Below are 57671 nucleotides of genomic sequence, written 5' to 3' on the forward strand. Positions count from 1 at the left end.
GAGGTGAAGTCCCAAATGAAAAATCAAGAAGCGAAGACCTTTAAGAAGATGTGGTGTTGCTTTAATAATCAGAATCTAAAAATAGAGAAAGCGGGAGCTTTTTACACGGTTGCTTTTCCCACTCTAGAAAAGAAGGTTGGCGTTCCTGTAGTGGCTCGCCCTTTCAACAAGCATGGTTAGAACGAATCATAGCGGGCACTGCCAGCAAGGAGCCGGAAAGCTCTACAAGAAGAAACAGAAATGGGTTCTGGCTATTGCCATCTCATTTGATGTGCAGAAAAGCCAAGATCAAAAAGCGATGGGAGTAGACTTAGGTCTGCGCTACTTAGCTGTAGCCAGTGTGGGAACCCAGTCTCTCTTTTTTAAAGGAAATGAATGTGCTTATACTCGCAGACGCTATTCAGCTAGGCGTAGAAAACGGGGCAAAACCAAGAAACTTTCAGCAATGAAGAAGTCAAAGAATAAAGAATCCCGTTGGATGAAAAATCAGAACCATCGGATCAGTCGGCACATTGTCAACTATGCACTCACCCACGGTGTGGGTGTCATTCGCATGGAAGACTTGACCGACATTCGCAACAGAGCTAAATCTAAAAAAGAAGCAGGGAGAAATCTTCACTCATGGGCGTTCTACCAACTCAAAGAATTCATCCGCTATAAAGCGGAGATGGTGGGATCCGCTTTGAAGAAGTCAAAGCGGAATATACCAGTCAAACCTGCAAATGTGGTCATCATGAAAAAGCGAATCGAAAGGGGCTTCGCTTCCAGTGTAAGTGGTGTGGCTATACCTGCCATGCAGACTTAAACGGAGCAATCAATATAGGTAAGGCGATATCCGGACTCGCCGCCTAGCGTACTGGTCATAGGTACGCCGCCCATATGGGTACATGCAACGATGTTGTAGAACTGTATGGGATGGGCTGATGAGACAGCCCTGAACTTGGAAGTTGTCCAAAGCAGAAATGGATTGAGGACATTCACTATCCAAGAATCCCACGGCTTCAGCCGTGTGGAGTCTCAAAAACTAAAAAAAGCCCTTGCTTATGACCAAGTCATAAGCAGGGGCTAAAAAGTAGGTGAAGAGATATGAGTTTTAAACGTACATGCTGTAAGCTTGATAGGCATTGGTTAACAATTTTGATGCTCAAAAGCGATTTGAACAAGTTGTTTAATGTGTTCATCAGTAAGTGAATAGAAAACTAACTTGCCTTCTTTTCTGTACTTTGCTAAACCCATATTCCTGAGTAAACGTACGTGGTGTGAAGCGGTGGCAACCGAAGAATCAATGATGTGGGCAATATCGCAAACGCACAGTTCTTTTTCACATGACAAGCAATAGGCAATTTTTAATCGGGTTGGATCAGACAAAGCTTTAAAAAGTTGGGCTGTTTCAGTGAAGTCCACTTTGGCTATGTCAGTGTGCAGCCGCTCTACTTTTACTTCGTCATAACAAAAAACGTCGCAACGCTCGCTGTTCATAAATAATGAATGCTCCTTTTTATTTCAATTACTATTTCAGAATGGTTCTGATATTGGATCCCTTTCCTTATTTTCTCGTTAATACTATCCGAACAATACACTGGGTTTATATATATATTATCAGAATGGATAATCAAAACGAAGATGATTTATAAATTGAGTAAGAGAGGGCGTTGTTTTTGTGTTGTAATATGTGTCATTGTTTTGCTATTCGACACAATAAAATATATATTCGAATGTTATAGTGTGTATACTCAAAACAATTATGTGAATTCTACACGGCAATGTGAGAGGGTGTTGTTAAGTTCAAAGTTGTGCGAATACATACTCTTGTTATCGGAGCAGGACAAGCCGGGCCTGATAAATATGTCGACGGCTCCAAAACCGTTTTCCGTTGAATCCTTTGGCGGGTCGCAACGTGAACGATTTGTTAATTTCCGTTCAAACGCGTTTATGTCATAATCGTGTCGGGAAAGCGTACAATTGGAACAAATATTGGAATCCTGAAAGGGGACCCTCAGATGGACCGACATGCTTTCTCGATCGATCCGGCCGTTGTAGAACACCTCGGCTCAATCATTGCGAATGGAGAAATTGACCAGCGGCATCGTTTGCTTGGCGAAGGCTTAAGCGGCAAAGTGTATGAATTTGAAAATTATGCTGTCAAAGTGTTTAAACCGGATTACAGCGAAAAAGAAGATGCGGACCTGTTAACCCGGCTCTCGGGGCATGCCGCTTTTCCGGCGCTGCACTATAAAGAAGACCAGTTCATGATTGTGGACAAGGTGAGCGGATATACGTTGGGCCAAGCCCTCAAAGCGGGTGAGAAGTTAAACGAGCGCCTGTTTAACCAGATTGAAGAGGCGGTTGAGCGTTGTTACGCGGAAGGCATAATTCCCGATGACCTGCATCTGAACAACATCATGGTCAATCAAGACGGCCAGGTGAAGATTGTGGATGTTGGCCGCTTTTTCCACACCAATCAAGCGGTTGCCCATAAAGAGAAGTTGACGGACGATTTGGAGGCGTTAAAATATTACTGCGGCTTGTTCGGTTTTTTCTCCTCATCCAAACGGAAACGCCGTCGCCGCTACTCTTCTTCCGATTATCATCGCCATCGGGGCCACAGTTACTCTTCTTCCCATCGCCGGCGTTATTCATCTTCGGATCGGCATTATCGCCGCAAACGTTATTCGTCATAAAGGTAAGCTCCCGTGTTGGGAGCTTTTTTATATTGATAGATAAAATTAATATGAGTTAAAATGGCTGAAGGTGTTCGTTGTGCAACGAACCGAAAAAAGGAGAATAGGGTGGTTGAGTTGAGTTTGAGCAGAGTTCAGGCCGGTCAGAACGAAGATATTCTCAAGCGGGAATTGACTGACCGACAGTTAGTGATGATTGGCTTGGGAAGCGCCATTGGCACTGGATTGTTTATGGGATCCAGCCTTTCGATCCATTATGCCGGTCCGGCCGTGATCCTAAGCTATCTTGGCACCGCGGTGATCGTGGTGATGATGGTTTATTGTTTGGCGAAGATGTCCATGGTTTATCCCACGGCGGGATCGTTTGGGATTCATGCCGAAAAAGTGTTGGGGCCGTGGTTTGGTTATTTGGTGCGATATACGTATTGGGCGGCCAATGCGATTACTGTCGGTGGAGAAGCCACAGCCGTGGGCCTCTATATGAAGATGTGGTTTCCCGCCGTGCCGACATGGATCTGGGTGGTCTTATTCGCCTTCATCATTTTTATTGTCAATGCCATGTCGGTGAAAAGCTTTGGCTTGTTTGAGTATTGGTTTTCTTCGATCAAGGTGCTGGCCATTGTCGGGTTTATCGTGCTTGGCGGTATCCTCATCTTTGGCGATCCGTCGCGTAGCATGAGCAACCTGCAAGCGCAGGGAGGGTTTATTCCCCATGGCTGGTCGGGCATCTGGATGGGAATCGTGATGGCCACGTTCAGCTTTATGGGAACGGAGATCGTGGCCGTCACCGCGGGAGAGGCCAAACAACCGAAAAAAGTGTTGATGCGTTCGATGAAATGGTTGGTGCTTCGGCTCATTCTCTTCTACGTCTTGGCGATGACCGTGATGCTTGCTGTGGTTCCGTGGGATCAAGTGGGCGGGGAAACGGTCGAACAGAGCCCGTTCGTCAAGGTGTTGGAGCATCTGGATATTCCGTTTGCGGCGGGGGTAATGAACGTGATCATCTTGACGGCGGCGATGTCCACCATGAACGCCAATCTCTACGCCTGCACACGCATGATGTTTTCGTTGGCGCAAAGTGGCTTCGCCCCACGGGCATGGGGGAAGGTGAACGACAAAGGCGTTCCCCTCCATGCGCTGACAGCCTCTTCCTTTGGCTTGGGAGTCGCCGTGTTGCTCAATCTATTGACACCAAAAGCGTATAACACGATGTTTGGCATTTCGATCTTTGGCGGCATTTTCACGTGGATCATTATTTTTGTGACGTATTTTTGTTACAGACGGCAGACAGCACACAAGCTGTCCTGGGCAGCCCTGACCGGAGCGGGTGTGCTTGCGGCCATCCTGTTGACCATGCTACTCGATGCGGCTTGGATGTATGCGATTGTCACCGGTCTGGTTTGGATCGGGTCGTTAAGTGCGGTCTATTGGATAATGAATGGGAAAAAAGCAAAGCAAGCGAAGGCGTCTTCTTAAGGAAGGCGCCTTCGCTTGCTGACAAAGTGGAACGGGAGGTCGATTTTTGAGTCTTCGTTCCTTGGTCGCCAGATCGGGAAGTAGCTTCGTCGCCGAACTCCGGCGCAGGCAAAGTCACTGTCGTTCTTAGGGGTTGCCTGCTTTCCTCCTTCGTTCGGCACTCCGCTTGATTAACAGCTCCCAGTCACTCCGCTTTCAAAAATCTTCCTCCTCCAGGGTTTATCATTATCCCGGCGTCTTCTTAAAGAAGGTGCCTTTTTCATGCGGATCGCCGCCTTTATTCCAAAGCCAAAAACTCTTCCACGGACAGGGCGATTTCCCGAACCAATGCGTTCAGGAGTGCTTTTCCCTTGTTCGCAGAAGCCCGGGAAGGGAAACCGATTGTTCCGGTTGGGGTGAAAGCTTCCATCCCCACCACTTCCAAAAGCGGACGGTGGGGGGCGTCCACGTCGATCAATTTGTCCGTTTTGACGACGCCACTGGAGAACAAGTGCATGAGCAAGGAGGTTTCCGCTTCACCCGCATGCATATCTTGGCTCAGGTTGACCGAGATGCCCGCTTGCTCGTAAGCCCGTTCCCAATGTTTGCGCGTTGGAGCCAGCATGACCCGATGTCCATGCGCGTTGAGCTCCTGCGCGATATTGCCGAGTAGCATATTGCCGCCGTGCCCATTGATGATGACGCATCGGGGGATGCCGGAGCGCTCCAATGAATGAATCACATCCTGCACAACCGCGGTGATGGTGGTTACCCTTAGTGAGAGGGAACCGGGAAAACCGCTATGTTCAAAGGAAGCGGAATAAGGGAGTGCCGGCACCACATAAGCCGGGACAAACCGTTCCGCCAACCGTTGCGCGACAATGGCGGCAATAATGGTATCTGTATGCAAGGGCAGATGCGTGCCATGTTGTTCTGTGGAACCGATTGGAAAAAAAGCCAGTTCCATGTTGACACATTCATCCCAAGAAGGGAATGGATTCATGCGGATCACCTACGTTTTGCGGGATTGTACTTGCATTGTATCACAGTTGTCGTCCGGCGAGTGAAGGAAGAGGCGGTTTAAGGTGAAAAGGGAATTCGCCGGCACTGGCATCCCTCGGCTGAGGGGGATTTTGTCACGGAATTGAGATATTGACATCTACAACTTGGAGCTATACATTTGATTTAAACGTATGTTTAGATTGGACATGCATCTCTATTTCTTTGAACCGGCAACATCGGTTCAAGTTTCATCTATAGCATCTGAAGTGAATTTATGTGAAATCTCTCACATGTCGTTGGGTGCCACGCATGATGCGAAATGGGGATGTTTCCTATAAAAATGATCATCTTATGGAATGATGTGGTTTTACCAAATGTGCCGTAGTGGCAGACTGTTTACCAACGATGGATGAGAAAAGGGGTCTTCATGCGATGAAATCATCATTTAACGATACGTTTTTGCGGGCTTGCCGCAAAGAGCCCACGCCTTACGTTCCTGTATGGTACATGAGACAGGCGGGGCGCTATCAACCAGAATATCGGAAAATCAGAGAGAAATACAGTTTTTTTGAAATGAATTACATACCGGAAGTCTGCGCGGAAGTGACGAAGCTGCCCGTTGACCAATTGGGAGTGGACGCTGCTATTTTATTCGCCGATATTGTTACGCCATTGAAGCCGATCGGGGTCGAAGTCGAGATTCGTTCCGGCATTGGGCCCGTGATAGACAATCCGATCCGCAGAGTGGAAGATGTGCGTCGCTTGGGAGAATTGGATCCGGTTTCAGACATTCCTTATATCATGGATGCGGTGAGAATCTTGACCGAACAGCTTCATGTCCCACTCATCGGCTTTGCGGGAGCGCCGTTCACTTTGGCCAGTTATCTGATTGAAGGCGGTCCCTCGAAGAATTACCACAAAACGAAAGCGATGATGTATACGGAGCCGGAGGCATGGGCTTTGTTGATGGATAAGCTGGGGGATATGACCATCACTTATCTGCGCGCGCAAATTGAAGCGGGCGCCAAAGCGGTTCAAGTGTTTGACTCATGGGTCGGCGCGGTGAGCGAAGCGGATTACCGCCAGTTTATTTTCCCCACAATGCACCGCATTTTCACCCGTTTGCAAGAAACCGGTGTGCCATTGATTTACTTTGGCGTGGGGACGGGCCATTTGCTGCGGGCCTTTAACGAGTTGCCGGTGGATGTCCTCGGTTTGGATTGGCGTGTCACGATCACCCAAGCAAGAACCGAGTACGGCGTGAACAAAGCGCTTCAAGGGAATTTGGAACCCGCGTTGCTCTTGGCTCCCTGGGAAACATTGGAACGGAAAGCCAAACAGGTGTTGGATGAAGGGATGAGGCAACCGGGGTATATTTTCAATTTGGGACATGGGATTTTCCCGCAATGCAGTGTCGAAACGATGCAGAAATTGACCGAGTTCGTTCATCGCTATACTTATCAAAACGGGGAGATGGTCGTGTGAAGCGAAAGAAAATCGGGGTGCTTCTGATGGCATATGGCACGCCGCGGAACAAGGAAGAGATCGAGCCTTATTACACGCACATTCGCAGGGGGAGAAAGCCGCCGCAGGAATTGCTCGATGAGTTGACCGAGCGCTACGAGGCGGTGGGTGAGATCAATCAATTCGCCAAAATCACGGAGGCGCAAGTGGAGAAAGTCGTGGCCGAACTCCAACAGCGCTTCCCCCAGTTGGAATTTCGGGGATATTTGGGGCTGAAGCACATTTCCCCGTTTGTGGAAGAGGCGGTGGAACGCATGGCCCGCGATGGGATTGAGGAGGCCGTCAGCTTGGTGTTGGCTCCGCACTATTCCACTTACAGCGTGAAAAGTTATAACGAACGGGCCCAGGCGAAAGCCAAGGAACTGGACATTACGCTTTATTCCATCGACAGCTGGCACGATGAACCCCCATACATCCAATACTGGGCGGATCGTTTGAAAGCGTTGTTTGATGATATGGATGCGCAGGAAAAAGAAAAATCGGTGGTGATCTTTTCGGCGCACAGCTTGCCGGAAAAAATCTTGGCGACGGGGGATCCATATCCGGAACAACTGCAAGAAACCGCCAAACTGATTGCCGAGAAAGTTTCCATTCCCCACTACCGGATGGGCTGGCAGAGCGCGGGAAGAACGCCGGAACCCTGGTTGGGGCCGGATGTGCAAGATTTGACACGGGACTTGTACCAAAAGGAAGGGTTCACTTCGTTCATTTACTGCCCCATCGGGTTTGTGGCGGAACATCTTGAAGTGCTGTATGACAATGACATCGAGTGCAAGGCGGTGACCGATGAGCTGGGGGCAAACTATTACCGTCCCGCAATGCCCAATGCCCGGCCGGAGTTTATCGCTTGTTTAAGCGGGATTTTGAGCAAAGAACTTATACGAAAAGGAGTCATCGCAGAGGAATGAGCCGATCTATTCATCATGTCGCGATCGTGGGGGGAGGCATCACCGGCCTGTCCGTCGCTTACTACCTGCAACGGGAAATCGAAGCCAAACGGTTGCCGTTTCAGTTTACTCTGATTGAAGCGGATTCGCGCTTGGGCGGGAAGATCGATACATTAAGGCGAGACGGTTATGTCATCGAAAAAGGGCCGGATTCTTTTTTGGAAAGAAAACGGCATGCCACCCAACTGGCCATTGATTTGGGCTTGGAGCATGAGCTGGTCAACAATGAAACGGGCCAAGCGTATATCTATCACGAACGCGATTTGCACCCCATTCCCGCAGGTTCGGTCATGGGCATGCCCACGGAGCTCCAACCCTTTTTGGAAACGTTGCTCCTGTCGACAGAGGGAAAGGCGAGAGCGTTGGAAGACTTGCTCCTTCCCGTTGAACCTGTGGCGGAAGACTTGTCGGTCGGAGACTTTTTCCGCCGGCGCTTTGGCGATGAGATGGTGGACCGGGTGATTGAACCGTTAATATCCGGAGTGTATGGTAATCCGATCGACCATCTCAGTTTGCTGGCCACTTTCCCGCAGTATCACCGTCTTTTGATGGAACACGGCAGCTTGATCAAAGCCATGAGGTACACCCGCCCCAAAGCCCCTTCCAAGCGGGGAAAGGGCATGTTCCAAACGGTCCGTAGCGGCCTCGCCACGATCGTCGAACGGATCGAAGCGTCCTTGCCGGCGGTTAAGGTGCGAAAAAATGCGGAGATCACCCGCTTTGTGAAAACGGAGAATGGTTATCAGCTCACATTGAAGGATGGCGCCGTGCTCGATGCCCACTCCGTGGTTTTCACCACTCCCCATCAGGTGACAAGAAAGGTGTTGCGGCCTTATCTTGACCTCAAACCGATCGACCTGGCGGAACCCACCTCGGTGGCCACGGTCTCGCTTGCTTTTCCGAGAGAGCGGGTGCAAGTGTCCGTAAAAGGAACGGGCTTTATCGTTCCCCGTCAGGCCGACCTGCGCATCACGGCCTGCACGTGGCTTCATCAAAAGTGGCCGCATACGACGCCGGCGGGGAAAGCCTTGCTCCGCTGTTTTGTCGGCCGTCCCCAAGCGGACGGGATCGTCCATCGCACCGATGAGGAAATCGCCGAGATGGTTCTCGAAGACCTGCGCAATATCCGGGCCATGGACATCAAAGGCGAGCCGGAGTTTGTCTTTATTCACCGCTTCAAGGAGTCCCGGCCCCCTTATGAGGTGGGACACCAACAATGGGTGGAACAAATCACCCATCAAGTGCGGAGCGCCTTGCCGCGAGTGTATTTGGCGGGATCCTTTTACAAAGGCGTCGGTTTGCCGGATTGTATTCAGCAAGGCAAGGAAGTGGTTGGACAGATTGTCAGTGGGGTGGCGGCATCCCCGAACAACGACAGTCAAAGTTTCGTCCCTTTTTGTTAGGGGGGTGTTGTGAAAAGAAAACCCCTGTTTCCCGGACTTGAGTTGGGAAATGGGGTTTTTTCATGCTCTTTAACTTGCCTGTAAAGAACCTGCAATGCGATGGGGTGGTTTATTTGAAAATAAGGTTTACATATTTGAAAAAGTTAATTTATTATTTTAATTGAGGTTGTTTTTATTGTTCAAACAACTGTCTGGCGATGGGATTGGCTAAAGAGGAAATGGCTGGGCGGAAAACAAAATGATTGGGTAAGACCAAACAAAAATGGCACCTCTACACTGCGGTGGAAAGCGATTGGAATCGCAATTGTTGGAAATTACCTTCGCGCCTACCTGCATGAATGAACCCATTTTCTTGCGGCAGAGCAGAAAAGGAGGTTGTGCCTAAACGGAGTCCGTATTATTATATGGTTAATTAAATTAATTAATTATTTATGAGTCATTTTGAAAGCGCTGTACTTTTGACAATGATCCGAGATGGAGGAGACAGAACATGGCTGAATTGCGGTACAATCCTTTATTGCGCGATTGGACGATGGTTGCGTCCAACCGCCAAAACCGTCCCCACATGCCAAAAGATTATTGCCCGTTTTGTCCAGGTTCGGGCAAAGTGCCGGACCATTACACGGTCATGACTTACAACAACGATTTCCCGGTATTGAGCCCCAACCCGCCCGAGCCCGACCCTGTGGACACGCCCTTGTACAAGACCAAGAAATCGTTTGGGAAATGCGAAGTCGTTTTGTATTCCCCCGACCATCATCAAACCCTGCCCGAGCTCTCTGTCGACCATATCCTGGAACTGGTGGAGTTGTGGACAGAACGGTATCGCGCATTGGAGCAAGATCCGAACCACCAGTACATCATGATATTTGAAAACCGGGGGGAAGAGTGCGGCGTGACGATGCCCCATCCTCACGGCCAGATCTATGCCTACTCGCATATGCCGCTGAAGATTCGGACCGAACTGGAGAGCTGTCGCCTTCATCATGAAGAAACGGGCCGTTGCCTACTCTGCGAGATGAATCAACATGAACAAGCGTTTGCTGAGCGGGTGATTGTCGAAAACGAGGATTTTATCGCGTATATTCCGTTTTTCACCGATTATCCTTATGGCGTGTTCGTTGTGAGCAAGTCGCACAAAACCGCTTTGACGGACTTCACTCCGCGAGAAAAGAGAAACTTGGCCGATATCCTCAAAAAAGTGACGGGAGCGATGGACCAACTGTATGACCGGCTCTTCCCGTACATGATGGTGATGCACCAACGACCTGTCAACGGGGATGATGTGGAAGCTTTCTATCACTTCCATATCGAGTTTTATCCGCCGCTGCGGGATAAGGACAAGATCAAATTTTACGCTTCGTCGGAAATGGGGGCTTGGGCCGCCGCCAACCCACAAGCGGTGGAAGAGACCGCGCCGCGCCTGCGTGAAGCTTTGGCGCGCTTCCTGGAGAAAGAAGGGGTAAAAAATGAACGTTGATAAGCTGAGGGCAAAGTTTGAAGCATGCTTTGGACATCAAGACGGCTTGCGCATCTTTTTTGCTCCCGGCCGGGTGAATCTCATCGGTGAGCATACGGATTATAACGGCGGTTATGTCTTTCCGGCTGCGCTTACCTTTGGGACATGGGCGTTGGTGAGCCCGCGCGAGGATGGGATGTATCGCTTCCGTTCGCTTAACTTCGCTGTGGGGGTGGATTGTGCCGACGGTGAATGGAAGGTTGATCCGCGGGATGATTGGGCCAATTATCCCAAAGGGATGATCAGCACATTGCAAGAGGCTTTTCCACATATCCCAAAACGACTGGGCGGTGCCGATATTCTCTATTACGGCACCATTCCGAATGGCGCGGGTTTGTCTTCTTCCGCTTCCATTTTGCTGGTGACCGCGCTGGCGATAACCAAGTTGGCGGGGGTCGATGTGCCGCCGGTTCAGCTGGCTTTGCTGGCGCAGAAGGCCGAAAACCGATTCATCGGCGTCCAGTGCGGGATCATGGATCAGTTTGCCATCGCGATGGGCAAGCGGAACCATGCCGTCAAATTGAAATGCGATACGCTGGAGTACGCTTACTTCCCGATCGATATCGCCGGATATAAACTGGTGATCACCCATACCAACAAACGGCGTGGATTGGCTGAATCCAAATATAATGAGCGGCGGAGACAGTGCGAAGAAGGCTTGAGCCAAATCCGGCAGCGCCTACCGCGAGTTCAGACCCTGGGCGATTTAAGCTATGCCGAGTGGGTGAACGTACGGGAAGCGGTGACCGATGAAGTGATTCGACGACGCGTTGAGCATGTGGTGAGCGAAAATGAGCGGGTGGTTTTGGCAACGCAAAGTTTGGAACAGCATGACTTGCGGACGTTTGGCGAACTGATGAGAAAGTCGCACGAATCCTTGCGGGACAATTATGAGGTAACAGGGCTTGAGTTGGATGCGTTGTATGAGATCGCGAGCCATGTGGAGGGCTGCATTGGCACGCGCATGACGGGAGCGGGTTTCGGCGGCTGCAATGTCAGCTTGGTGAAAGGGGACTGTGTCGCCCGTTTCAAAGAACAAGTGACGCAGTATTACACAGGAAAAACGGGACTCGCTCCCACGTTCTATGAGTGTGAAATCGGCGATGGAGTGAAAGAGATGACAGAAGAGGAGGTCGGCGCATGGCCATTTTGGTGACAGGGGGTGCGGGCTATATTGGCAGCCATACGGTAGCGGAACTATTGGCCCGCGGCGAAGAAGTGGTGGTTGTGGACAATTTGCGGACCGGGCATCGGGCGGCCGTGCTTGGGGGAACGTTCTATGAAGGGGATATCGGCGATCGCGCATTTTTGGATCTGGTTTTTGGACGGCATGAGATTGAAGCGGTGATTCACTTCGCGGCCCATTCGCTGGTGGGGGAAAGTGTCCATATTCCCCTCGATTATTACCAAAACAATCTGATGGCTTCGCATACCTTGGTTTCCGCGATGTTGGCTCATGGGGTGAAAAAAATCATATTCTCTTCCACGGCGGCCACGTATGGGGAGCCGAAACGGGTGCCGATACTAGAAGACGATCCAACCGAACCAACCAATCCTTATGGTGAAACAAAACTGGCGATGGAAAAGATGTTCCGGTGGTGTGACCAAGCATACGGGCTGAAATCCATTTCTTTGCGATATTTCAATGTGGCCGGCGCCCATCCCGACGGCTTGATCGGTGAGGACCATCAGCCCGAAACCCACCTGGTTCCCATCATCCTCCAAGTGGCTTTGGGACAGCGGGAACACATCTCCATCTTTGGGGATGATTATCCAACGGAAGACGGGAGTTGTGTCCGCGACTATATTCATGTGATGGATTTGGCGCAAGCCCATTGGTTGGCCTTGGCGCATTTGCGCAACACGGAACGGAGCGATGTCTTCAACTTGGGAAACGGCAAGGGATTCTCAGTGAAAGAGATGATTGAAATCGCCCGCAAAGTGACGGGGCATCCGATTCCGGCGCAAGTGAGCCCACGCCGTGCGGGTGATCCGGCCGTCCTTGTCGCTTCCTCGGACAAAGCCCAAACCGTGCTGGGGTGGAAACCGCAATACCACCAATTGGAAACCATCATCGAAAGCGCGTGGAGATGGCACCAGGCCCACCCACGCGGATATGAAGACAAATGAATCATCATGAGAAGCATGGGATGAAAGTTTTACATCGCGGAGGGAAGCTGTGATGGGGCGAGTGGCTCGGGGCGGCTGCAAAGCGGAAGACCCGGCTGCAAGATTCTTTCGCCTGGTATCCCGTGCGTTGGTGTGGGGAGAGAGCGTCGACCATCGCTCTCTCTTTCTGCTGATAAAGAAGGCGCTAAGGTTGCTAACCATCCCAACCACACCCCAGCAACATATGAAATACAAAAAGGAATGATATAATTTTTGCTGCAAGGTTTTTTTCGTCAGATGGGAAAAGGAGGGAAAAAGATGTCGCACTATCGACAGGAATATGAACGCTGGTTAAACGCCGCACATTTGGAACCAAGATGGAAAAAGGAACTGGAAGAGATCGCTGATGATGAGACAGAGATAGAAGATCGCTTTTACAAGGCATTGGAGTTTGGCACCGCCGGCATGCGAGGCTTAATCGGGGCGGGGACGAACCGCATCAATCCGTACACCATCCGCAAAGCGACCCAAGGGTTGGCCCAGTACATAGAGAAACAAGGGACGGAAGCGAAACGGAAAGGGGTGGTGATCGCCTACGATTCGCGCCACCTGTCGCCCGAGTTGGCACAAGAGGCGGGATTGGTCCTGGCCCGCCATGGGGTGAGAGCCTATGTTTTTGACGCATTGCGTCCCACACCGGAGCTCTCGTTTGCGGTGCGCCATTTGGGGGCAACGGCTGGCATCATGATCACGGCCAGCCATAACCCGCGGGAGTATAACGGTTATAAAGTGTATGGTGCCGATGGGGCGCAGATCGCGACGAAATTGGCTGATGCGATTATCCATGAAATCTCCAGCGTGCCGGATGAGTTGCGGGTCGAAAAAGCGGACTTGGCCGATGCGCAAGCAAAGGGGCTGTACCAAGTGATCGGTGCGGAAATCGATGATGCCTATCACGATCGCCTGCAAACGTTGATCAACCAGCCCCATGAATCTCATCGACAGGTGAAAATCGTCTACACTCCGCTCCATGGCACTGGAAACAAACCAGTAAGGCGGATATTGCAAACCATGGGTTTCACCCAAGTATATGTCGTGCCGGAACAAGAGCGGCCCGATCCCGATTTTTCGACCGTATCCTCTCCGAACCCTGAAGAACATGAAGCGTTCAAGTTGGCGATCCAATTGGCTGAACAAGTGGATGCTTCACTGATCATGGGCACGGATCCCGATGCGGATCGCGTCGGGGTCGCGGTGCGTGACGACCAGGGGAAGTTTGTTATCTTGACCGGCAATCAGTTGGGTGCGCTCTTGATGGAATATCTTTTGTCCGAGCGTGCGCGCAAGGGAACATTGCCGCGGAACGGATGCGTGATCAATACGGTTGTCACTTCGGACATGGGGGAAGCCATTGCCAAACATTACGGTGTGGAAACCCTCAAGACGTTGACCGGCTTCAAATATATCGCAGAACAGATCAAGCGGTTTGAAGAAACGGGAGAAAAAACTTTCCTCTTCGGATATGAGGAAAGTTACGGGTATCTTGCGGGAGACTTCTGCCGGGACAAGGATGCGGTGCAAGCCTGCATGTTGGCGGCGGAGATGGCCTCTTATTATCAGGCGCAGGGAATGACGCTTTACCAAGTGTTGCAACAACTGTTTGCCAAAGTGGGTTACTATAAAGAGGAATTGCTCTCTTTGACGCTGACTGGGGTGGAAGGTGTGCGCAAAATTCAAGCAATCATGGAAAGCCTGCGGAATCAGGCACCTCTTTCCATTGCCGGAAGCGTAGTGAAGGAAACCAAAGATTATTTACACGGCATTGACCAATTGCCCAAAGCCAATGTGTTAAAGTTTATCTTGGAAGATGATAGTTGGATAGCGATCCGCCCTTCGGGCACTGAACCCAAAATCAAATTTTACCTCGCTGTGAAAGGGACAGATGCCCACCATGCGGATCGCCGTTTACACGAATTAAGACAAGCGGTTGACACTTGGATTCGCTAGCGCGTAAAGAGGTTGACCATTGATCCCGAAAGGTGAAGAGGAGTCTATGCGCTTAAAAAAAGCCATCATCCCCGCGGCCGGTTTGGGGCAACGCATGCTTCCGGCGACACGGGCTATCCCTAAGCCGATGTTGCCGGTCGTGGACCGTCCCGCTTTGCAATACCTGGTCGAAGAAGCGATGGAAGCGGGCATAGAGGAAATCGCGATTGTGGTGGGACATCAGGCTGATGTGATTCGGGCTCATTTTGCCGGGGAGCCGCGCATTTGGTTTATTGAACAGACGGATTTGAAAGGGACGGGGCATGCCCTTCTGATGGCGCGGGACTTCGTTGGCCACGAACCATTTGCCGTAATGCTGGGAGATATTGTGATTGATGGAACAGAGGGATGCCTCAAGCAGTTGCTCGGCGTGGCCGAACGGGTCAAAGCCCCTGTCTTGGCGGTGGAACGCTTGCCGGAACATCTCTTATGCCAACATAATGCCATTCAGTATAGCCAGACGCCTGACCCGCAATTGATCAGATGCCGCCAGGTGATTGAGAAACCCCAAGGACCGACGCCCTCCAATGTGGTGTCGATCGGCCGCTATCTCTTTCCGCCTGAGTTGATGGCATGGCTTGAACGGGTGGAACCCGACGGGCGGGGAGAGATCCAATTGACTGATGCCATCAATCTGTTGATTGAACAAGAAACGGTGTACGGTTATTTTTACAAGGGCCAACGGTATGATGTGGGTGATCGCACAGAGTGGCTCAAGGCCCAAATCGCGCTCGCTTGCAAGCATTCCGACATCAGGGACGAGTTGTTGCCGTACGTGAAGCAACTCCTTGAGCATGAAAATTTGAAGCAAAGATAAAGACATCCCCCATATGCTGATCGTGTTGACACAAGGATAAACTTCCCCGTCGGAAACAGCAGAATAAGCCAGCAACAAAAGATCACCCTGACACGTCGGGGTGATCTTTTGTTGTTTAGTCGTGTTGCCGCTGGTGTTCCACTTGCAGATGATGGACGAGCTCAGCCAACAGTTCATTCAGTTGCCGGCTCTTCGCCGCGCCCATCGTGGCAAAGGCGATGGCGATGGGATTTTGGTCGATATGCTGGTGCATGTGTTGAATGAGTTGGGCTCCCTTGTCCGTTAGCTCCACGTTTTTCTTGCGTCGGTCTTGCTTGTCTTGGACCCGATTGACCAACTCGTGTCGCTCCAATGTGTCGATGATGGGAATGAGCGAGGGGGGTTCGATAGAGAAGACTTCGCCCAATTGCTTTATGGTGAGAGGTTTTTTGTCCAACTGGACCAAAATGGTAAACTGGCGGGCGGTGATGGCGACGCCATATCGGGTCAATTGTTGTTCCAGCAAGGCTTTGCTCAAGCGAATGAGCGTGGAAAGTTGCGTGCGAAAGGTTTCTGTCATGGTGATTAACTGGTTGTTGTCCAAGTTTCAACACTTCCTTAGTAAAGTAAAATCATTATCAATCCAAATGCGATGTGGGTTGTGCAATATCTTTATTTTAACCGATCAGCGGCGGTTAAGATGACTGGGTATTCTCATTGTTAGTGGAACCGCATACCGGGTGAGCGGGTCGGAAGCTTTAACCCATGCCGATGTCAGGCGGCGGATATTGGAATGGGGTTGTGTTTGCTCTCTTTGGACATTTGGGCAAATGATGGAATGACATTATTTCGAGTATAGAAAAAAGAGGCTGGTCGAGGGTGTCAACCTATGTTATCCTGTGAAAGAGAATACGGGCGGGTTTTAAGGGGAGTGGCCGTGGCGTGCGGGCCTTCCCTTTTCTTTGTGTAAAAGGAAGGAGAAGCGCGATGGGACGTTGGAAAATCTATGGCATCATGATGATGGTGATTCTGGCTTGGGGACTTAATGTGGTGGCGACCAAACAATTGGTTGCGGCGTTTGCCCCAACCACGATGACGGCGTTTCGCATCTTGGTGGCTGGTGTTTTCGTTCTTTGCATCATGGGTTTGCTGGGGCATGTGCGCAAGCTCACTTGGCGCGAAGTGCGCATGATTTTTATCGCTTGCCTGTTTAGTGTGGTGTTGCATCATTACTTTCTCTCCTTGGGATTGACCAAGACTGCGGCGAATCAAGCGGGGTTGATCTTGGGCCTGGTGCCGATTCTCACTTCCCTCTTGTCCGTGCTGTTGCTGGGGGAACGACTCACTTGGTTTCGCCTGGTGGGGCTGGTAAGCGGTTTTGTTGGGGTCGCGTTGATCGTGATGCGCGGAACCGGCGGGCCGATCCCCATTTCCGTGGGTGATCTGTATATCTTTTTATCCGCATTGGCACAAGCCATTAGCTTTATCTTGATCAAAAAAGCGACGGGTACGCTGGACGGGCGAGTGTTGACAGGTTGGATGCTCGTCTTTGGCGCGGTCATCCTGTTGGGGATCGGATCATTCACTGAACCGCAGGGGTTGGCGAGCATGCGGCAAGCGGATGGCGGCATTTGGCTTCTCTTTTTCGCTTCCTCTCTGATCGCGACGGGGCTTGGCCATATGACATATAATCGAATTGTGCAACATCTGGGAGCTTCGGAGACGGCCATTTTCATCAACTTCAGCCCTTTTTTTTCGTTGGTTGGGTCCGCGCTGATTTTGGGTGAAACGATTGGTGCCGCGCAATGGTTTGGCTTTGTTTTTATTGTTTTTGGCGTATTATGTGGGACCGGTGTGATCGGGCAATGGGCCAAACGAACCAAAGTAGGGCCGAAGCGGGATAAATTGGCCAGTTGATCGGGTACTGAGGAGTGTCGGTGCGGTGAGGCGATGCGTTGACCAGAAAGAAGCAAATTCTCCCCTTCATCGCATGTTGGGGGAAGCGCTTCGCATCCCGGCGGACATTTTTATATGGCGTGAAGAAAAAGGCGGAGATAACGGATAAATGAAGGGAGGGAAACCGCCGTTTCATATTTACAGATTTTTTTGCCTTTTGATAAAATGAAATTACTTACTAAGCTAGATGACTTCCTATTTGATTTTCCCGTCTGCGGGTTGACCGACGGTTGAAGCGGCGCAGGTTGAAGACTGGGAAATCAAGTGGCTAAATCACAAGCAAAATGTGAGAAGAACTCATTCTATATTATAAAATAACAGTGAATCCAGATTAAATGGGAAGGGAGGCAGGGGGATGGAGAGAAATTTTTGGGGTAGAGATAACGAAAAATGCCCACGATGCGGGTCAAAGGATGTGTCGCAAACAGAAAATGATGAATATTTGTGCGATGATTGCGGTTATCGATGGTCAGAAGATTAATAGATAGAAAAGCTTCTCTCCAAGAGAAACATGGGGAGGGGCTTTTCTTTTTGGTTTGTTTCTTGAACTTGTGCAAATTTTATGCTTATGGGGAACAAGAGTGTGGTATAGTGTAGTGTAGTTTGTTCATTTTCTTTGATTAGAAAGTGTGGTTGCTATTAAGAAACAACAAGATCATATCGATTTGGATCGAATCGAGGAAAAGAGCAAGAACTCCATGGTAAAAAAATATGGGATCACGTGGACTTTGTATAAGTGTGAGACGTGCAAATTCCTTATGCCTACGGAAAAAAGCTATCGGTGCGCCTTTCAACCGGGACGCCATTATCCCACCTGGGAAGCTTGTGGGCTATATCGACCGCAGACGCAAGAGTCTACCGAATGAGGTAGACTCTTTTCGTCTCGCAACCTTGATAACAAGCCAAATCGGAAGTGGATAAGTTAATATTCATGAAAGATGATTGAATTTTTGTTATAATCATAATAGATGGGACTTATTCCCTGTCATATTTCGGTCTATTTTTCAAGGGCTATCAGCGCTCGTGGAAACGGGGTGTGAGATTGTCGCATAAAATGGGATGAAGTGGTTGGATTGGCCTGACAAGCTCGATCACTTTATGGGAGGGATGGGATGAGTTATTTAATCGCGTTGGACGATGGGCATGGGATGAATACGCCCGGTAAACGGACACCGCGCATTCCGCAGCTGAACGGGCGGGTCATCAAGGAAAACGAATTTAATCAGGCTATTGTCAAATTTTTGGACGATGAATTGAAGCGGTGCGGTTTCAAGACATTGCTTGTGGCCCCGACGGATAATGACACGCCATTGTCCACCCGAACAAGGCTGGCCAATAGCAAAGGAGCCGATTTGTACGTGTCTTGCCACTACAATGCGGGTGGCGGGGAAGGGATAGAAACATATCATTTCAAAGGCAGCAAGGCTGGAAAGCGGGCGGCTGAGATCATCCATAAACATGTGAAAGTGGCGGTGCCGCGAAAGGATCGGGGTGTGAAAACGGCCAATTTCTTTGTGTTGCGTGAGACGAGCATGCCCGCTGTGCTCATCGAGTACGGCTTTATGGATGATCCCGGTTTGGAAGAAGCCGCGCAGATGATAGACCCCCAAGTGCAAAAAGCGTTTGCGGTGGCAACGGCCAAAGGGATATGCGAGTATTTTGGCGTGAGCTATGCCGAAGACAAACCACCCAAGCCGAAACCGATGTACCGCATTACGGTCGATGGGAAATTCGTGGTGGATACGGCATACGAGGAAAAAATAAAGCAGGCGGTCGAAGATGCCATCCGCAAAGAGGCGAAAGAAATCATCGTGAAACAACGAGACCAATAACCAAGCCCCCCCGTTCGGTCTGGCCGAAGGGGGGCTTGATGACACCTGCTCTGTGTTAAGCTTCCCTCATGCAAAAGTGGTCAGGATCCTCTCCTGTTTCATCCGATTGGACATATTTTTATGCCGGGCCAAGCCCCCATGTTAGATGCCGGGCATATGGTTGAACTATACGATTGGATGGAGAGGGGACCATGGAATGGAAAAAATGAGGGAACCCATGAGATTTGTTGGCGAAGAGGAAGTGTTTCTGTACCATTTGCGGGAAATGAAGGGGCGCTATGTGAAGGTAGCCATGAAGTGCAAATCAGTCAAAGGGATCTTGCGGGATGTGTTTCCTGACCATATTCTCGTTGTCACTCGCCACCGGGAATATCATATTCGTTTGAAAACGATCTGTTATGTGTCACCCTTGGCTGAACATTATTATTATCATGATAGTGATTGATGGTTGATAAAAGAGGTTAATCATTGTTGATTAACCATTTTTTATGAAAACATAATGATTCCCTATTCACAACGTTCCATTGGCCAAGCTATAATGAGTGAGGTTTTGTGGAAATGGGGAGGAGGGAACAAAGTTGGAGATGTCATGGGAACTCTTTAACGTGCTGGGAATCTCCGCCTTTGCCATCAGTGGGGCCATTATCGCGACGGAAGAAAAGTATGACCTCTTTGGTGCATATGTCTTAGGACTGGTTACCGCGTTTGGGGGCGGTGTCATACGCAACGCATTGATTGGTTTGCCGACCGATGCCTTATGGAAACAGGAATTGATGATCTATGTGGCGTTGATCGCCATTACATTGGTGTTATTTTGCCCCTCACCGTGGTTTCAATATTGGAAGAAATGGTTGAATTTCTTTGATGCGATCGGGCTGGCCGCCTTTTCGATTCAAGGAGCCTTGTATGCGACCGATAAAGGATTGCCGTTGGTGGCGGTGATTTTCGCTGCGGTGATGACGGGGATCGGTGGCGGCTTGATCCGAGATGTATTGGCGGGAAGAAAACCATTAGTGCTGCAAAAAGAGATTTATGCTTTATGGTCTGTCATTATCGGTGTGGTGGTCGGCCTTCACTGGGTGAGCGGCAACGTTCAATTGTTGGTGCTATGCGGGCTGATCGTCGCTTTGCGCATGGTGTCCACCATCTACGGGTGGCATTTGCCGGGCAGGATTGTCCATCGGAAAATGAGTTAGTTGGTAAAAGGCGCCAACTAACTCATTTTTTATTTTAACCACCCCCTTGATGATTGTCCTCACGTTGGCTGCCGGAGGAGTCCAGTCATTGTGAAGGCAAGTGCTTTCAAAGGCCTTATCCCATGTTTGCACGCATGAAGACGAGTCGTTTTGGAAAAAGATACGCTGAATTGGTAGGAATTTTAAATTGATTTGTGTAATTAATCTCAGTATGTGATTAGAAAGATTTATGTAAAAAATTGTAAACGAACAGAGAAGAGTGATAAAATGAGTCGACCGTTGGCGGTAGTGACGGGAGTCGGCAGAAAACAAGGGATTGGGGCGGCGATCAGCCACGCTTTGGCTGATGTGGGTGTTGACTTGTTTCTTACCTATTGGTCTCCTTATGATCGGGAGTTGGGTTTGGCCACCGCTGACGAACCCCGGGAAATTGCGCAAGAGCTAAGGGCTAAAGGAGTTCGAGTGACCCTGTGGGAATGCGATCTGTCGCAACCGGATGCCCCGCAAAAATGCATGGATACTGTCGAGACGGAGATGGGCAAGCCGACGATATTGGTCAATAATGCCTGTGTTTCGCTACGGGATGGGTTGGATCATTATTCGGGAGAATTGTTGGACCGGCATTATGCTGTCAACCTACGGGCGACTTCGTTATTATGCGTGGAGTTTGCGCGCCGGTTTACGGGCGAACGCGGTCGCCTGATCAATATCACCACGGGCCAGGCCTTGGGGCCCATGCCGGGCGAATGGGCTTATGCGGCAACCAAAGCGGCGATCGAAGCGTTCACCCGTTCATTTGCCGTCGAGGTGGCGCATAAGGGAATCACAGTGAATGCGGTTAATCCAGGACCAACCGATACAGGCTGGATGACGGATGACATCAAACAAGCGCTGTTGCCCCGATTTCCGATGGGGCGTATCGGGCAACCGGAGGATGTGGCCCGCTTCATCCGCTTTTTGGTCAGTTCGGATGCGGATTGGATCACGGGACAAGTGCTTCATTCGGAGGGTGGCTTTATCCGATGATAAAAATCATCATGGGAAGCAGGAAAAAGGAGATCTCTATAAAATACATAAATAACATAAATGAGATCATTTCCCTTTTTCTGTTTATTAATTGCCATAAACCGATTAATTTTGTTTATTAACTACAAGTTATTTCAAACGTCGTTGATGAGCGGAAAACCCTTTTCCCGATGAGCGCCGATGGACAAGTGAAGCGAATGGGAAAACGGTTTTGGAGCGATCGCCATAGCCATTTCTCCATCCAAAAGATGGTTTTGAAATAGCTTCTATCTTTTATTAAACCAAGGAGAGTGTTTGCTTTGGAATACAAACCGACAACAGAGAGTCAGACAACAGAGCAGATGTCAGACGGAACTGAGTCAACGGACGTGTTTCCGGAATCGAAGAGTACATCAGACATGCCCACCATTCAAATCCGCACCGTGGTAAGGCGGATTGCTAAAACGATGGCACAAGATGACCAGGCAGAACCCACCGAAGAGAAGAAAAACGAGCCCATCCCCGAATCCGTCGGAGAGAAGGAACCCGTCGTGGACAAGGAAGAGATGCAAGATGCGAAAGAGGAGCCACAACCGGCAGTGGCCTCGGGCATGACTAAACGCCGCGTGACGGGAAGCCATCTTCGGCTCGATCCCGTTCAAGTGCGGGAAGCAACGCAATCCCCTTCCGATGCAAGAAGGTCCCGCACATATACGACAGGCTCCTTTGCTGCTCTATCGCCGGAAGAATACCAGCAGGTTTTACATAGAAAAAGAAACAGGCCCATCTTTTTTTGGAGAGTGGCCGGAATTGCCTGTGGGCTCCTCATGCTCATCGGTGGAGGTGTCTATGCGATTCAATCGGCACATGAAGAGAACCCGGCTTTGGTTACGCAAGTGAAGAAGCAGGATAAAAAACAACATCTCGTTCCCGTTGACGACTCATTGTCTAAAGGAAAGTGGATTGGTTTGATGAAAGAGAAGGATCCTTCCTTCACGTTCCCGTACGAGGAACAGACAACCGTTGACGAAGCCGGCGATAAACAAGATGTGGCTTTGGCGAAGCCGAATGATGACCTTCAGGCGGATGAGCCGGATCATCAACAGGGATCGGGTGCGGATCAAGGGAACCAAGTTCGGCCAAAACCGACACCCCATCGCCCCACGACGGACCCAACCCAGAAGCCGCCGCGAGAGCCAGACGGGGATAAAAAGCCCGGTTCCATTTTTCCGCCCATTTTGAAACCGTCCGATAAAGATAATGACGAAGCCGAACGGGAAAACCCAAATCAGGGGAAGGAGGATCGATCTGATCAAGGAAGACATGACCGTGACAATCTGTTTGATCGGGTAGGAGACGCATTGGATGATTTGATTGACCATGTGTTTAAGATGAGTGCCATGTTTGACCGCAGTGAGACTGAAACGGATGTGCTGTGATTAACCAAGGATCATTGCATTGCTAAACACAAATGAAAATAGGCGGAATAATATGAAATCAAATGGAGCGAAACCCATGTGTCCGTTCACCGGCACGTGGGTTTTTTGTGTTCTTTGCAAAAAGAAAAGCCCTTGTAAGCGATGGTAGGTTTACAAGGGCATGAAAAGGAAAGGGTTGGATCAATCCAAGAAGAAATTGGTGATTTTTTTGAAGGTGGATGCGGCGCCGTCTTGGGAAGCGTCCTCTTTCGCCGTTTGCCATGCGGATGGCGTCGCGAATGGGACGGATATCTTCATGATTTTGTTATCGCTCCCGTCCGCGTTGGTGATGTAGAAGTGGCTGTCTTGATTCAACTCTTTATCATTGACTGTATAGAGTATTTTTTCGCCATCTTCAGACCAGATTGCGCTGGCCACCGCTTTGGTTGTGCCGGTGGTGATGTTTTTGGGTTGGCTTCCGTCCGCGTTCATCACATACGCATCCGTTTCCCCTTGTTTGGTCACACCATACAAGATCTTGCTTCCGTCCGGTGAATAGTGAGGGCTGTATTCTGAACAGTTGCCCTTGCCGAGCCCGGTCAGCTTCTTCACATTGCTGCCATCCGTATTCATGGAGTAGATATGGGTGAAGCCGGACTGGTCGGAAGAATGGAAGACGATCTTGGACCCGTCGGGGGACCAATCGGGTTCCGCATGGTGCACGCCTTCATTCACTTGCGTTAATGCTTTCACTTTTTTGCTGGCTACTTCAATGAGATAAAGATTGCCGTCACTTTTGGCGAACACAATCTTCTTGCCGTCTGGAGACCAGCGTGGAGAAGAATCAAAAGTAGGAAAATGACTGTTGGTCAAACGCACTTGATTTCTGCCATTGGCATCAGAGATGTACAAACTGTCGTTCTTGATGAATGCCAATTTCGATCCATCCGGGGACAGATCGGCGTTGGTTCCAGGCGACACCTTTTGCATATCCATCGTATCGGGATTAAATCGGTAAATTGCTTGACTGTAAAGCGAGCCGCCATTGAAATAGATGGATTTGTTTGCTTGATCGGCATGAGCCGGAACCAGGAGAGAAGTGGTGACAAGAACTGCACTGACAATGCCGAGCGTTTTTTTCATCGGAGTTCTCCCTCTCTTCTTACTGGTTACAAGTACCATTATATATGATTTTGCTAGGATTCGAGTATCTCCATTTAAAATATCCACATATTTTTCATAGACGGTGACGCAAGGGTTCAAATCGCTTGAAATCGAGGAAAAAAGAGGTTTTTCAACCTTGACGCTTGGAGGGATTCATTGATTTAACTTCATGAATCGGCTAGACTGTTAAAGGAGTTGGACAGCGTTAAAGGGGGAACGTGGTTTCACACGGCACAATGATGAAAACGTTTTGGATTCAGGGCTTGGATAAAGCCTTTTATCGTGATATAGAGTTGATTGCCCAGCTCTTTTTTGAAGAGGTGGCTTTGCAAGAGGACGAAGCGCAAGCCCAGATGCAGTTGCGCTTTACGGTGCGGGAGGATCATCCGATCTTTGCCCGTGTCGTGTTGAAGGAGTTGGCGAGCGGCCAGACATGGCAAGCGGAGCACCAACGTGAAGTGAAGGTGGCGTCGGAGAGCAAAGAGTACCGGAAAAAGGTAAAACAAGCTGTCAACTACGTGTTGTTGCAAGTGTTGGAACAGGCTACGGGAGTGAAACAGCCGTGGGGGATTTTGACGGGGGTGCGGCCAACCAAGCTGTTGCACTCCATGCTGCTCGATGGGATTGGCATGGACGAAGCGGAGACGATTTTAAAGAAGGATTACCTGATTCATCAAGAAAAAATCGATATTTTAAAAGAGATCATCGCGCGCCAGGTTACGGTGCTGCCTGACTTATATGACTTGGATAAAGAAGTGAGCTTATATATCGGCATCCCATTCTGTCCCACCAAGTGTGCTTACTGCACATTCCCGGCCTATGCCATTCAAGGGCGCAATGGTTCGGTTGAAGGGTTTTTGCGGGGGTTGCATGAAGAGATCGCCGCCGTTGGCGCATGGCTTCACGAACGCAACTTGCCGGTGACGACGATTTACTTTGGCGGAGGAACACCCACTTCGATCACGGCGGAACAAATGGATGGGCTGTTTGAAGAACTGAAGCGGTCCATTCCCACTTTTGACCGGGTGCGTGAGTTAACCGTGGAAGCGGGTCGGCCCGATACGCTCGACCCGGAGAAATTGGACTTGATGAAGCGGTGGAAAGTGGATCGGATCAGCATCAATCCGCAAAGCTTCAAAGAAGAGACCCTCAAACTGATCGGCCGTCATCACACGGTGAAAGAAACACTGGAAAAATACCAATTGGCGCGTGAGATGGGCTTGACCAACATCAATATGGACTTGATCATCGGTTTGCCAAACGAAGGCTTGGACAGTTTCCAGGAAACCTTGAACATGATGGGCGCATTAAGGCCTGAGTCGCTGACCGTGCACACTCTTTCTTTTAAACGCGGCTCGATCATGACGCAAAACAAAGAGAAGTACCGCGTCGCCGACCGGGATGAAACGGGAGAAATGGTGCGGATGGCGCGGGACTGGGCGAAAGGGATGGGGTACGTCCCCTACTACCTGTACCGGCAAAAGAATATTCTCGGCAACCAAGAGAATGTGGGCTATGCTTTTCCCGGCTTGGAAAGCTTGTACAATATCATCATCATGGAAGAGCGCCAGACGATTATCGGCTTGGGCTGTGGTGCGGTGAGCAAGATTGTGTCACCGCTCGACGGCAAAATCGGGCGCTGGCCGAATCCGAAAGAACCCAAGGCGTATATCGACACATATCAGCGCCATATCATGGATAAATTGAATATGTTGGATAAGGCTTACGGTGTGAAATAATCAAAACCCTCATTTGCTCTCGACGAACAAATGAGGGTTTTGATTGCATTGAAGTTGATCTTAGCAGTCGCAGTCATCGTCGCAATCGTGGAATTTTTTGCATGGATCGAAGCAGTGATGGTGGTGGAATTTTTTGCATGGATCGAAGCAGTGATGGTGTTTCTTTCTGCGTTTCTCTTTTTTGTCCTTTTTGACGACAACCACGACGACCACTTTGTTTTTGTTCTCGTTTTTGTTTTTGTTCACAATCCACACCCGTGGTTTTTTCTTATGGCAAAACATAAGATCCTCTCCTTATAAAGGTTTTTTGAAGTAAATCAGATCGTTCAAGATCAATTTCACTTCACAATATAAATATGCGATTTTATAGAAAGAGGAAGGGCAGATAATCTAGGGTGAATGGATTATTTTTTATAGAAAAAGCCATGTCTTCCCCTAGTTCGGGGAAGGCATGGCTTTGGAGATATTCAACAGTTCCGGTAAGGTCACTAACCGAACCCGGTCTCGCTTCAGTGTTTGGATGATCGTGTCAAGGGCCTGCACGGAACCGGATAAGTCTTCGCCGGTTCCTCCCGCGGAGTGTTGCAGGATAATGGCCCCCGGTGAGACCGATCCCAATACATTGGCGGTCACTTCATTGGCGATGAGACCTTTCCAATCAAGTGAATCCACGTTCCAATTCACGACGGTGTACTGTTTCCGCGCCAACCATTTGATTTGTTTCTCGTTGATGGTGCCGTAGGGGGGACGGACGAGCTTGGGAGCATAGCCGGTCAGTTTCTTAAGCATGGATTCCGTTCTCAGGATTTCGTCGCGGAAATGCTTATGGTTGAGTTTGGGGAGATTGGCATGGTAATAGGAATGGTTCCCGATCACATGTCCTTCAGCCACGATTCGCTTCACGATTTCGGGATGGAACTGGGCGCGTTTGCCCACCAGGAAAAAGGTTGCCTTTACCCGGTGTTTTTTGAGCATGTCCAATACCTGCGGAGTGAAATGCAGGTCGGGTCCGTCATCAAACGTAAGGGCGACTTGGCGTTTGGTGCGTGGCCCGCGAATGACAAAAACGTGGGCATATTTGCGCCTCAATTCCGCGAGCGAAGGGGAAGGCGATTCGCGCACATCCTTCTCTTTCCCGCCCCTCAGCTCGGGAGTGGCCTGCAACGTGACTTCGCCCACCATGGGTTTGGCGGCCTGATGAGTTTCATCACCATCAAGTGCGTTGGACTCCTTGCCGGCACATCCGCCACAGAACAGCATGGCCAAGCATGAAGCGGTGCAGAGTAACTGTTTCACAATGGTCTCATCGTCCTTTCAGTGAATGAGATCAGCATGACAGGATGATTTAGGTTCTCTATTGTGGCGTTTCTTATGCAATTTTGGCTAAACAAAATGAAACAACCCGATGTCTGACTCCTGAAGCGGGGTCAGGCTCGGGTTGTTTTGCGCCGTTTAATTGCGGAAGCTGTTTTTCTCATCCTCCGGCCCTTCCGGGAACGGGAGGTTGATGATTTCCGGTTCGCCAGGCTGATGTTGCGTGGCGGAAGTGGAAAACAGGAGAGGTTCCTCCGTTGTGTCCGAGTTGGATTTTGGCGAAGGCGCATCATTCGCCTGACGTGATGGGGCGACGGATTGGTGTTGCACGGGTGTGGGATCGGACTGGAAACCGGCCTGGGTGGTTTCGGTCGCTATCCAATAAAGGGCCCCATGGAGTTCGGCGGATACGTTCCCCATGCGCTGGACTTGGATGGTAAACGCATCGTTGCCGCATTTCACCAAGGAGGCATGGCAAAAGGGTTGGTTGGTCATGGCCACGACAATATAGGATTCAGGGAACGGCTTCGCCAAAGCAATCGTGACGGATTGGCTAGGTGCACCGGCTTGCAGGCGGAATGGCGTGATGCCTGAAGCCATATGCGGCTGCTGATTGGCCAAAAGGGGCTGAAAGCTCAGTTTCTCGGGTCCAATCGAGCCATCGGCAATTTTCTCCCCGGTAATGCTGTGTTGTTGCAAATGCCGGCTTTGAATTTGCTCGTTGGCGATATGGGGGGAGAGGATGTTCAGCTCTGCCAAGTGTTTGGACTGAATGGTTTCGTTCGCGATTTTCTCCCCGGTGATCGCCTTCGCTCGAATATGTTCCGTCCGCACCGTCTGTTCCGCCACGTGTTGGCTCTGAATGGCCCGTTCCGCCAGATGATCGCCGGCAATGGCGCCCGCTTGGATTTTGTCGGCGGTGACGGACTGTTCCGCCAAGTGCCCGGTTTGAATCTGGTTTGGCGCGATATGGTAGGCGGTGATGCTGGCTTCCGCCACATGTTCGGACCGGATCAGGCCCGGGTTCAAGTGGGCTTCTGTGACCGCCTGTTCTTTGAGGTGTTCGGTCCCGATCTGAGCAGGAGCGATGTGGTTCGCTTGAATGGCGTTGTTGGCCAGGTGTTGGGACTGGATGATGTCCGGGTTCAAGTGGGCTCCTGTGATCGCCTGTTCTTTGAGGTGTTCGGTCCCGATCTGGTCAGGAGCGATGTGGTTCGCTTGAATGGCGTTGTTGGCCAGGTGTTGGGACTGGATGATGTCCGGGTTCAAGTGGGCTCCTGTGATCGCCTGTTCTTTCAGGTGTTCGGTCCCGATCTGGTCAGGAGCGATGTGGTTCGCTTGAATGGCGTTGTTGGCCAGGTGTTGGGACTGGATGATGTCCGGGTTCAAGTGGGCTCCTGTGACCGCCTGTTCTTTCAGGTGTTCGATCCCAATCTGGTCAGGAGCGATGTGATTCGCTTGAATGGCGTTGTCGGCCAGGTGTTGGGACTGGACCACTTGCTTGGTCAGATGGTCGGATGTGATGCTGTGCTGTTGCAAATGGCGGCTTTGAATTTGTTCACCGACGATATGGGAAGAGAGAATGATCTGCTCGGCCAGGTGTTTGGGCTGAATGGATTCGGGTGCGATTTTCTCGGTGGTGACCGCATGGTTCCGCAGGTGGGTCGTTTCGATCGCTTCCGGTTTCACGTGTTGGCTTTCGATTTGCTTATCCGCGATGTGCGCGCTAACAACCGCTTTTTCGCACAGGTGGTTGGTTTGGATCGTTTCAGGGGCGATATGGTCGGCTTTGATGGCCTTTGCTTGGATGTGTTCCGTCCGCACCACTTCCTCGCCCAGATGCTGGCTGGAAACCGCGCGCTCGGCCAGATGATTGCCCGTAATGGCCTTTGCTTGGATTTTGGTTGCCGTGACGGCTTCATCCTGCAAGTGTTCCGCTTCAATCTGATTGGGTGCGATATGCGAAGCGTGGATGTTGTTTTCAGCCACATGTTCGGAGCGGATCGCTTCCGCCGCCACTTTCTCGGCGTTGATCGCTTGGTTCCGCAGGTGGATCGTTTCGATCGCTTCCGGTTTCACATGTTGGCTTTCGATTTGCTTATCCGCGATGTGCGCGCTGACAATCGCTTTTTCGCACAGGTGGTTGGTCTGGATCATTTCGGGGGCGATGTGGTCGGCTGTGATGGCGTTCGCTTGGATGTGTTCCGTCCGCACCGCTTCCTCAGCCACATGCTGGCTGGAAACCGCGCGCTCGGCCAGATGATCGCCCGTAATGGCCTTTGCTTGGATTTTGGTTGCCGTGACGGCTTCATCCTGCAAGTGTTCCGCTTCAATCTGATGGGGTGCGATATGGGGTGCGTGGATGCTGTTTTCAGCCACATGTTCGGAGCGGATCGCTTCCGCCGCCACTTTCTCGGCGGTGATCGCTTGGGAGACGATTTTGTCGGCCGTGATCGCTTCATTTTGAATGTGTTCCGTCAAAACCGCTTCCGAACTCAGATGCCGGCTTGACACCACCTCATCGGCCAGATGATCGCCGGTGATGGCCTCTGACTGGATTTTGCTGGACGTGACGGTTTTATCCCGCAAGTGCTCCGTTTCAATCTGATTGGGTGCGATATGCGAAGCGTGGATGCTGTTTTCAGCCACATGCTTGGAACGGATCGCTTCCGCCGCCACTTTGTCGGTGGTGATCGCTTCGCTTGCAATGTGATCAGGACGGATTGCCTCCGGTTTCACATGGTGTCCCTCTATTTGCTCCTCCGCGATATGTTCGCTTTGAATGACCTGTTCGCCCAAATGGCGGGGCTTGATTGTTTGGGAGGCGATTTTGTCAGCCGTGATGGCTTCGTCTCGAATGTGGGAAGTGAGCACCGCTTCTGGACTCAAATTCTGGCTTAATACCGCCTCATTGGCAAGATGATAGTAGGTAACGGCTTCAGGCTGGATTTTGTCGGCGGTGACGCTTTCATCCTGCAAGTGCTCCGTTTGAATCTGGTTTGGCGCGATATGTTCGGCGGTGATGCTCTCCCTTGCCAGATGGTCGGATTGGATCGACTCGGAGGCGACTTTTTCGGCGGTAATGGCTTCATCCTGCAAGTGTTCCGCCAGAATCGCTTTGGGTTTGACGTGCTCACTGTCGATTTGGTTCTCCGCGATATGCAGACCATAAACCGCTTTTTCGTGCAAATGTTTGGTCTCGATCGCTTGAGGAGCGATTTTATCGTGGGTGACCGCTTGATCTTTCAAATGTTGGGTGTCGATTTGTTTGGCTGCCACATGGTACTCCCGAATCGTTGCTTCCGCAATATGTTCTTCATGAATGGCTTGTTCCGCGATTTTCTCTGAAGTGATGATGGAATCGGCAAGATGGGAACCGATGATCTCGCCAAAAGCGAGGTGGCCTCCATGGATCGCTTGGAACCCGATATGTTGCCTTTCTACGGCTTCGTTTGCCAACTTGCTTCCCGTGACGGCTTCATCCGCCAGATGTTCCGTGTTCACTTGAGCGTAACCGATATGTTGTTCCAACACCGCTTGTTTATCCAAATGGTTGCTGGTGATGTTGCCAGGCTTGATCTTGCTGGCGGTGACGCTTTGATCGGCCAGTTTTTCTTCCGTGATGGCTTGATTGTGCACATGGTGGGTGTCGATGGCTTTGTCGCTGATGTGGCCCCCATGGATGGCCTCGGCGGCCACTTTGTCGCTGGTGACCGCTTCATTGGCGATCTTGTTTTGCGTGATGGCTGCCGATTGAATCTTTTGGGAAGAAATCGCCTCGTCGGCCAGTTTGGCGTTGTTGATGCTGTTGTTGGCCAAGTGGGCGGTGCGGATGGAACCGTTTTTGATCTTTTCCCCGCCGATGGCTTGTTCCGCAAGATGTTCGGTTTGAATATGGCCTAACCCTATGTGTTTGCCCAAGATGGCGCGCTCTTTGATTTTGCTTTCGCCGATGCTGTGGTCTTGCAGTTTGCTGCCGGGGATGTCATTTTCTTTGATGTGCTTGCCCAATACGCTTTCCCGCTTGATTTGTTCACTGCCGATGATGTCGTGATCGAGATGGTAAGCCTTGACCGCTTTGTTGGCGATTTTGGAGGCGGTCACCGCTTCCGCGGCCAGTTTTTCTTCCGTCACGGACGTTTGATCGAGATGATCGGTGCCAATCGCCCCTTTTTTGATGTTATTTCCATCCACGGCCTGATTGGCGATTTTCTCATTGGTGACGGCGCCGTCGGTGAGATCATCCGTATAGATAAAGGCCTGGTTCGACCCTCGTGGATTGCGGGACTTTCTCTTTTCCGACACTCCCTGTGCGGATGATGCCCGCGCGTGTTGAGTCGTTGAAGAGGATGGGTTCGCGGGTGCTGAAGGTTGGGGCGTTTCCACATCCGGTGTTGGATTGCCTATTACGGGCTGCGAAACAGTCGGACGGTTCCCGTTGTATATCCATTTGGTGTTGATCGATTCCTCTTCAAGCAGTGACAGTTCATCCAATATGCGTTCATCCGTAAGAGGGTCTTTGATGGTCTTTTTCTTGGATGGTGTTATCGGTTTTTTTCTTTTCAATTTTCTAACCCCTTTCCCTAGGCCAAATACGCTCTCTGATAGTTGTATTCATGAACCGGGCGAATGGAAGCATGTCAACCGGAAAAAAATGGGGGAATGGGGTTTCTTCATTTTTCGTTGAATGGATAATAAAGAAAATGAGTGGCTGGGGATGACGAATCCAAAGCCACTCATTTTCTTTATCTGGTAAAGCGATATACGATCGATTCATAAGGACGTAGAGAAATGTGTTTATACTCTTCGGGGGAGTTCACATAGTTGGAGATCAGAACTTCACTCTTCCATCCTTTCCAATTCACTTCATCCGGCAAGGTAAATTCCGCTTCTTCCCCATAGAAGTTATTGACTACCAACAGCGCTTCATTTTCAGTCGAGCGTATATATGCCCAAATACGTGGGTGATCTTTGAGCAGTAATTCGTAATTCCCGTTTGTAATCACATCAATTGTTTTTCGGAGCTCAATGAGCTTTTTGTAGTGATACAAGATGGAATGGGGATCTTGCATCGCTTTTTTCACATTGATTTCCTGATAATTGGGTGCTGGGTTAATCCATGGTGTTCCGGTCGAGAAGCCTGCATTTGCCGAATCATTCCATTGCATAGGCGTACGGGAATTATCACGTGATTTTTGCTTAATCGCCTCCATAATCTCTGCGTGACTCTCACCCTGACGGTTTTTCATCTTATAAATGTTTAGTGTCTCCACATCACGATACTCTTCAATCTTTTCAAATTGTGGATTGGTCATGCCGATTTCTTCGCCTTGATAGATATAAGGAGTTCCTTGTAACATATGCAAAGCAGTTGCCAACATTTTTGCGGATTCTTCACGATACCGGGTATCGTTCCCAAAGCGGGAAACAATGCGCGGCTGATCATGGTTGCACCAGAAAATCGCATTCCATCCGCCTCCTTGATGCATCCCTATTTGCCATTCAGACATGATTTCTTTCAACCGAAGAAAATCAAAGTCCGCTTTTACCCATTTTTGCCCATCTGGATAATCCACTTTCAGGTGATGGAAGCTAAATGTCATATTCAACTCTTTTCGATCTGGATTTGAATATTTGATACAGTTGTCGATCGTGGTGGAAGACATTTCCCCTACTGTAATGATGTTTGTCCCTTCAAACACTTCTCGATGCATTTCCTGTAAAAATTCGTGAACTCGCGGGCCGTCTGTGTAATACTTTCGCCCATCTTGTGTCGCTCCTTCTCCTGTATCATTTGGGAAGGATGGTTCCTTTGAAATCAAGTTAATCACATCTAACCGGAAGCCGGACACTCCTTTTTCCGCCCAGAATTTCATCATATTATATACTTCCCTGCGTACATCTTGATTTTCCCAATTCAAATCAGCTTGGGTTTGATCAAAGAGGTGTAAATAATATTGTCCTGTTGTTTGATCATACTGCCAAGCGGAACCACCAAACTTAGATTGCCAGTTATTTGGCTCATCTCGCCAAATATAGAAGTTACGGTACGGATTATCCTTGCTTTTTCTGGCTTCTTGGAACCATTTGTGCTCAGTGGAAGTGTGATTAACCACAATATCCATCATGATTCCCATATCTCGTTTTTTAGCTTCTGTGATCAGTTCTTCAAACTCCTTCATCGTTCCATAGCTCTCATCAATTGCATAATAGTCACTTACATCGTAACCATTGTCATGTTGAGGTGACTTGTAAATAGGAGTAAGCCAAAGATAATCCACGCCCAAAAAAGCAAGATAATCAAGCTTTTCAATGATCCCTTTAAGATCCCCTGTTGATTTGCCGCAGGAGCTGCGGAAGCTTTTGGGATAAATTTGATATACCACGGATTTTTTCCAATCTTTTTTCATAGGAATCCCTCCTAAAAAGCAGAAGGAAAAGACATAGGTCTTTTCCCCGATTCAAATTCTTTTTTCTATAAAATAAGTTTTTTGATATAGGATTTTTAACATTTATGATTTCTTTAAAAATCGTTTTGAAAGAATCACGGTAAGAATGATTGGGACGGCAACTGCCACGACCATGCCTACTAAGAACATTGGAATATATTGAGGAATAATGGAAATGAATGCTGGCAATCCTCCCACACCAATGCCTGGAGCCAATACGCCGTTTAATGTAATGATGACTGCGGCAATGGCTGATCCTGTAATCGCTGCATAGAATGGAAATTTATGAAGCAAATTCACCCCAAACATCGCCGGTTCCGTAATTCCAAAGTAAGCCGAAACGGCAGAAGTGGAAGCCATGTTCTTTTCATTTTGCTTTTTGGCAACCCAGAACATCGCAAGTGCCGCGCTTCCCTGTGCAATATTGGAAAGGGCAATCATCGGCCAAATAAAGGTTCCGCCTTTTTGAGCGATCAATTGTAAGTCAACCGCGATAAACATATGATGCATTCCCGTTATCACAAGTGGTGCATACAACGCTCCGAACAACAGGGCGCCAACTACTGGAGCCAAATCAAACACATAGATAAGTCCTTCTGTAATTAAGGTTCCAATATAACGGGTTACGGGTCCAATAATCCCTAAAGCAAGTGCTCCTGTAATAACAATGCTGGTGATAGGAACAATCAGCAATTGAATGGCATTGGGCACACGCTTTCTCAACCAAATTTCGATGTTACTCAGTACATATGCGGCCGCTAAAATCGGCAATATTTGTCCTTGATATCCCACTTTTTCGATTTGTAATCCGAAGATATCAAAATACTGCAATTTCGCCCCATCGATCCCCGCCGCCGCTTGCCCATAACCCCATGCATTCATCAAATCAGGGTGAACAAGCAACAGCCCTAAAACGATACCTAAAATTTCGCTTCCGCCAAAACGTTTCGTTGCAGACCAACCAACAAGGGCGGGTAGGAATACGAATGATGTATTCGCCATCATATTGATTAATTCCCAAAGACCTTTTAGATTTGGATACGCTTCCAAAAGTGTTGCATCCTTAATAAACAATCCTTTTGCACCAAGTAGGTTATTTACACCCATCAATAAACCAGCTACGATAATCGCTGGTAATATCGGCATAAATACATCGGAGAAAACCTTTACAAGTTGTTGCAATGGATTTAACTTCTTGGAACCGGTCTCTTTTACATCAGCGACAGTTGAAACTTCAACACCAGTCAACTGAATCAATTCTTTATATACTCGCTCTACATCCCCTGGTCCAATCACTACTTGGAATACGCCGGCATTGCTGAATGCACCTTTGACTAAATCTACTGTTCGCAAATTTTCTACGTCTACTTTTCCTTCGTTTTTCAGTACAATACGAAGGCGTGTTACACAGTGAGCGGCTTGGACTACATTTTCTTTTCCACCTATATATCGGACAATTTCCTCAGCAGTTTTGCGGTAGTTCTTGCTCACGACCTTTTCCCTCCCTCTATTGGGTGTTAGCGTTTACACATACACTATAACTTGTATATACGAGTTTGTCAAAACTCATATATACAAGTTATGAGAAAGGGTTTTTTTCATAAAAAAAGCATACCCATCTGCTTGATGAGTATGCTTTTAGCGTCGTGCCACATCGGAAAAATAAAACTTATCCAGGCGATGACGCGATTCCGTGTATTCAAATTGTCTCCCATCATATAAATGAGTAAAATTTTTTACTACAATCACATGGTCCGTTCCGTTTAAATCCAAATATTTTCGATCCTCTTCCGTACAAGGTTGCGCCTCAATCACACGGTGTGCGTAGCTGATATGAAGTCCAAGTGTTTTTTCAATATATTCGTAGATGGAAGACTCGGCTATTTCTTTGGTTAATCCTGGTACAATCTCAGAAACAAAGTAGTTGATATCCAGGATCACATTCTCTCCTTCAATGTTGCGAACCCGTTTAATGAGGTCGACCTTTGCATTTCCTTTTATATTCAACAATTTCGTAAGAGGGCGTCTAGCCGCTACTTGTTTCATCTCCACCACGGTTGTCACGATATCCCCATTGAGTCCTTCATACACCTCTTTAAAACTTACGATCCCACCCAAGTGAAATTCAATATTTTTCTTTCGGAGTACGAACATCCCTTTTCCATGAATTTTTTGCACAAACCCCCGTTCTTGGAGCAGATCAACTGCTTTCCGCACAGTGCCTCGGCTTGCATCAAACTCCTTCATCAGTTCCGTTTCTGAAGGGATTTTATCTCCTTCTTTTAGCTGACCATCTTCAATTTGTTTCAAAATCGCGCTATAGATCATTTCATACTTACTCATGCACAATCCCCTTTTTCAAGTAGATACCGATATTATCATAGCAGATGATGAAGTGTTCACACATTACGTTTTGGAATATATACCTTAGTGAGAAGTTTGATCCTTGCTTTGTGAAAGGTTGAATTTTTCTATATAACCCAGTTTCAACCGGATTCCCCCAAAATACTACTATACTGAACCCATGAGACCTCAGGCGAATTCCAAGTTATGATGAAGGGGAACCCGAATCGTGAGCTGAGCGAGGAGCGCTGAACACGTCGAGGCCCAGGATTGGCGTAACTCCTTCCATCAATGGGCTGTCTTGGTTGGGGGGCCCAACCGCTGCCAAAATGTTTTACCGCCGCATCGGCGAACCGTTGTTTGGAATATTAAAAACAAACACTGACAACAGCTAATTCTCGGGCATCTATTTTCTCAATTTTCAGACTATGATAAAATGAGAGTATCCCTGGAGAAGGAGGGTGATGATGCTTGAATAATCATGACATTCAAGATGCCTTCTTAAATCAGCTGGTGAAAGAAAAAATTCCGGTGACCATCTTCTTGACCAATGGCTTTCAATATAGAGGAATCATCATTGGATTTGATACATTTGTCGTCATGTTAAGTTCAGAAGGTAAACAGCACATGATATATAAACAAGTGATCTCTACCATACAACCTTTTAGGAATGTTCAGTGGGACCTCTTCACTGGGCGGAATAAGTTAAGCCAGAATGAAGATGTGTGATAAACGGAGATGGCCCATCGCTGTTTATCCATATCCAAAATCCCGTGAAAACGGAAAACCCACATCTTGATTTCATCGTAAAATATCGCAAACACTCTGATTTCCACTCTATCATTTGCTGTTTTGTCAGGCGTTTCTCCTTATGTTATTTTAGTTGGCTACATGTTATTTACGGTTTATTTCAAAAAACGCAAACCTGATGGGTGAAATGGCGGATGGCAGAGAAGGAGTGGGAGGGGACATAGGGACCGGTGAACACGGAGACAACTGACTTCGCGATCACCGGTCCCTAAGTTTGTTCACAAGGTGGGAAGGGGTAAGAGGGATTTTGATGGAGTGGAGTACACATGCGCAAATGTTTTTTCATGACCCGTGAATTGATTTTTATGACCAAACAGGCTTTTACAACGATTTGTTTTTTTGCGAAAGCGATGGTTTTGAGTTCCAACAGGACTTTACCTCTGCCCCGAGTGGATCGGCGGCGTTTTGATGGGGATTTTTAAACTAAGGGATCGCCGGACGACACGATCCTTGATTCTTATCGCCAAACGGACTTTTATCTTGATCCTTCTTTTATCAAGTTTTAGGGTCATTTCGCTTCTTCTTCCGGCGACAGTTGCAAAGGCAAATTGGCGGTTTCCTCTTCACGGCTCTCAATCTCAATCAACGGACTGGGTTGAAGTCTATAGCGGTCAGTAATCGCCATGTTTTGATCCTCCTTCATGTGGGGTCTATCATTTGCAGCATTGTATGCGATGAAAAGCGCCATCGCATAAGCCGGTGTCTCTTCACAAGGGTTTTTCGTGAAAAGGGGCGGTGGCCACTGGCGGAGAACCGCTTCAGGGGAAATGTGGGCATGCGAGGGCAATGGATGGAAGAGGAAACGTGGGCTGAAGAATGACAGAACAAACCCGGATATCCGAATCCATGGCGAAGACCGTGAGACAGTAAGCAAGGCGGTTCCAATCCCATGGAACCAAGAACAAAAGCGTGCTTTCTATGAAAATAATGCCCGAACCAACAACGCTTAAAAACATAGAATAGAGTAACAAAAAGATTGGAATTGAGGTGGACATATGGGACTTGTGATCTATCCGCCCACGATTGATTGGACGTACATGAAGCAAAGACCCCAACAATTGATGTCGCAATTCGCCAAGGACGGCCATACGGTTCTGTTTTTCAACAAACACAACCAACCCGGCCCCGTGGTCGAAAAAGTGTCGGATCATCTTTATGTCATTAACCATACGGAATATTTTATGAAACACATCTATCCTCATTATGCCAACCAGCCGACGCTGTATTGGTGCTCCTGGAGCAAAAAAATCCCTTTCGCTTCTTTATTTCATTCCGATTATGTCGTTTACGACTGTGTTGATGATTTTCCCGAATGGGACCATGACGAAAAGCTGTATGTCGACATGGCCCATGCCATTGTCTGCACAGCAGATAAATTGGAGCAGAAAATGAGGCGGTTATGCGTCGATAAGCCAATAGAAAAAATTCCCAACGGATGCGATTGGGACTATTTCAATCAAGTTGCGAGAGACCCAAACAAGGTGATGTCGGTTCAAAATCTCCCGCCAGCGAGCGGCCCGAAGATTGGCTATATCGGGGCTTGGGCGCCTTGGGTCGATGAAAGCCTCATCCAATACGCTTCACAACAAATGCCGCATGCGCAAATCCTCATCGTCGGTCCAGTGTTGAGGGAAGAGGTGAAGTTTCCGAGGGATAATGTGTTTCTCTTGGGCCACCAGAATTACGAGGCCCTGGCTTCGCTTCTCAGTTATATCGATGTGTGCATCATTCCGTTTCGCATCAATCGCGTTACGGAGAGCACCAACCCCATCAAAGCCTATGAATATTTGGCCGCTGGAAAGCCCGTCGTTTCCACGAATCTTCCCGAAGTCCGAAAATTGGTTCCCTATGTGAGGATCGCCAATTCAAAAGAGGAATTTGTCTCCCATCTCCTCACCGCGTACCGGTTGAAAGATCGGGATATCCACAAGCGATCCGCCTTTGCGCAAAGTTTCAGCTGGTTCAACCGTTATTTGCAAATCCGTTCATTCTTGGCGACCCGGTTCCCCGCCTTCTTCCAAGTTCAAAACACCATCTCATTGCATCAAACAAACATGAGATCATTTACCTTGCCGCTGCAATTCTGTACCGTCAATTCCTATTTCACCAATCACAATCTCAGTAAAGATCCTGTGTTCATCGGGGAATGGAAACAAACCGAATACCGTTGTTTTTTGCAAATCAGCCATAGGGCGCTGAGGCATTTGAACAAACCGCCGCGTCATGTTTATCTTGAGCTGGATTCAACGGCTGGCCTGGAAAACTACGAAATAACCGTCTCTTCTGTGGCCCAACCATGGGTGAAATCCGCACTTACCTTTTCCAATAAGCCAAGCGGCGATGCGCTGGGAACCTTTCGGTTGGCCCGCCCGTTCAATGAGACATATTCTATTGATATCACCGGAATCTGGCATCGGGAACTGCTCTCTTTGGAACTGTCCAGCAACCAGCAGGCCGTCTCATTTGTCAATCCGAGACTCACATTTATCACAGACAGTTAGAAGGGGGGATAACGATGAAAATATGTGTTTGTGGATATTTTGGCATGGGCAATTTTGGGGACGAATTGTTTTTGAAAACGTATCAACAAGTTTTTTCCAATCACCATGTTTTTAGTTGGGAGCCTTTTTTGGACACGAAACAAATCGATGCGGTCATCATCGGCGGAGGGGATCTGATCACCCCGTATTGGTTTAATCAACACTATTTCCCATCCGATTTGGAAAACCACCCCACCTGGATTTACAGTGTGGGCATCGCCGACTTTTATCCTTTGGAAACATGGCCGGACCAAGAAGTTCAAAAATACAGGGAGCGAACGCAAAAAGCGGTCAGGTTTGCGGTAAGGGACGAAAACTCCGCCAAGCTGGCGCGCAACATAGGTTTGCACCATCAAGTCGACATCGTGCCTGATGCCGCGTTTTCATATAAAGTAAATCCGATTCCCATCGAAAAATTTTCCATCAAGCCCATTATTGGAATCTGCATCCATTCATACGAGCATTTTCCATATGGGATGGTGAGAGATGTGCTTGCCGGTTGCGGCCAAAAGGGTTATGATTTCCTCTTTATTCCGGTGATCGATCGGGCGGTGAATCCCTATGCCGATGTTCCGGCTTGCCGGAAGCTGATGGGCATGGTCCGTGAAAAGTGCCCCGACGCGAACGTCCATATTCTTGAAATTGCTTACTTGGATCAGATCTGCAATTGGTTGAAAGCCATCGATTATTTGATTTCATTTAAGCTTCACCCGTCCCTGATTGCTGTCCGGGAAGGAACGCCTGTCTTGTGCATCAACAGCCACAGCAAAGTGAAGAGTCTCATGTCCAAGTTTGGCCTGGACGACTTCGTGATCAAGGAGAATGTTTCCAAAGAGCAGTTGGAGAATAAGCTGTCCTCCTTTTTGCAAACAGGCAAGGAAAGGTTGCAAAAAGCTGTGCCATTGGTCAACCGGGCGGTTCAAGCAAGCGGTGCCAGCCTGGAGCGGCTAAAAAAGGACATTGAGGATTACTTCAAATAAGCTCCGACAGCAACGCTTCCGCTTGAAGGCTGCGGGTTTCCCAAGTGTTTTGTAACGCATATTCAATTCGGGCACACGGATCTCCCGGATCGAATATGCGTTTTTTTATTTTTTCAATGAATTGGTCATGGGTTGGGGCGATGTCCACATGGGGGCGCATCAGGCGGCATTCCGGCAAATCCGTTGCAATCACCGGTTTCCCCGCGGCGAGATATTCATAGGCTTTGACTGGATTGGTGGCCAGGGTGATGGGATTGAGCCGAAACGGAATGACGCAAACCGAAAACGCTTGAATATAGCTGGGCAGAAGCTGGTGTGGCTTCAGCCCGAGGTAACGCACGTGGGGCAAACCATTGTGATGGAATTTCTTTTGGAATTCGGCGCCAATCACGACTACCTTCCAAGCGGGATCGATGCAGGATATTTTACGAACCAGTGCCTCATCAATCCAAGGGGCCCATGCGCCCACATACCCAATCAGCTTATTGTTTTGTTCATCCATCAAATCAACTGGAATCTCTCTCTTTTCCGTCTTATGTAAATTCATCTCCGGATCATATCCATTCCGGATCAAGACCAATCTTTTGTGTGGAAACGTTTTTTGCAACCGAAGAAATAATCGCTGTGAACTGCATACAATGGCATCGGCGATGGCCACCATTTCTTTCTCATGGCGGATCCATTCGCCAAAATCATCCGCGCAATCGTAAACGATCCAATCGGCCTGATAAGAAGACAGTGTGTTCGCCAACATGGGATTGTTGCACCAGACACCGACGGAGTCATAACGCTTCCGCAACTTGGGCCAATCAGATCGCAACCAGTTCTGGTGATGATGGACAAGGGTGAGATTGGGTTCGATTTCTTCCGGCGCCCGATCAGTCTGCGTCCGATTGCAATAATAGACGACATGGCCTTGTTTCGCCAGGCGGGACATGAGCTGTTGTGGCCGTTGCTTCATCCAATTCCAGTCCATCAACGGCGGATAAATGATCACAGGCAAACCTCTCCCCCCCTTTAACTGATCTCGTTCTTATGTATATATGTCTCCCTTGATTGAAAGAAGCACATTTTTCTGTTGCATGACATAGGGTATGGATAGATCCACTACCCAAAAGGAGATTGCCGCGTGTTGACGTTTATTCTGGACAATGAAGACCCTTGGGCCATGGCCAAAACCACTTCTTGCCTGGGGAAGACGCCGTGTGAAATCGTTCCGCTCAAAACGGAGATCGCTTGGCGGATGCAGGCCTGTCTGACCCACTATCGGGAGCCTTTTTTCTTAACGTTTCGCGCTGGGGATCAAATCAAACCGGGATTCTTTCAGAAAATGGGCGAATGGATCCGCGATTTGTCGGAGAACTGCGCTGGGTTGATGGCTGGAACAAAAGAAGGCCTTCTCCTTCCGCTTGTGTGGAGGACCAAAGCGGTGAAGTCCCTATCCATATCCAAACTGGACCATTTCCCTTTCGAACATTATGCGTTGCAGGATCTTCAATCCCGATTATCCGTGCGTTGGCGATGGAAAGAGGTTGATTCCGACCACTATCTCCCCAATCCCGTCGCCCCTCCCAAATGGATGAACCGGGAGACGGAATGGCAACTCACCAAACCGCTCCTTTACACCCGTCCTCCCGCGGCAAGAATGAACGGCAGACCCACCGTCTCCATTGTGATCTGCACCTATAATGATGGGGGTTATCTGAGTTGGGCCATCCGCAGCGTATGGGCTCAAACGAATCCCGATTGGGAGCTGATCGTCGTCAACGACGGGTCGACGGATCAGACGCGGGAAGTATTGTCCTCCTTTCAAGGGGAGCCGCGGCTGACCGTGATTGAAAACGGCAAAAACCTGGGGAAAGCGAAAAGCCTCAATCGCGCATTGGGAGCGGCGAAAGGGGAGTGGCTGTTGGAATTGGATGCGGATGATTGGTTGACCGTTGATTGCGTTGAGCAGATATGCACACACGCAAGCAAACGCCCCCATGCCACCCTGTTCTACGGGAACCATCATGAATGGAGGGAAAGAGCCAATAAAACATTGGTTTACAGCGGCTTGAGACACAACCCTTCCCCCATAAACAAAGAGGAATTGTTGTCAACAGGGCTTCCTCTGGCGCCGAGATGCTATAACACTTCCATCTTGCGGAAAATGGGGGGGTGGCTGTGCTCGGACCCTTTTGAAGGCAGGCTTTATGAGGATTTCCAAATGCTGCTCCGTCTCGAAAAGCAGGATAAGGTCCACATCCCCCTCGCTTTATATCATCGGCGCATTCGCAAAAACAGCATCACGCATCGGGAAGCTGAAAAATATGCCATTTGGAAAAATTGGGTTAAAGAAAAAGGCTCGGCAATGAGCGAGCCATGATATGAAACGCCTTCCTGTTTTTATGCCACCAGCACCCTGACATAGTTGATGCTGGCGATGCTTATCTCGATGGGGGGTGGTGGTACATAACCATTAGGTGGCTGTACCGTTATCGTCGCATCGTCAACGGCCAGCAGTCGCCCTTCATAATAAAAACTGTTTGTGGCAACCTCCACATCTCTGCCGATATAAGCGGATAGAGCTTCACGTAAATTCATGGTTCAACCTCCTTTGGTTTAGGCGACTCCTTCAATATTTCTGATTGGAATGAATACGAGATTGCCGGTCGCTTCCTGTACCTGGACAAAATCCGTGCCAACTAATTCCAACACCCCCGTGATCGCGGTTCCGCCAACTTGGACCGTCACGGTTTGGCCGACACGTCCGGCCAGTTCATTTCTCAGGGCGATGAGTGGCCCGATAAACACCAATACATCGGCCATTTGCGCTTGCAATTGCTGAATGGCCCCCAATGCGGTGTTCAGTTGCCCTTGCAATTGTGGGATTGTGTTTGTTTGCCCCTGTAACTGCCTGACTAGTACGAATAATTGTTCAACCCTGTCAGTAAGAAAATGTAACCACCAAAATATCTTTTTTAATACAAATCTCTTTTTGGGTCGTCGGCAAAAACTGCTGATCGATAACTCTTTTTGTGTTTCCACTATGTCTGCCCCCTTTTTTTGCTCGTTATAACATATGTTTTTCGCCTTTAATTGGCGACGCGGAATAATAAATATATGTTTTTATACCATATATTTCTTGGAGGGGACGCGATGAAAGTTATGACCGTGATCGGCACAAGGCCGGAAGCGATCAAAATGGCCCCGGTTCTCCGCTTGCTGTCGAGCGATTCAACCCTCGATAGCGTTTGCGTCAACACGGCGCAACACAGGGAAATGATCGACCAGGTGTTTGATATTTTTTCAGTCGCGCCGGAGTACGATTTGAACGTCATGAAGCCGAACCAAAGCCTTGATGCGCTGACGAGTGAAATCATCACCAAGACTTCGTCCATCATGAAACGGGAGAAACCCGCCATCGTGTTGGTGCACGGGGATACCACCACCACTTTTTCCGCCGCCTATGCCGCGTTCATCAATCAAATCCCCGTGGCCCATGTGGAAGCGGGACTTCGAACCTATGACATGGCCGCCCCGTTCCCGGAAGAGATGAACCGCCAACTCGTGAGCCGGTTGGCCAGGTACCATTTTGCCTGCACAGAAGAAAACAAAATGAACCTGCAAAAAGAAAACATTGACCCTGAACATATTCTGGTTACCGGAAATACCGTTATTGATGCCCTGTTGGAGACCATTAAAAAAGAATTTGTCCCACCCTCTTCTTTATCCTCCGTGTTTGGGAATGAAGGGAGAATGTTATTGGTTACGACGCACCGCAGGGAGAATTGGGAAACGCTGAAAAATATCTATGCGGCTTTGAACCGGGTGATTGAGGAACATTCCGATGTTTGCCTCGTTTTCCCCGTTCACAAAAATCCGTTGGTCCGCTCGCAAGTAGAGCGCTTTCTAGCGGCAAATGAACGGGTGCACATGTTGGAGCCATTGGATTACATGAGTTTTTGCCACTTGATGAAAAAAGCGCATATCATTCTGACGGACTCCGGGGGAATCCAGGAAGAAGCTTGCGCTTTGGGAAAGCCGTGCCTGGTGACGCGGGAAAGGACGGAGCGCCCCGAAGGGTTGAAAACGGCCGGGATCAAGCTCGTTGGCACCGATACGGGTCGGATATGCGAGGAGCTCCGTCGATTGCTCACCGATCCCTCTCATTATGCGCGAATGTCCAACGCCGACAACCCATTTGGCGATGGCAGGGCGGCGGAAAGGATTGTACAGTTTATCAAGCGAAAGCTTTTGGCTTGACCATTCCCAAGAACATGCGAAAAGTGCGCAGGCAATGACTGGCATCCGGGACGTGCATCTATCTTTTTCTTTTTAAGTCATATCACCCTTAAATATCTTCTCTCTGAAACATATTCTACAAGGAATACTCAATAAGGAGGAACCTCGGTGAAACTTTCAATCTGGGCCTCATTAACCCCACAGCAGAGATTGGAACATGCGCAACAAATCATTACCCGCTTCCACCAACTTCGGCCGCACAGCTACTATATTGACAAATACCGGGATGCCGAAGCGGATTATTGGTTTCCCATCCTGCACCAGCTGGACAGCCAACTTTCCAAAGGCCCGCAGCAGAAAGTGTTGGATGTGGGGCCGGCCTACGGCACCTTGCTTCTGTATGCCGCGCTCTGGGGAGCGAAGGGATACGGTATGGATATGTACCACCAATATTGGTCCAAGGAGTTGGAACAAAATTATTCGATTGAATGGGCGCAAAAAAACATTGAAGCCGATGATATTCCTTGGAAGGAACCATTTGATGTTATCCTGTTCACCGAAGTGTTGGAACATATGAACTATCATCCGGGGCCCGTTTTCCGGAAATTTTTTGATGCGTTGAAGCCGGGCGGCGTTTTGTTCCTCACCACTCCTTGGGCCCGTGCCTATGCCTCCAGCGTAAATCCCGATTTGTCGCAGATGCCCCATTACCAACCGGGAATGCAATTTACAGATGACGAACATAAGTACTATTCGCTGGATGAAATCATGTGGTTGGCCAAAGATGCGGGATTTACCGCTTCGTATTTGGACATATACAAAAATCACCTGCTTCTTGTTCTCAAACGTCCGGAAGCATAAACAAAGGGGGGGGCAGAAGCCAAGGGGGTTTTTCGCGGAGAAAAAACAGATCGCCATGCAGTTGCGGCGATCTGTTTTTATTAGGGCGTGTCTGATAAATATGTCGGCGGCTCCAAAACCGTTTTCCCATTCGCTTCACGCGTGACGAGGCGCTCATCGGGAAAAGGTTTTTCCGCCTCCTCCCATTGGTCAACTTGATTTGCCAGACACGCCCTAGAAAATATGTAACCTAGTCCCGGCCCATTCTTGCCATCAACCACGTTCCCAAAACAAAGACGAGCGGAATGCCGACGAAGTTGACAAGGAACCCGTTAAACGTTTGAGGGCTCATGTTGGCGATCGTTGCAACGGAGGACAGACCCATGGTTGTTCTCACCTTTCAAGTAAAAAGTGTTTTAAAACCGCTTATATATTTTGTTCATTCCTGTGTTGGTTTAGTAATTCCAATCATGCCATGGACTGATTCGCCTTAAAATATTACACCGCATCAAGCGGATTGAAGAAAATCCCTGCTACTTTTCTCTGAGGTGATTTTATATCTGTCTAGTTACCGGCACAATTTCAGTTTTATAGACGAGAGTGGAAGCCATTCTCGAAATTTTTTATAAGATGTAGTAACTCTTGAGAAAGGAGAGGTTTAAAATGAGAGCACAACATTTGTGCAGAAAAAGAAAAAGATGTCACCGTCATATCCATCACTTCAAGCGCCGCTGCAAATGCAAGAAGATCATCTGCTGCAAACCAAAACGCAAGGTGGATCGTTTAAGAGTGGTGCCCGCGTTTGGGACGGCGATCACTGATCCGGCGCTGATTTTTACAGACGTGTTGGGCATTCCGGCTGGCCCTACGCCATTCACCAACTTTCAACCTGTGGTGGCGGAGAATGTAATCGTTGAAAACACGGGAATCCGGATACAAAGACGCGGTTGTTATGAAGTGGGGGGAGCGGCTTCGATCATTGTGTTTGTCGGCCTAGCAACTTTAACAGCCCCTCTTTCGATTGCCTTGACATTGAATGGAACGGTGATTCCGGGAACAGAGACCACACTTGTTGCCACGGGCGGCGTTTTGGATGTGGGGGTAACGTTTACCACAGAAATCCCAGAGAGACAAATATTCTTGAGAGAAGGCGACTTGATTGATTTGACGTTTATTGCCGGCGCAGCTGTTGCAGCCGTTGCAGTGGGCATCACGGGTGTCCTCGGGGTGGGCAGAGTTCCCAACTTCAACTGCGGTGGCAATGGATTCACAAACAGATTCACAGATGGATTCTCAGATCGATTCGACCCAAATAGATTCTGCTTCCCCCTAAAAGATTGCGATTAATCAACGAAGCCGATGAGAATGATACGGGTATGGACGCCCGTATTCAAATCTGGTAAATCTCCCAAACGCTCCATATCGGAGAAAACGGAATCCATTCCAACTCCGATTTCAAACTAAGAAGTCCAACAACCGTACCGGCTAATGAATTGACTGACGATAACGGAAAGAATGCGACCGACTTCCCATGTTTGAATGGAAACAGCATCGCTGATCTTTTCCATCATGGGGATTATGCAGCAAGTAACGGCCAAAGATGCGTGGAGCGTTTGCATTAAACATGGGAGATCTGAAATGGATGAATGGGCTGAGCCACTCTTTTGTGCGGAAGAACCATTCAAGAAAAACCAGCTTCCCCTCTCATCCGATCATTCATTTGAAAAAACGGGCCATTATTGAAAATGGTTCGTTTTTTTGTTCAAATCCCTTTTTGGCCTTCAGTGAATGTGACATGACCAAAAGCCGTGTAAATGTGATGGCGATGGAAAAGTATCGCAAGCCGTTGGTGTAAAAAGCCGTTGGCGACACAATGAATGGAAGAGAGGATTTTTAATTGAACGGGTCACCGGCACAATTTCAGTTTTATAGACAAGAGTCGAAGCCATTCTCGAATTCTATCATATGATGTAGTAACCCTTAAGAAAGGAGAGATTTAAAATGAGAGCACAACATCTATGTAGAAGAAAAAAAGATTGCTTTACTATTGTTAAGCGCCGCACGAAATGTAAGAAGTTCATTTGCTGCCCGAAAAAAAAGCGTCGCTTTGTCCCGGCGTTTGGGACGGCAATCACTGATCCGCCGCTGGTTTTTGTAACAGCACTGGGCATTCCAACTGGTAGTACGCAATTCACTGGTTTTCAACCAGTGGTGGCGGAGAATGTAACCGTTGAAAGCACTGGAATCCGGGTACAGAGAAGTGGTTGTTATGAAGTGGGGGGGGCAGCCTCTTTGGTCGTATTTGTCGCGGCCCTTGTAGCGACAACTGCGCCAATCCAGATCGCATTGACGCGAAATGGAACGGTGATTCCGGGAACGGAGACCACGCTTGTTCCTACAGGTATTGTGTTAGCTGTCGGAGCAACGTTTACCGCTGAAATCCCCGAAAGACAAATTTTCTTAAATGCCGGAGACTTGATTGATTTGACGTTTACTAACACAGGTGCAGCCATCGCTACAGTTGCAGTGGGCGTCACGGGTGTCCTCGGCGTGGGAAGAGTCTTTGACTCCAATTGTTCGACTAATGGATTTGGCTTCCCGATTTAAGATACTCACAACTAACCAAGCCGACGAGAAAGGATGCGGGCATCGATGCCCGCATTCTTCTTTTTTCTACAATAAACAGAAAATTATGATAAAATGGATGGTAGTCGAACTCCATTGGAGGTGGTTGTCCAGGTGATCCTGACCAAAGCGTTGATCCGGGCCGCAAAGAACGAAGGCAAGCGGACGGCGGTGGTGGATGGTGATGTGACGCTCACGTATGGTGAATTGGCCGAGCGGGTGAGCCGCTTGAAGCAAGCGTTGAAGGCTCAGGGAATCGGCAAGGGGGACCGTGTCGCCTTACTTCTGTTCAACGATTTTCGGTACCTGGAATTGTTTTACGCCGTGACGGCGCTGGGCGCGATCGTGGTGCCGCTCAATTTCCGCCTGGGCCGGCTGGAGATTGTCGAGCTGTTGCAGGACTGTACGCCCAAGGCCTTCTTTTTTCATCCGGAATTTGCCCCCATGCTGCCGCAGATCGCAATGCGGGTGATGTCGATCCGCCTGTTTGTGCGGGTGGATGGACAAGCGGGGGCGGAGTCCGGGTTTATCAAAGAGTATGAATCGCTGTTGCGGGGAGTTGCGCCCCAGCCGCTCACGTATGACGGGGTCGCGCCGGACGACGTGGCGGGAATCTTCTATACCGGGGGCACGACGGGCCGGCCCAAAGGGGTGATGTTGACCCACGCCAACTTGGTGAGCAATGCCTACCATGGGGTGGTGGCCTTCCGCTTTGACCGTTCGACGAAGTATCTCCATGCCGCCCCGATGTTCCATCTGGCCGATGGGGCGTGCACGTTTGCGGTTACCTTGGTCGGCGGGGCGCATCACCACCTGCGCGCGTTTCAGCCGGGGGCGTTTCTGGAGTGGGTGGGGCGCCACAAGCCAACCGCCTGCCTGTTGGTGCCGACGATGGTCAACCTGATTGTGAATGATCCCCATGTGGAGGAGGCGGATTGCTCCTCGCTCAGACAGTTGGTCTACGGTGGCTCCCCCATGCCGGTGGAAGTGTTGCAGAAAGCGCAGGCGCTCTGGCCGCACATTTCTTTCATCCAAGGCTATGGCATGTCGGAAGCGGCGCCCTTGGTTACTACGTTGGCTCCGGAAGACCATCAGCCAGCGGATAGCGTGCGCCTCGCCTCCTGCGGCCAACCGATTGTCGGGGTGGAAGTGAAGCTGGTGGATGAACGCGGCAATGAAGCGGGCGTCGGGGAAGTGGGCGAGATCATCGTCCGCGGGCCCAATGTGATGAAGGGATACTGGAACCAGCCGGAGCTGACGGCCGAAGCAATAAGGGACGGGTGGTACCATTCGGGGGATTTGGCGTACCGGGATGAGGAGCATTATTTCTATATTGTGGACCGCAAGAAAGACATGATCGTAACCGGAGGGGAAAATGTTTACTCGGTCGAGGTGGAGCAAGTGCTGTACCGACATCCCGTTGTGGTGGAAGCGGCCGTGATCGGTGTGCCTGATCCGGTGTGGGGCGAAGCGGTGAAGGCGATCGTGGTCAAGCGAAACGGGCCGGAAGCGGATGAACAGGCGCTGATCGACTTTTGCCGCAGGCAACTTGCCGGGTTCAAGGTGCCGAAAAGCGTGGAATGGGTCGATGAACTGCCCAAGAGCGGAGCGGGGAAGATATTGAAGCGCAAGTTGCGGGAAGCGTATTGGGCGGGGCGTGAGAAAAAGGTGAATTGAATGACGAAAGGAACCGGGGCGGGAGCGCTCGGTTCCTTTTTCTGTATATGGTTGACAGACCAAAACGTTCAGTTGTTCACCCATGGTGATTGTAAATTTCATTGAATTCTTAAGGGGTTTTTTGTTCATCAGGGGCATTTGAATTATGAAATTACCACAAAAATAAGCGAATGTAGTGGGATGATCGCCGTGGTGGCAAAGGCTGGGCGTCCGTAGTATAGAAGCAAACCTAAGGTTTATCACCACAAGGAGGGCTTTAAATGAACAGAAAATGGCCTAAACTGAAAGCTAGTTGTTTTAAGCGCGGATGTTTTCCGCATCATAAAAAATTCCACCACTGCAAGCGGGAGAAAGGGCTGTTGACCGAGTTTGACGCGGATGTGCGGGGTGGCAGATCGCAACCGATACCGCTGCTCTCTAGTGCTACCAACGGCAATGTCGGTTTCAGCAATATCTTTGAGCCGGAGATAGCGCAAGTGAGTGTCTGCCTCGACGATCGTAGCGATCGCGTCTGGTTGACAGGGACGGTTGTCTGGGCGGGTTCAGGCACGGGAGGACCGGATCGCATCGCTGAATTTTTCCTTACACGCACGGTAGAAGACGGGCAGGAGTCAGAGATCTTTTCCGTAGCAGATAACGCCCCCGCTGGTGGAGATCTGGGAAATCCCGTCACTACCACCTTTACCTTTGTGGATGAAGATCCCATTAATACTGTCTGCGAAAATGTCGTCTACAGGCTCAGAGTGAGAAACATTTCAACAGGTCCCGCAGCCACAGGGGAAAATCGCACCATCACGGTCACCGGCCCCGTTGTCTTGACCGCGGCTGAAATTGAAGAGAACAAGAAACGCAGAATTCACCCGAGTTGTTGCAAATGCTAACTAACTGAGGGGATTGGAGCTACTGGAAAGCTGCCGCACCTGGCAGGCCAGTAGCTTTTTTGTTTGCAAACCTTTTTTCTAATAAATGATATGATGGTGCCGACGAGTTTGTGAGGGTGCATCGGCAGATTGATGCATGCGCCCTATTCATGCACGATAACGATTGATAGGAAACCAGATCACCCAGCAGATTACCATCTTTATTCCATGCCAAAGAACCGCTTCTTCACCGCGGTTCCATTTTGTTTTGATCATCGGTAAGCGGTTTTTTGCGTTTATCTCACCCGCATCGTTTTGAATGCCTGAAAAATATCAACAGCGATGTTTCAAGCAACAGAGTAGGGAAAGGAGGCTCCAAAATCGTTTTCTTGTCCAATAAAGCCCCGTCTGATTTTTGTCAAACCGAACAAAACAGGGTTATGCGACCACGCCTCCGCCTCCTTTCTTGCATAAAGTGTAACAATTGAGGTGAAAGGAGGGGGGCGGAATGGGAAGTGTCATCAGCAAATGGAACAATGCGATGATTCTGTGGCGCGATCCGGAACTGAGGCAGCATATTCCGGTGACGGTTCCCTTGACGAAACAGCATCTGCACGGCATGTTGCAAGAGTTTCCCTTTGTTTATTTGAAACCGGACAATTCTTGCCAGGGAAAAGGGCTGTTCCGGATCGACCGCATGGGTCCAAACCGTTATCTCATGCGTGCGCGCGATGTTCAGCTCGAGTTGAAATATGAGAATTTCACCAGAATGTGCAAAGATCTGCGTAACGCCAGGATGAGGCGCCCTTATATCATCCAGGAAGGAATCAGCAGCCAAACGCCCGGCGGCGCGATGATGGATATTCGCGTCCATTTGACGAGGGTTGACGGAAAATGGGAGATCGCCGGCCTGGTCGGGCGGGTGGCCCAACCGCGGAAAATCGCGACCAATGCTTACAGCGGAGGAAAGTCGGTGCACGTGGACGAGTTATTGACGAAGGAGATGGGATATTCGGAAGAACACGCCCAACAGACGATCGAAAAGTTAAAAAGTATCTCGGAACGGGCGGTTCAGCGGATCAGCGCCCGTTACCCGAGCTGGTCCGAGTACGGTCTGGATATCGGAATCGACAAGCAAGGCCATTTATGGATATATGAAATCAACATTCGGCCTGGCACCTTGGTTTTTAAGAACTTGAGTGCGGAATCATGTGAACGGGTGTTGGAACTGCGCAAAAAGGCACGTTAATCAGGCCCGACATTTCTCGCGCGCTTGGGTGAGAGGAATGTTGGGCCTTTTTGCACTTGTCAGGCTTCCAGCATTTTCACAAACAGGACCCGATCGTTGCCGGGACCATCATAGTCCGGATGAACGGGAACGCCGTCCCGGACGGTGTCGCTCGGTTCCAAGTGAAAGCCCATCTTCCGATGAAAGGCGATGGAAGTTTGGTTGACAGGGGAAGTGACTGCGCGAACCTGATGGCAACCATGCGATTTGCAAGATTCGAAAAAGAGCCGGTACAGTTGCCGCGCCAACCCCTGCGTGCGAAAATCGGGATGGACGCCAACTGCTCCATCCGGCCTTGAACATCACCAAAAGCCGATTAAAGGGGCATGGCGAAGAACAGGTGTAGGGCTCCTTGCGCCTATTGGGAAACGTCCGGCACATGGAACAGCGGGTAAGGATGGGATGCGCGATCCTCGCCCCGGCCCCATCCTAAGGGTTGGCGAACAAATCGGGATATTCAAGCATGAAGGCTTGGACGACAAGGGGGTATTCCTCGTCGGCAATTTCTTTGATCTGTTCATCCCGCACTTCAAAAAAGTAGAGATCGGTTTGCGGCCGCTCCGGGTGGACATACATGGCCATCAACCGCTTTCCGTATTCAAAGGTGGCGCCGAGGGTGGCCAAAAACGTTTCCTCGTCCGTTTCCAAGCGCTGGAAAAATATTGGTTCAATCTCTTGCAAGACCATTTCCGCGTAAGTGTCCCCGGGAAATCGCAACGTTAAGGCCTCTGTTGATTCATCCTCCACAATGTACAGGTTCCGCTTATGCTCTTTTTTCCACAAGAGCAGGAGATGTTTGACATGGCGATGGATAAACAGATACTGGTGAGGTGTTTGAAAGCGTATATTCATGCCTTCTCCCCCATGGAACGGACGGATGCCTTGCGGGCGGCGAAGAGGGCCCGGTTTCCATGAAGGTGCAGGCAGGTTGCGACAAATCCCGCTTCATTTAACCAAGCGAGGTGTTCGTCCAATGTGACGGGAAGGTCCCCGCGTCCTGAGACGATCGCTTGGTGTTCGACAAAGGTCTCTCCTTCATGCGGTGCCACCTGTGACCGGTAGACGCGGTCCTGGCGTTGCCACAGGGTTTGGTACAGAGGCCAGAGAAGGGGTGACGGAACTTTGATCCGGTCGAGCAGCAGGAACAGGCCTCCCGGTTGCAACCGATCGCAAATGGCGGAGTATGCCCGCTTCATTTGTGCCGGAGTCAAATGATGAAGGGCTTGGACGGAGAAGACGCATTGGTATGAATAGTCGGGAAGAGGCAATTGGTCCAAGTCGGCGAAGTCTCCCACATGGGTTTCATATCGGTTGGCATACGGCCGGAGCCGTTCATGCGCCAATTTCAGCATTTCCGTGGAACTGTCCACGCCCACCACCCGAGCTTCCGGGATTCGCTTAAACAGTTGTTCTTCCACCAGTCCCGAACCCATGCCGAGGTCAAGCAGCCACTGATTGGGTTGGAACGATGCTTCTATGACGGAAAGCAAGATATCCAGTTGCTCCGCGCGCAGGGGATTGTGCAAACCGGCATGGTTTTGGTCCCATTGTTTCGCTTCGCTCGGATCATTCCAATTATGACGGGACATGCGAACCCTCCTTAAAAATTTCTTCCATTTAATTAATTATAGCAAAAAAAGACGACTCTCTTGGCAGAAGCGGATCTCGATCAAATAAACATGTTTGCTTCACAAACATCAACCGACACGAGAAGGAGATCTACCAACAGCGGGTGGCGTTCCTTTGTTGCGTCACCCATCTTATTTGCGTCATGGCACAGCCCGATCTTGTCATTCATAACATGTGTTATATGGTTCAAAGGATGGGTGAGTTCGATGGCCGTGATCCGCAAAAATCAAGCTCACATGAGCAAACGGGAAAAGCAAAGGTTTGTCCGCGCTTTGCTTGCCCTTAAACGGAAACCGAGCCGATTCTCCGCCAAATGGGGTCGGTACGATGATTATGTGTTTATGCATTTGAAGTCGATGGAAAAGATGACCGCCACTTATCCGGGGTGGGCCCACCATGGCCCGGCGTTCTTGCCGTGGCACCGGTTTTTGCTGTTGAGTTTGGAAAAAGATTTGCAAGCCGTTGATCCGTCCGTCAGCATTCCCTATTGGGATTGGACCGTGAACAGGCACCCGCGTGATCCCCGCGGCCCGTGGACGGATGATTTCATGGGCGGTTCGGGTGACCCCAAGTTGAATTACCGCGTGACGACCGGGCCATTCGCTTATCCCAATTGGAAGCTGGTCCTGTTTGACCATGATGAGCCACGCCTTCCTTATTTGCGCCGCCAACTGGGGACGGGTCAGGGAAGCCGCGTCGCGCTTCCCACAAGGGCGGAGGTGGAGCGGTGCTTGCGGGAGAAGCCGTACTACCGGGCTCCGTGGCGGGCGGCGCTCAACCTGCACAAACCCAATAAAAAGCCGACCCGACCCAGCTTTTGCAATCGCTTGGAAGGTTGGTACGGCCAAGGCCACATCCATAATATCGTGCATCGTTGGGTGGGAGGGGCCGCACGCGGATCAATGGTATGGATGAGTTCGCCCAATGATCCGGTTTTTTGGCTCCATCACGCCAATATTGACCGCTTGTGGTCCAAGTGGCAATCACTACATCCCAAAGCAGGGTATCGCCCGACGGGACAAGGGAGGGAGCGGGGGCCGCGCGGGCATAACCTGCATGATGCCATGGAGCCGTGGAAATCGATGGGGTTGAAAGTGACACCGGCGATGATGATGGATGTGGATAAGTTGGGCTATCGCTACCGATAGCATGCAAAAAGCCAAAATGCGCTCATTTCATGGGTGGGCATTTTGGCTTTTCAGTTTCAGGACGGCACGACGGTGATGTAACCGATCATCGGTCCTTCGTGTTGGTCCGTCATGTGATTATGGCAAATGATTTCAAACGTGCCCGTTTTGTCGGGGGTAAATTCCACCGTGGTCACTTCCCCTTTCTTCACGGTGCTTTTCACATGAAAGGAAGGGATGGAGAAGTGATGCTCTTTCCCATGAAAGCCATGGATATGGAAGCGGATCTTTTCCCCTTTGGCCACGGTGACAAAACCGGGGTCAAACCGGTACACTTCCACTTCTTTTCCGGCGTGGTTCGCTTTGTATTCCACTGTAAACAAGTGGATGTCGCGGGTGACCGCTTTTCCATTGGCGCGAGCGGTTGAGTTGCCCATCGTCGGGGTATCCTGATACCAAGGAAAATTGGGACGAAACACGGCAATGCCGAGCAAGATGAGTCCGCTCGCCACAAAAAGCACCAGCCAATTGGTTGATTTGATCAATTTGTCTCACCTCACTTTTTCGCATGTAACGGAACGTTGGATGATGCAGGGAAAATTTACCTATTATTTCCCTCTGTTGATCAATATTTCCTTTTCGGTTTGAGAAATTAACGTTTCCGCTTTGTTCTTCCGCTCGCAAAAGTGGTGTTTTTTGCTATAATGACAGGTGGGAAAAACGAGTGGGAATGGTTCCGCTTTCATTCTCCCGCGTTGATGAGATGCTCCCATTTCTACATAGTGGAATGGTGAAGGAGGTTACGTCATGGAAAAGAAATTTGTGGATACCAGCCACGAAGATAATGATTTTATCGATTTTATGGTTGCGGCCGGTGGCACCACTGTCCTGTTGTTGGGCATTTTCGTTGTGGCCACTGTGATTCAACTGATGATGTAATTTTGTTGTATGAGGGGGTTTCTGGGTGGAAATCCTCTCTTTTTTTGATGGAGCCGGAGTTGGCGTAAAAGACCGGTGGTTGGCAAAAAAACACACGTGAGCTATACTTCAAGATGGGTCAAACAAGTGAAGTGCTTCAGCCCTATTCCAAAGATCAACATTTTTGTAAGGGGATTCAATTTGGATCGGATGCTGATACATAGAATGGAGACGCGTTTGGCCATGATTGACCATGGATTGGAGGATCCGGGAAATGAACGTTCATGAGTATCAAGGGAAGCAAATCCTGAAAAAATATGGTGTTGTGGTTCCGAACGGTCATGTCGCTTTCTCTCCGGAAGAGGCAGTGGAAGCGGCTGAGCGTCTCGGTGGAGACCTGTGGGTAGTCAAAGCGCAGATCCACGCGGGTGGCCGCGGCAAAGCGGGTGGCGTCAAGCTGGCGCGCAGCATCGATGAAGTGAAAGCGCACGCGACCGAGTTGCTCGGGAAGAAGCTGGTGACGCACCAAACGGGGCCGGAAGGGAAAGAAGTCAAGCGTTTGTTGATTGAAGAAGGTCTTCCAATTGAGAAAGAGTACTATGTGGGTGTGGTGATCGATCGCTCGACCAACCGCGTCGTGATGATGGCATCGGAAGAAGGCGGTACGGAGATCGAAGAAGTGGCGGAAAAAACGCCGGAAAAGATTTTCAAGGAAGTGATCGATCCGGCTGTGGGCATGATGCCATTCCAAGCCAATCGGTTGGCTTACAACATTAATATTCCGAAAGATAAAGTGAAGCTGGCCGTTAAGTTCATGCTTGCCCTGTACCAAGCCTTTGTAGATAATGACTGTTCTTTGGCAGAGATCAATCCGCTCATCACGACGAAGGATGGACGCGTGATGGCACTGGATGCAAAATTGAACTTTGATTCCAACGCGCTCTTCCGCCATAAGGACATTTTGGAAATGCGTGACCTGGATGAAGAAGATCCCAAAGAGATCGAAGCGTCAAAATTTGATCTCAGTTATATCGCGCTCGACGGCAATATCGGTTGCATGGTCAACGGGGCCGGACTGGCCATGGCCACAATGGATATCATCAAGCATGTCGGCGGCGAGCCGGCCAACTTCCTGGATGTGGGCGGCGGCGCCACGGAAGACAAAGTGCGCGAAGCGTTTAAAATCATTTTGTCCGACCCGAACGTAAAAGGCATTTTTGTTAATATTTTCGGTGGAATCATGAAATGCGACGTCATTGCCAATGGGGTGGTCGGCGCGGCGAAACAAATCGGTTTGGACCGTCCGTTGGTCGTGCGCTTGGAAGGGACCAACGTCGAACTGGGTAAGAAGATCCTGAATGAGTCCGGCTTGGCCATTGTGGCGGCTGATTCCATGGAAGACGGCGCGAAGAAGATCGTGGAACTGGTTAAATAAGGAAATACGGAACGCCCGAGAAAGGTGGGTTTTTAAGGTGAGTATTTTTGTTAATAAAGATACAAAAGTGATTACCCAGGGAATTACCGGAGCAACCGGTTTGTTCCACACAAAGCAGGCGCTGGAGTACGGCACCCAAGTGGTGGGTGGGGTGACCCCGGGCAAAGGCGGCACCGAGGTGGAAGGCGTGCCCGTTTTCAACACGGTACGGGACGCGGTTGAAGCGACCGGGGCAAACGCTTCCGTTATTTACGTACCCCCTGCGTTCGCCGCGGATTCGATCATGGAAGCGGTTGACGCTGAACTGGATCTGGTGGTTTGCATCACCGAAGGGATTCCCGTCTTGGACATGGTCAAAGTGAAACGGTACATGGAAGGCAAGAAAACGCGCCTCATCGGGCCAAACTGCCCGGGCGTGATCACCCCTGGCGAATGCAAGATCGGAATCATGCCGGGATACATTCATCAACCGGGCCATGTGGGCATCGTTTCGCGCAGTGGAACGCTGACTTACGAGGCGGTTCACCAACTGTCCACACGTGGCATCGGCCAATCCACCGCCGTGGGCATCGGGGGCGACCCGGTCAACGGCACCAACTTTATTGATTGCTTAAAAGCGTTTGAAGCCGATCCAGACACCAAAGCGGTGGTCATGATCGGGGAGATCGGCGGCACGGCCGAAGAGGAAGCGGCGGAGTGGATCAAAGAAAACATGACCAAGCCGGTCGTCGGCTTTATCGGCGGACAAACCGCTCCCCCAGGAAAACGGATGGGCCATGCGGGCGCGATCATCTCCGGCGGAAAAGGAACCGCGGCT

Annotated in this window: 52 protein-coding genes and 2 pseudogenes (1 of these 54 running past the window's edge); 37 read left to right on the forward strand and 17 right to left on the reverse strand. The window is 49.6% G+C overall.

Annotated features, from left to right (window positions below):
* Positions 1–852: pseudogene (locus tag ACFQNG_RS11060) on the forward strand (RNA-guided endonuclease TnpB family protein); the annotation flags it as partial.
* Positions 853–1128: 276 nt separating this feature from the next.
* On the opposite strand, the gene ACFQNG_RS11065 reads toward ACFQNG_RS11060, so the two are convergent.
* Entirely contained in the window at positions 1129–1479 is a 351-nt protein-coding gene (locus ACFQNG_RS11065; RefSeq protein WP_379864987.1) for an ArsR/SmtB family transcription factor, read from the reverse strand.
* Positions 1480–2000: 521 nt separating this feature from the next.
* Between ACFQNG_RS11065 and ACFQNG_RS11070 the strand changes: the two genes are divergently transcribed.
* A complete protein-coding gene (locus tag ACFQNG_RS11070) occupies positions 2001–2681 on the forward strand; it encodes a protein kinase domain-containing protein (RefSeq protein WP_379864989.1) in 681 nt (226 codons plus the stop codon).
* Between the two features lie 108 nt (positions 2682–2789).
* Positions 2790–4157 carry an amino acid permease gene (locus ACFQNG_RS11075; RefSeq protein WP_379864990.1) on the forward strand — a complete coding sequence of 456 codons (1368 nt, stop codon included), beginning with the start codon at positions 2790–2792 and terminating at the stop codon, positions 4155–4157.
* A 277-nt stretch (positions 4158–4434) separates the two neighbouring features.
* Here ACFQNG_RS11075 and ACFQNG_RS11080 read toward each other — a convergent pair whose 3' ends face one another.
* Complete coding sequence (locus ACFQNG_RS11080; protein ID WP_379864992.1) at positions 4435–5139, reverse strand: creatininase family protein; 705 nt, start codon at positions 5137–5139, stop codon at positions 4435–4437.
* A 431-nt stretch (positions 5140–5570) separates the two neighbouring features.
* Between ACFQNG_RS11080 and hemE the strand changes: the two genes are divergently transcribed.
* The 9 genes from hemE (at position 5571) to ACFQNG_RS11125 (ending at position 15503) form a co-directional block, all read left to right on the forward strand.
* Positions 5571–6623, forward strand: a complete 1053-nt coding sequence (hemE, locus tag ACFQNG_RS11085; protein ID WP_379864994.1) for a uroporphyrinogen decarboxylase — start codon at positions 5571–5573, stop codon at positions 6621–6623.
* Entirely contained in the window at positions 6620–7570 is a 951-nt protein-coding gene (gene hemH / locus ACFQNG_RS11090) for a ferrochelatase (RefSeq protein ID WP_379864996.1), read from the forward strand. Before hemE ends, hemH begins: the two co-directional genes overlap by 4 nt.
* On the forward strand, positions 7567–9012 hold the full coding sequence (gene hemY, locus ACFQNG_RS11095; protein WP_379864998.1) for a protoporphyrinogen oxidase: 1446 nt from the start codon (positions 7567–7569) through the stop codon (positions 9010–9012). The genes hemH and hemY overlap by 4 nt, the downstream gene beginning before the upstream one ends.
* A gap of 490 nt (positions 9013–9502) precedes the next feature.
* Positions 9503–10492 (forward strand): galactose-1-phosphate uridylyltransferase, encoded by a 990-nt coding sequence (gene galT / locus ACFQNG_RS11100; protein ID WP_379865001.1) that lies wholly within the window; start codon positions 9503–9505, stop codon positions 10490–10492.
* Positions 10482–11687, forward strand: coding sequence for a galactokinase (locus ACFQNG_RS11105; protein ID WP_379865003.1), 1206 nt, complete (start codon positions 10482–10484; stop codon positions 11685–11687). Before galT ends, ACFQNG_RS11105 begins: the two co-directional genes overlap by 11 nt.
* Positions 11672–12661, forward strand: a complete 990-nt coding sequence (gene galE, locus ACFQNG_RS11110; protein ID WP_379865006.1) for a UDP-glucose 4-epimerase GalE — start codon at positions 11672–11674, stop codon at positions 12659–12661. The genes ACFQNG_RS11105 and galE overlap by 16 nt, the downstream gene beginning before the upstream one ends.
* A gap of 52 nt (positions 12662–12713) precedes the next feature.
* Complete coding sequence (locus ACFQNG_RS11115; RefSeq protein ID WP_379865007.1) at positions 12714–12905, forward strand: hypothetical protein; 192 nt, start codon at positions 12714–12716, stop codon at positions 12903–12905.
* A 53-nt stretch (positions 12906–12958) separates the two neighbouring features.
* The gene (locus tag ACFQNG_RS11120; protein ID WP_379865009.1) at positions 12959–14647 is read left to right on the forward strand and encodes a phospho-sugar mutase; all 1689 of its coding nucleotides are present in this window, start codon (positions 12959–12961) and stop codon (positions 14645–14647) included.
* 46 nt (positions 14648–14693) lie between these two features.
* On the forward strand, positions 14694–15503 hold the full coding sequence (locus ACFQNG_RS11125) for a UTP--glucose-1-phosphate uridylyltransferase (protein ID WP_379865011.1): 810 nt from the start codon (positions 14694–14696) through the stop codon (positions 15501–15503).
* 115 nt (positions 15504–15618) lie between these two features.
* Here ACFQNG_RS11125 and ACFQNG_RS11130 read toward each other — a convergent pair whose 3' ends face one another.
* Positions 15619–16086, reverse strand: a complete 468-nt coding sequence (locus tag ACFQNG_RS11130; protein WP_379865012.1) for a MarR family winged helix-turn-helix transcriptional regulator — start codon at positions 16084–16086, stop codon at positions 15619–15621.
* Between the two features lie 383 nt (positions 16087–16469).
* On the opposite strand from ACFQNG_RS11130, the gene ACFQNG_RS11135 reads away from it, so the two are divergent.
* The 7 genes from ACFQNG_RS11135 to ACFQNG_RS11165 all read left to right on the forward strand — a co-directional run bounded on the left by ACFQNG_RS11135 (position 16470) and on the right by ACFQNG_RS11165 (position 22910).
* On the forward strand, positions 16470–17399 hold the full coding sequence (locus ACFQNG_RS11135; RefSeq protein ID WP_379865014.1) for a DMT family transporter: 930 nt from the start codon (positions 16470–16472) through the stop codon (positions 17397–17399).
* Positions 17400–17424: 25 nt separating this feature from the next.
* Positions 17425–17547, forward strand: a complete 123-nt coding sequence (locus ACFQNG_RS11140) for a hypothetical protein (RefSeq protein ID WP_379865015.1) — start codon at positions 17425–17427, stop codon at positions 17545–17547.
* A 1003-nt stretch (positions 17548–18550) separates the two neighbouring features.
* The gene (locus ACFQNG_RS11145; protein ID WP_379865017.1) at positions 18551–19270 is read left to right on the forward strand and encodes an N-acetylmuramoyl-L-alanine amidase family protein; all 720 of its coding nucleotides are present in this window, start codon (positions 18551–18553) and stop codon (positions 19268–19270) included.
* A gap of 217 nt (positions 19271–19487) precedes the next feature.
* Positions 19488–19715 carry a DUF2642 domain-containing protein gene (locus tag ACFQNG_RS11150; protein WP_379865019.1) on the forward strand — a complete coding sequence of 76 codons (228 nt, stop codon included), beginning with the start codon at positions 19488–19490 and terminating at the stop codon, positions 19713–19715.
* A gap of 139 nt (positions 19716–19854) precedes the next feature.
* A complete protein-coding gene (locus tag ACFQNG_RS11155) occupies positions 19855–20466 on the forward strand; it encodes a trimeric intracellular cation channel family protein (protein ID WP_379865122.1) in 612 nt (203 codons plus the stop codon).
* Positions 20467–20733: 267 nt separating this feature from the next.
* The gene (locus tag ACFQNG_RS11160; protein WP_379865021.1) at positions 20734–21492 is read left to right on the forward strand and encodes an SDR family oxidoreductase; all 759 of its coding nucleotides are present in this window, start codon (positions 20734–20736) and stop codon (positions 21490–21492) included.
* A 299-nt stretch (positions 21493–21791) separates the two neighbouring features.
* A complete protein-coding gene (locus tag ACFQNG_RS11165) occupies positions 21792–22910 on the forward strand; it encodes a hypothetical protein (protein ID WP_379865023.1) in 1119 nt (372 codons plus the stop codon).
* A gap of 180 nt (positions 22911–23090) precedes the next feature.
* On the opposite strand, the gene ACFQNG_RS11170 is transcribed toward ACFQNG_RS11165, so the two are convergent.
* Positions 23091–24032: a DPP IV N-terminal domain-containing protein gene (locus ACFQNG_RS11170; RefSeq protein WP_379865025.1), complete on the reverse strand. Its 942-nt coding sequence runs from the start codon at positions 24030–24032 to the stop codon at positions 23091–23093.
* A gap of 260 nt (positions 24033–24292) precedes the next feature.
* On the opposite strand from ACFQNG_RS11170, the gene ACFQNG_RS11175 reads away from it, so the two are divergent.
* A complete protein-coding gene (locus ACFQNG_RS11175) occupies positions 24293–25792 on the forward strand; it encodes a coproporphyrinogen III oxidase (protein ID WP_379865125.1) in 1500 nt (499 codons plus the stop codon).
* A gap of 48 nt (positions 25793–25840) precedes the next feature.
* Positions 25841–26092, forward strand: coding sequence for a hypothetical protein (locus ACFQNG_RS11180; RefSeq protein ID WP_379865027.1), 252 nt, complete (start codon positions 25841–25843; stop codon positions 26090–26092).
* A gap of 135 nt (positions 26093–26227) precedes the next feature.
* On the opposite strand, the gene ACFQNG_RS11185 is transcribed toward ACFQNG_RS11180, so the two are convergent.
* The 5 genes from ACFQNG_RS11185 to treR all read right to left on the reverse strand — a co-directional run bounded on the left by ACFQNG_RS11185 (position 26228) and on the right by treR (position 35898).
* Complete coding sequence (locus tag ACFQNG_RS11185; RefSeq protein WP_379865029.1) at positions 26228–27088, reverse strand: polysaccharide deacetylase family protein; 861 nt, start codon at positions 27086–27088, stop codon at positions 26228–26230.
* Between the two features lie 156 nt (positions 27089–27244).
* On the reverse strand, positions 27245–31672 hold the full coding sequence (locus ACFQNG_RS11190; RefSeq protein WP_379865031.1) for a WIAG-tail domain: 4428 nt from the start codon (positions 31670–31672) through the stop codon (positions 27245–27247).
* Positions 31673–31851: 179 nt separating this feature from the next.
* A complete protein-coding gene (gene treC / locus ACFQNG_RS11195) occupies positions 31852–33516 on the reverse strand; it encodes an alpha,alpha-phosphotrehalase (protein ID WP_379865033.1) in 1665 nt (554 codons plus the stop codon).
* Positions 33517–33618: 102 nt separating this feature from the next.
* Complete coding sequence (treP, locus tag ACFQNG_RS11200) at positions 33619–35046, reverse strand: PTS system trehalose-specific EIIBC component (protein WP_379865035.1); 1428 nt, start codon at positions 35044–35046, stop codon at positions 33619–33621.
* Positions 35047–35193: 147 nt separating this feature from the next.
* Positions 35194–35898 (reverse strand): trehalose operon repressor, encoded by a 705-nt coding sequence (gene treR / locus ACFQNG_RS11205; protein WP_379865037.1) that lies wholly within the window; start codon positions 35896–35898, stop codon positions 35194–35196.
* Between the two features lie 471 nt (positions 35899–36369).
* Between treR and hfq the strand changes: the two genes are divergently transcribed.
* The 3 genes from hfq to ACFQNG_RS11220 all read left to right on the forward strand — a co-directional run bounded on the left by hfq (position 36370) and on the right by ACFQNG_RS11220 (position 40228).
* Positions 36370–36627, forward strand: coding sequence for an RNA chaperone Hfq (gene hfq, locus ACFQNG_RS11210; protein ID WP_379865039.1), 258 nt, complete (start codon positions 36370–36372; stop codon positions 36625–36627).
* 1076 nt (positions 36628–37703) lie between these two features.
* Positions 37704–39209 (forward strand): glycosyltransferase, encoded by a 1506-nt coding sequence (locus tag ACFQNG_RS11215; RefSeq protein ID WP_379865041.1) that lies wholly within the window; start codon positions 37704–37706, stop codon positions 39207–39209.
* Between the two features lie 14 nt (positions 39210–39223).
* On the forward strand, positions 39224–40228 hold the full coding sequence (locus ACFQNG_RS11220) for a polysaccharide pyruvyl transferase family protein (protein WP_379865043.1): 1005 nt from the start codon (positions 39224–39226) through the stop codon (positions 40226–40228).
* On the opposite strand, the gene ACFQNG_RS11225 is transcribed toward ACFQNG_RS11220, so the two are convergent.
* Complete coding sequence (locus ACFQNG_RS11225; protein WP_379865127.1) at positions 40221–41225, reverse strand: glycosyltransferase; 1005 nt, start codon at positions 41223–41225, stop codon at positions 40221–40223. The two genes, ACFQNG_RS11220 and ACFQNG_RS11225, sit on opposite strands and share 8 nt — an antisense overlap.
* Before the next feature lie 132 nt (positions 41226–41357).
* Here ACFQNG_RS11225 and ACFQNG_RS11230 point away from each other — a divergent pair, with 132 nt between their 5' ends.
* Positions 41358–42596 carry a glycosyltransferase family 2 protein gene (locus ACFQNG_RS11230; protein ID WP_379865045.1) on the forward strand — a complete coding sequence of 413 codons (1239 nt, stop codon included), beginning with the start codon at positions 41358–41360 and terminating at the stop codon, positions 42594–42596.
* A 20-nt stretch (positions 42597–42616) separates the two neighbouring features.
* On the opposite strand, the gene ACFQNG_RS11235 is transcribed toward ACFQNG_RS11230, so the two are convergent.
* Positions 42617–42814 carry a hypothetical protein gene (locus ACFQNG_RS11235; RefSeq protein ID WP_379865047.1) on the reverse strand — a complete coding sequence of 66 codons (198 nt, stop codon included), beginning with the start codon at positions 42812–42814 and terminating at the stop codon, positions 42617–42619.
* Positions 42815–42832: 18 nt separating this feature from the next.
* The gene (locus ACFQNG_RS11240) at positions 42833–43258 is read right to left on the reverse strand and encodes a hypothetical protein (RefSeq protein WP_379865049.1); all 426 of its coding nucleotides are present in this window, start codon (positions 43256–43258) and stop codon (positions 42833–42835) included.
* A gap of 111 nt (positions 43259–43369) precedes the next feature.
* On the opposite strand from ACFQNG_RS11240, the gene wecB reads away from it, so the two are divergent.
* Both wecB and ACFQNG_RS11250 read left to right on the forward strand, forming a co-directional pair.
* On the forward strand, positions 43370–44476 hold the full coding sequence (wecB, locus tag ACFQNG_RS11245; RefSeq protein WP_379865051.1) for a non-hydrolyzing UDP-N-acetylglucosamine 2-epimerase: 1107 nt from the start codon (positions 43370–43372) through the stop codon (positions 44474–44476).
* Positions 44477–44623: 147 nt separating this feature from the next.
* On the forward strand, positions 44624–45316 hold the full coding sequence (locus tag ACFQNG_RS11250) for a class I SAM-dependent methyltransferase (protein ID WP_379865053.1): 693 nt from the start codon (positions 44624–44626) through the stop codon (positions 45314–45316).
* 229 nt (positions 45317–45545) lie between these two features.
* Here ACFQNG_RS11250 and ACFQNG_RS11255 read toward each other — a convergent pair whose 3' ends face one another.
* Entirely contained in the window at positions 45546–45680 is a 135-nt protein-coding gene (locus ACFQNG_RS11255; protein WP_379865054.1) for a hypothetical protein, read from the reverse strand.
* A gap of 278 nt (positions 45681–45958) precedes the next feature.
* Between ACFQNG_RS11255 and ACFQNG_RS11260 the strand changes: the two genes are divergently transcribed.
* The 6 genes from ACFQNG_RS11260 to ACFQNG_RS11285 all read left to right on the forward strand — a co-directional run bounded on the left by ACFQNG_RS11260 (position 45959) and on the right by ACFQNG_RS11285 (position 51706).
* The gene (locus ACFQNG_RS11260) at positions 45959–46642 is read left to right on the forward strand and encodes a hypothetical protein (RefSeq protein ID WP_379865055.1); all 684 of its coding nucleotides are present in this window, start codon (positions 45959–45961) and stop codon (positions 46640–46642) included.
* A 295-nt stretch (positions 46643–46937) separates the two neighbouring features.
* On the forward strand, positions 46938–47150 hold the full coding sequence (locus tag ACFQNG_RS11265; protein WP_379865056.1) for a hypothetical protein: 213 nt from the start codon (positions 46938–46940) through the stop codon (positions 47148–47150).
* A gap of 146 nt (positions 47151–47296) precedes the next feature.
* Complete coding sequence (locus ACFQNG_RS11270; protein ID WP_379865058.1) at positions 47297–47902, forward strand: hypothetical protein; 606 nt, start codon at positions 47297–47299, stop codon at positions 47900–47902.
* A 132-nt stretch (positions 47903–48034) separates the two neighbouring features.
* The gene (locus tag ACFQNG_RS11275; protein ID WP_379865060.1) at positions 48035–49597 is read left to right on the forward strand and encodes a long-chain-fatty-acid--CoA ligase; all 1563 of its coding nucleotides are present in this window, start codon (positions 48035–48037) and stop codon (positions 49595–49597) included.
* Positions 49598–49857: 260 nt separating this feature from the next.
* The gene (locus ACFQNG_RS11280) at positions 49858–50478 is read left to right on the forward strand and encodes a hypothetical protein (RefSeq protein WP_379865062.1); all 621 of its coding nucleotides are present in this window, start codon (positions 49858–49860) and stop codon (positions 50476–50478) included.
* Positions 50479–50965: 487 nt separating this feature from the next.
* Entirely contained in the window at positions 50966–51706 is a 741-nt protein-coding gene (locus tag ACFQNG_RS11285; protein WP_379865064.1) for a YheC/YheD family protein, read from the forward strand.
* Between the two features lie 59 nt (positions 51707–51765).
* Here the strand turns inward: ACFQNG_RS11285 and ACFQNG_RS11290 are convergent.
* From ACFQNG_RS11290 to ACFQNG_RS11300, 3 genes and pseudogenes are all read right to left on the reverse strand, one after another.
* A pseudogene (locus ACFQNG_RS11290) lies at positions 51766–52020 on the reverse strand (GNAT family N-acetyltransferase); the annotation flags it as partial.
* A 154-nt stretch (positions 52021–52174) separates the two neighbouring features.
* Entirely contained in the window at positions 52175–52597 is a 423-nt protein-coding gene (locus ACFQNG_RS11295) for a hypothetical protein (RefSeq protein ID WP_379865066.1), read from the reverse strand.
* The gene (locus ACFQNG_RS11300) at positions 52594–53334 is read right to left on the reverse strand and encodes a class I SAM-dependent methyltransferase (RefSeq protein WP_379865069.1); all 741 of its coding nucleotides are present in this window, start codon (positions 53332–53334) and stop codon (positions 52594–52596) included. The genes ACFQNG_RS11295 and ACFQNG_RS11300 overlap by 4 nt, the downstream gene beginning before the upstream one ends.
* Positions 53335–53580: 246 nt before the next feature.
* On the opposite strand from ACFQNG_RS11300, the gene ACFQNG_RS11305 reads away from it, so the two are divergent.
* Complete coding sequence (locus tag ACFQNG_RS11305; protein ID WP_379865071.1) at positions 53581–54522, forward strand: tyrosinase family protein; 942 nt, start codon at positions 53581–53583, stop codon at positions 54520–54522.
* A gap of 56 nt (positions 54523–54578) precedes the next feature.
* On the opposite strand, the gene ACFQNG_RS11310 is transcribed toward ACFQNG_RS11305, so the two are convergent.
* The gene (locus ACFQNG_RS11310; protein WP_379865074.1) at positions 54579–55046 is read right to left on the reverse strand and encodes a cupredoxin domain-containing protein; all 468 of its coding nucleotides are present in this window, start codon (positions 55044–55046) and stop codon (positions 54579–54581) included.
* A 262-nt stretch (positions 55047–55308) separates the two neighbouring features.
* On the opposite strand from ACFQNG_RS11310, the gene ACFQNG_RS11315 reads away from it, so the two are divergent.
* The 3 genes from ACFQNG_RS11315 to sucD form a co-directional block, all read left to right on the forward strand.
* Positions 55309–55440, forward strand: coding sequence for a hypothetical protein (locus tag ACFQNG_RS11315; protein ID WP_379865076.1), 132 nt, complete (start codon positions 55309–55311; stop codon positions 55438–55440).
* Positions 55441–55693: 253 nt separating this feature from the next.
* A complete protein-coding gene (sucC, locus tag ACFQNG_RS11320) occupies positions 55694–56854 on the forward strand; it encodes an ADP-forming succinate--CoA ligase subunit beta (protein WP_379865079.1) in 1161 nt (386 codons plus the stop codon).
* Between the two features lie 37 nt (positions 56855–56891).
* Positions 56892–57671: the 5' portion of a succinate--CoA ligase subunit alpha gene (gene sucD / locus ACFQNG_RS11325; RefSeq protein WP_379865081.1), read on the forward strand. The gene runs 126 nt beyond the window's last position; the window shows 780 of its 906 coding nt (coding positions 1–780); the start codon lies at positions 56892–56894; its stop codon lies beyond the right edge, outside the window.

Origin of the sequence: Laceyella putida, from assembly GCF_042665195.1 — a bacterium.
Lineage (GTDB): Bacteria > Bacillota > Bacilli > Thermoactinomycetales > Thermoactinomycetaceae > Laceyella > Laceyella putida.

Bases quoted from the DNA above. Each gene is read 5' to 3' on its own strand.
- ACFQNG_RS11065 (WP_379864987.1), bottom strand. From the start codon at position 1,479: ATGAACAGCGAGCGTTGCGACGTTTTTTGTTATGACGAAGTAAAAGTA.
- ACFQNG_RS11070 (WP_379864989.1), top strand. From the start codon at position 2,001: ATGGACCGACATGCTTTCTCGATCGATCCGGCCGTTGTAGAACACCTC.
- ACFQNG_RS11080 (WP_379864992.1), bottom strand. From the start codon at position 5,139: ATGAATCCATTCCCTTCTTGGGATGAATGTGTCAACATGGAACTGGCT.
- hemE (WP_379864994.1), top strand. From the start codon at position 5,571: ATGAAATCATCATTTAACGATACGTTTTTGCGGGCTTGCCGCAAAGAG.
- hemY (WP_379864998.1), top strand. From the start codon at position 7,567: ATGAGCCGATCTATTCATCATGTCGCGATCGTGGGGGGAGGCATCACC.
- galT (WP_379865001.1), top strand. From the start codon at position 9,503: ATGGCTGAATTGCGGTACAATCCTTTATTGCGCGATTGGACGATGGTT.
- ACFQNG_RS11105 (WP_379865003.1), top strand. From the start codon at position 10,482: ATGAACGTTGATAAGCTGAGGGCAAAGTTTGAAGCATGCTTTGGACAT.
- galE (WP_379865006.1), top strand. From the start codon at position 11,672: ATGGCCATTTTGGTGACAGGGGGTGCGGGCTATATTGGCAGCCATACG.
- ACFQNG_RS11115 (WP_379865007.1), top strand. From the start codon at position 12,714: ATGGGGCGAGTGGCTCGGGGCGGCTGCAAAGCGGAAGACCCGGCTGCA.
- ACFQNG_RS11120 (WP_379865009.1), top strand. From the start codon at position 12,959: ATGTCGCACTATCGACAGGAATATGAACGCTGGTTAAACGCCGCACAT.
- ACFQNG_RS11125 (WP_379865011.1), top strand. From the start codon at position 14,694: ATGCGCTTAAAAAAAGCCATCATCCCCGCGGCCGGTTTGGGGCAACGC.
- ACFQNG_RS11135 (WP_379865014.1), top strand. From the start codon at position 16,470: ATGGGACGTTGGAAAATCTATGGCATCATGATGATGGTGATTCTGGCT.
- ACFQNG_RS11145 (WP_379865017.1), top strand. From the start codon at position 18,551: ATGAGTTATTTAATCGCGTTGGACGATGGGCATGGGATGAATACGCCC.
- ACFQNG_RS11150 (WP_379865019.1), top strand. From the start codon at position 19,488: ATGAGATTTGTTGGCGAAGAGGAAGTGTTTCTGTACCATTTGCGGGAA.
- ACFQNG_RS11155 (WP_379865122.1), top strand. From the start codon at position 19,855: ATGTCATGGGAACTCTTTAACGTGCTGGGAATCTCCGCCTTTGCCATC.
- ACFQNG_RS11160 (WP_379865021.1), top strand. From the start codon at position 20,734: ATGAGTCGACCGTTGGCGGTAGTGACGGGAGTCGGCAGAAAACAAGGG.
- ACFQNG_RS11170 (WP_379865025.1), bottom strand. From the start codon at position 24,032: ATGAAAAAAACGCTCGGCATTGTCAGTGCAGTTCTTGTCACCACTTCT.
- ACFQNG_RS11175 (WP_379865125.1), top strand. From the start codon at position 24,293: ATGAAAACGTTTTGGATTCAGGGCTTGGATAAAGCCTTTTATCGTGAT.
- treC (WP_379865033.1), bottom strand. From the start codon at position 33,516: ATGAAAAAAGATTGGAAAAAATCCGTGGTATATCAAATTTATCCCAAA.
- treR (WP_379865037.1), bottom strand. From the start codon at position 35,898: ATGAGTAAGTATGAAATGATCTATAGCGCGATTTTGAAACAAATTGAA.
- ACFQNG_RS11215 (WP_379865041.1), top strand. From the start codon at position 37,704: ATGGGACTTGTGATCTATCCGCCCACGATTGATTGGACGTACATGAAG.
- ACFQNG_RS11220 (WP_379865043.1), top strand. From the start codon at position 39,224: ATGAAAATATGTGTTTGTGGATATTTTGGCATGGGCAATTTTGGGGAC.
- ACFQNG_RS11235 (WP_379865047.1), bottom strand. From the start codon at position 42,814: ATGAATTTACGTGAAGCTCTATCCGCTTATATCGGCAGAGATGTGGAG.
- wecB (WP_379865051.1), top strand. From the start codon at position 43,370: ATGAAAGTTATGACCGTGATCGGCACAAGGCCGGAAGCGATCAAAATG.
- ACFQNG_RS11255 (WP_379865054.1), bottom strand. From the start codon at position 45,680: ATGGGTCTGTCCTCCGTTGCAACGATCGCCAACATGAGCCCTCAAACG.
- ACFQNG_RS11260 (WP_379865055.1), top strand. From the start codon at position 45,959: ATGAGAGCACAACATTTGTGCAGAAAAAGAAAAAGATGTCACCGTCAT.
- ACFQNG_RS11265 (WP_379865056.1), top strand. From the start codon at position 46,938: ATGAATGGGCTGAGCCACTCTTTTGTGCGGAAGAACCATTCAAGAAAA.
- ACFQNG_RS11270 (WP_379865058.1), top strand. From the start codon at position 47,297: ATGAGAGCACAACATCTATGTAGAAGAAAAAAAGATTGCTTTACTATT.
- ACFQNG_RS11280 (WP_379865062.1), top strand. From the start codon at position 49,858: ATGAACAGAAAATGGCCTAAACTGAAAGCTAGTTGTTTTAAGCGCGGA.
- ACFQNG_RS11285 (WP_379865064.1), top strand. From the start codon at position 50,966: ATGGGAAGTGTCATCAGCAAATGGAACAATGCGATGATTCTGTGGCGC.
- ACFQNG_RS11295 (WP_379865066.1), bottom strand. From the start codon at position 52,597: ATGAATATACGCTTTCAAACACCTCACCAGTATCTGTTTATCCATCGC.
- ACFQNG_RS11300 (WP_379865069.1), bottom strand. From the start codon at position 53,334: ATGTCCCGTCATAATTGGAATGATCCGAGCGAAGCGAAACAATGGGAC.
- ACFQNG_RS11305 (WP_379865071.1), top strand. From the start codon at position 53,581: ATGGCCGTGATCCGCAAAAATCAAGCTCACATGAGCAAACGGGAAAAG.
- ACFQNG_RS11315 (WP_379865076.1), top strand. From the start codon at position 55,309: ATGGAAAAGAAATTTGTGGATACCAGCCACGAAGATAATGATTTTATC.
- sucC (WP_379865079.1), top strand. From the start codon at position 55,694: ATGAACGTTCATGAGTATCAAGGGAAGCAAATCCTGAAAAAATATGGT.